This is a genomic window from Streptomyces sp. CNT360, assembly GCF_000424785.1.
The window spans coordinates 55,813-111,848 of the sequence record NZ_AUKO01000003.1 but is presented as its reverse complement, the minus strand read 5'-3'; the positions used below and the strand labels follow the sequence as shown (position 1 = coordinate 111,848).

53 protein-coding genes and 1 pseudogene (2 of these 54 only partly in view) are annotated in these 56,036 nt (G+C 71.9%); 29 read left to right on the top strand and 25 right to left on the bottom strand.

Features of this window, described 5'->3' with window-relative positions; translation table 11 throughout:
* From pgi to H297_RS0107930, 3 genes are all read left to right on the top strand, one after another.
* On the top strand, window positions 1-10 hold the final stretch of the coding sequence (gene pgi / locus H297_RS0107940) for a glucose-6-phosphate isomerase (RefSeq protein ID WP_027736598.1). It extends 1,673 nt beyond the left edge of the window; the window shows 10 of its 1,683 coding nt (coding positions 1,674-1,683); its start codon lies off the left edge, out of view; the stop codon is at window positions 8-10.
* Window positions 11-350: 340 nt separating this feature from the next.
* The gene (locus H297_RS0107935; protein ID WP_027736597.1) at window positions 351-779 is read left to right on the top strand and encodes a hypothetical protein; all 429 of its coding nucleotides are present in this window, start codon (window positions 351-353) and stop codon (window positions 777-779) included.
* Window positions 780-795: 16 nt separating this feature from the next.
* Window positions 796-3,033 carry a DUF6571 family protein gene (locus tag H297_RS0107930; RefSeq protein ID WP_027736596.1) on the top strand — a complete coding sequence of 746 codons (2,238 nt, stop codon included), beginning with the start codon at window positions 796-798 and terminating at the stop codon, window positions 3,031-3,033.
* Between the two features lie 576 nt (window positions 3,034-3,609).
* Here the strand turns inward: H297_RS0107930 and pgl are convergent.
* The 5 genes from pgl to tkt all read right to left on the bottom strand — a co-directional run bounded on the left by pgl (window position 3,610) and on the right by tkt (window position 10,351).
* The gene (gene pgl, locus H297_RS0107920) at window positions 3,610-4,389 is read right to left on the bottom strand and encodes a 6-phosphogluconolactonase (protein ID WP_027736594.1); all 780 of its coding nucleotides are present in this window, start codon (window positions 4,387-4,389) and stop codon (window positions 3,610-3,612) included.
* Window positions 4,386-5,525 carry a glucose-6-phosphate dehydrogenase assembly protein OpcA gene (gene opcA, locus H297_RS35200; protein WP_037793481.1) on the bottom strand — a complete coding sequence of 380 codons (1,140 nt, stop codon included), beginning with the start codon at window positions 5,523-5,525 and terminating at the stop codon, window positions 4,386-4,388. The genes pgl and opcA overlap by 4 nt, the downstream gene beginning before the upstream one ends.
* On the bottom strand, window positions 5,522-7,057 hold the full coding sequence (zwf, locus tag H297_RS0107910; protein ID WP_027736593.1) for a glucose-6-phosphate dehydrogenase: 1,536 nt from the start codon (window positions 7,055-7,057) through the stop codon (window positions 5,522-5,524). The genes opcA and zwf overlap by 4 nt, the downstream gene beginning before the upstream one ends.
* A 5-nt stretch (window positions 7,058-7,062) precedes the next feature.
* Window positions 7,063-8,181, bottom strand: coding sequence for a transaldolase (gene tal, locus H297_RS0107905; RefSeq protein ID WP_027736592.1), 1,119 nt, complete (start codon window positions 8,179-8,181; stop codon window positions 7,063-7,065).
* A 94-nt stretch (window positions 8,182-8,275) separates the two neighbouring features.
* A complete protein-coding gene (gene tkt / locus H297_RS0107900) occupies window positions 8,276-10,351 on the bottom strand; it encodes a transketolase (protein ID WP_027736591.1) in 2,076 nt (691 codons plus the stop codon).
* 597 nt (window positions 10,352-10,948) lie between these two features.
* Between tkt and H297_RS0107895 the strand changes: the two genes are divergently transcribed.
* Window positions 10,949-11,887, top strand: a complete 939-nt coding sequence (locus H297_RS0107895) for a heme o synthase (RefSeq protein ID WP_078513884.1) — start codon at window positions 10,949-10,951, stop codon at window positions 11,885-11,887.
* A 137-nt stretch (window positions 11,888-12,024) separates the two neighbouring features.
* On the opposite strand, the gene H297_RS0107890 is transcribed toward H297_RS0107895, so the two are convergent.
* From H297_RS0107890 to H297_RS0107875, 4 genes are all read right to left on the bottom strand, one after another.
* Window positions 12,025-12,342, bottom strand: a complete 318-nt coding sequence (locus tag H297_RS0107890; protein WP_027736589.1) for a hypothetical protein — start codon at window positions 12,340-12,342, stop codon at window positions 12,025-12,027.
* A 241-nt stretch (window positions 12,343-12,583) separates the two neighbouring features.
* Window positions 12,584-13,603, bottom strand: a complete 1,020-nt coding sequence (locus H297_RS35195) for a COX15/CtaA family protein (RefSeq protein WP_037793357.1) — start codon at window positions 13,601-13,603, stop codon at window positions 12,584-12,586.
* Window positions 13,604-13,659: 56 nt separating this feature from the next.
* Window positions 13,660-14,439, bottom strand: coding sequence for an ABC transporter permease (locus H297_RS0107880; protein ID WP_027736588.1), 780 nt, complete (start codon window positions 14,437-14,439; stop codon window positions 13,660-13,662).
* A complete protein-coding gene (locus tag H297_RS0107875) occupies window positions 14,436-15,362 on the bottom strand; it encodes an ABC transporter ATP-binding protein (RefSeq protein ID WP_027736587.1) in 927 nt (308 codons plus the stop codon). The genes H297_RS0107880 and H297_RS0107875 overlap by 4 nt, the downstream gene beginning before the upstream one ends.
* A gap of 204 nt (window positions 15,363-15,566) precedes the next feature.
* Between H297_RS0107875 and H297_RS0107870 the strand changes: the two genes are divergently transcribed.
* The 13 genes and pseudogenes from H297_RS0107870 (at window position 15,567) to H297_RS35190 (ending at window position 25,838) form a co-directional block, all read left to right on the top strand.
* The gene (locus H297_RS0107870) at window positions 15,567-16,439 is read left to right on the top strand and encodes an ArsR family transcriptional regulator (RefSeq protein WP_051351705.1); all 873 of its coding nucleotides are present in this window, start codon (window positions 15,567-15,569) and stop codon (window positions 16,437-16,439) included.
* The gene (gene sufB / locus H297_RS0107865; protein WP_027736585.1) at window positions 16,436-17,857 is read left to right on the top strand and encodes a Fe-S cluster assembly protein SufB; all 1,422 of its coding nucleotides are present in this window, start codon (window positions 16,436-16,438) and stop codon (window positions 17,855-17,857) included. Before H297_RS0107870 ends, sufB begins: the two co-directional genes overlap by 4 nt.
* Before the next feature lie 67 nt (window positions 17,858-17,924).
* Window positions 17,925-19,106, top strand: a complete 1,182-nt coding sequence (gene sufD, locus H297_RS0107860) for a Fe-S cluster assembly protein SufD (protein ID WP_027736584.1) — start codon at window positions 17,925-17,927, stop codon at window positions 19,104-19,106.
* A complete protein-coding gene (locus tag H297_RS0107855; protein ID WP_027736583.1) occupies window positions 19,103-19,441 on the top strand; it encodes a non-heme iron oxygenase ferredoxin subunit in 339 nt (112 codons plus the stop codon). Before sufD ends, H297_RS0107855 begins: the two co-directional genes overlap by 4 nt.
* A 7-nt stretch (window positions 19,442-19,448) precedes the next feature.
* A complete protein-coding gene (sufC, locus tag H297_RS0107850; protein ID WP_027736582.1) occupies window positions 19,449-20,213 on the top strand; it encodes a Fe-S cluster assembly ATPase SufC in 765 nt (254 codons plus the stop codon).
* Window positions 20,210-21,466 (top strand): cysteine desulfurase, encoded by a 1,257-nt coding sequence (locus H297_RS0107845; RefSeq protein WP_027736581.1) that lies wholly within the window; start codon window positions 20,210-20,212, stop codon window positions 21,464-21,466. The genes sufC and H297_RS0107845 overlap by 4 nt, the downstream gene beginning before the upstream one ends.
* A gap of 9 nt (window positions 21,467-21,475) precedes the next feature.
* A pseudogene (gene sufU / locus H297_RS0107840) lies at window positions 21,476-21,934 on the top strand (Fe-S cluster assembly sulfur transfer protein SufU); the annotation flags it as partial.
* Between the two features lie 104 nt (window positions 21,935-22,038).
* Window positions 22,039-22,368 carry a metal-sulfur cluster assembly factor gene (locus H297_RS0107835; protein ID WP_027736579.1) on the top strand — a complete coding sequence of 110 codons (330 nt, stop codon included), beginning with the start codon at window positions 22,039-22,041 and terminating at the stop codon, window positions 22,366-22,368.
* Window positions 22,369-22,451: 83 nt separating this feature from the next.
* On the top strand, window positions 22,452-22,826 hold the full coding sequence (locus H297_RS0107830; protein ID WP_027736578.1) for a VOC family protein: 375 nt from the start codon (window positions 22,452-22,454) through the stop codon (window positions 22,824-22,826).
* A gap of 92 nt (window positions 22,827-22,918) precedes the next feature.
* Window positions 22,919-23,239 (top strand): DMT family transporter, encoded by a 321-nt coding sequence (locus tag H297_RS0107825; RefSeq protein ID WP_027736577.1) that lies wholly within the window; start codon window positions 22,919-22,921, stop codon window positions 23,237-23,239.
* Window positions 23,239-23,790, top strand: coding sequence for a TetR family transcriptional regulator (locus H297_RS0107820; RefSeq protein ID WP_027736576.1), 552 nt, complete (start codon window positions 23,239-23,241; stop codon window positions 23,788-23,790). Before H297_RS0107825 ends, H297_RS0107820 begins: the two co-directional genes overlap by 1 nt.
* A gap of 54 nt (window positions 23,791-23,844) precedes the next feature.
* Window positions 23,845-24,834, top strand: a complete 990-nt coding sequence (gene dapD / locus H297_RS0107815) for a 2,3,4,5-tetrahydropyridine-2,6-dicarboxylate N-succinyltransferase (RefSeq protein WP_027736575.1) — start codon at window positions 23,845-23,847, stop codon at window positions 24,832-24,834.
* Window positions 24,835-24,902: 68 nt separating this feature from the next.
* A complete protein-coding gene (locus tag H297_RS35190; protein WP_051351654.1) occupies window positions 24,903-25,838 on the top strand; it encodes an EI24 domain-containing protein in 936 nt (311 codons plus the stop codon).
* A 41-nt stretch (window positions 25,839-25,879) separates the two neighbouring features.
* On the opposite strand, the gene H297_RS0107805 is transcribed toward H297_RS35190, so the two are convergent.
* Window positions 25,880-27,778, bottom strand: coding sequence for an endonuclease/exonuclease/phosphatase family protein (locus tag H297_RS0107805; RefSeq protein ID WP_486589444.1), 1,899 nt, complete (start codon window positions 27,776-27,778; stop codon window positions 25,880-25,882).
* Window positions 27,779-28,038: 260 nt separating this feature from the next.
* Between H297_RS0107805 and H297_RS0107800 the strand changes: the two genes are divergently transcribed.
* Entirely contained in the window at window positions 28,039-29,652 is a 1,614-nt protein-coding gene (locus H297_RS0107800) for a hypothetical protein (RefSeq protein ID WP_027736573.1), read from the top strand.
* Here H297_RS0107800 and H297_RS35185 read toward each other — a convergent pair.
* Complete coding sequence (locus H297_RS35185; protein WP_486589443.1) at window positions 29,633-30,514, bottom strand: crotonase/enoyl-CoA hydratase family protein; 882 nt, start codon at window positions 30,512-30,514, stop codon at window positions 29,633-29,635. The genes H297_RS0107800 and H297_RS35185 overlap by 20 nt on opposite strands.
* A 327-nt stretch (window positions 30,515-30,841) precedes the next feature.
* On the opposite strand from H297_RS35185, the gene H297_RS0107785 reads away from it, so the two are divergent.
* Together H297_RS0107785 and H297_RS0107780 are read left to right on the top strand one after the other, a co-directional pair.
* Window positions 30,842-32,116 carry a YeeE/YedE family protein gene (locus tag H297_RS0107785; protein ID WP_027736572.1) on the top strand — a complete coding sequence of 425 codons (1,275 nt, stop codon included), beginning with the start codon at window positions 30,842-30,844 and terminating at the stop codon, window positions 32,114-32,116.
* A gap of 187 nt (window positions 32,117-32,303) precedes the next feature.
* Entirely contained in the window at window positions 32,304-33,836 is a 1,533-nt protein-coding gene (locus H297_RS0107780; RefSeq protein WP_051351704.1) for an MFS transporter, read from the top strand.
* Between the two features lie 121 nt (window positions 33,837-33,957).
* On the opposite strand, the gene H297_RS35175 is transcribed toward H297_RS0107780, so the two are convergent.
* Complete coding sequence (locus H297_RS35175; RefSeq protein ID WP_051351653.1) at window positions 33,958-34,551, bottom strand: DUF1648 domain-containing protein; 594 nt, start codon at window positions 34,549-34,551, stop codon at window positions 33,958-33,960.
* A gap of 53 nt (window positions 34,552-34,604) precedes the next feature.
* Entirely contained in the window at window positions 34,605-34,820 is a 216-nt protein-coding gene (locus tag H297_RS0107770; protein ID WP_027736570.1) for a hypothetical protein, read from the bottom strand.
* Between the two features lie 275 nt (window positions 34,821-35,095).
* On the opposite strand from H297_RS0107770, the gene H297_RS35170 reads away from it, so the two are divergent.
* Window positions 35,096-35,695 (top strand): hypothetical protein, encoded by a 600-nt coding sequence (locus H297_RS35170; protein ID WP_051351652.1) that lies wholly within the window; start codon window positions 35,096-35,098, stop codon window positions 35,693-35,695.
* 5 nt (window positions 35,696-35,700) lie between these two features.
* Window positions 35,701-36,921: a TerD family protein gene (locus tag H297_RS0107760; protein ID WP_027736569.1), complete on the top strand. Its 1,221-nt coding sequence runs from the start codon at window positions 35,701-35,703 to the stop codon at window positions 36,919-36,921.
* A 182-nt stretch (window positions 36,922-37,103) separates the two neighbouring features.
* Here H297_RS0107760 and H297_RS0107755 read toward each other — a convergent pair whose 3' ends face one another.
* From H297_RS0107755 to H297_RS0107745, 4 genes are all read right to left on the bottom strand, one after another.
* The gene (locus H297_RS0107755; RefSeq protein WP_037793348.1) at window positions 37,104-37,541 is read right to left on the bottom strand and encodes an SSI family serine proteinase inhibitor; all 438 of its coding nucleotides are present in this window, start codon (window positions 37,539-37,541) and stop codon (window positions 37,104-37,106) included.
* 154 nt (window positions 37,542-37,695) lie between these two features.
* Window positions 37,696-37,773 (bottom strand): hypothetical protein, encoded by a 78-nt coding sequence (locus tag H297_RS44085; protein ID WP_469818005.1) that lies wholly within the window; start codon window positions 37,771-37,773, stop codon window positions 37,696-37,698.
* A gap of 120 nt (window positions 37,774-37,893) precedes the next feature.
* Window positions 37,894-38,178 (bottom strand): GlsB/YeaQ/YmgE family stress response membrane protein, encoded by a 285-nt coding sequence (locus tag H297_RS0107750; protein WP_027736567.1) that lies wholly within the window; start codon window positions 38,176-38,178, stop codon window positions 37,894-37,896.
* 142 nt (window positions 38,179-38,320) lie between these two features.
* Window positions 38,321-39,799 (bottom strand): penicillin-binding transpeptidase domain-containing protein, encoded by a 1,479-nt coding sequence (locus tag H297_RS0107745; protein ID WP_027736566.1) that lies wholly within the window; start codon window positions 39,797-39,799, stop codon window positions 38,321-38,323.
* 143 nt (window positions 39,800-39,942) lie between these two features.
* On the opposite strand from H297_RS0107745, the gene H297_RS0107740 reads away from it, so the two are divergent.
* A complete protein-coding gene (locus H297_RS0107740; RefSeq protein ID WP_027736565.1) occupies window positions 39,943-40,323 on the top strand; it encodes a VOC family protein in 381 nt (126 codons plus the stop codon).
* Here the strand turns inward: H297_RS0107740 and H297_RS35165 are convergent.
* Complete coding sequence (locus tag H297_RS35165; protein WP_051351651.1) at window positions 40,311-41,816, bottom strand: MFS transporter; 1,506 nt, start codon at window positions 41,814-41,816, stop codon at window positions 40,311-40,313. The genes H297_RS0107740 and H297_RS35165 overlap by 13 nt on opposite strands.
* A 143-nt stretch (window positions 41,817-41,959) precedes the next feature.
* Here H297_RS35165 and H297_RS35160 point away from each other — a divergent pair, with 143 nt between their 5' ends.
* On the top strand, window positions 41,960-42,793 hold the full coding sequence (locus tag H297_RS35160) for a ribonuclease BN (protein WP_051351650.1): 834 nt from the start codon (window positions 41,960-41,962) through the stop codon (window positions 42,791-42,793).
* Between the two features lie 13 nt (window positions 42,794-42,806).
* Here the strand turns inward: H297_RS35160 and H297_RS0107725 are convergent, their stop codons facing one another.
* Window positions 42,807-43,577: an IclR family transcriptional regulator gene (locus H297_RS0107725; protein WP_027736564.1), complete on the bottom strand. Its 771-nt coding sequence runs from the start codon at window positions 43,575-43,577 to the stop codon at window positions 42,807-42,809.
* 192 nt (window positions 43,578-43,769) lie between these two features.
* On the opposite strand from H297_RS0107725, the gene H297_RS0107720 reads away from it, so the two are divergent.
* A complete protein-coding gene (locus tag H297_RS0107720) occupies window positions 43,770-45,305 on the top strand; it encodes an aldehyde dehydrogenase family protein (RefSeq protein ID WP_027736563.1) in 1,536 nt (511 codons plus the stop codon).
* 56 nt (window positions 45,306-45,361) lie between these two features.
* The gene (locus tag H297_RS0107715; protein WP_027736562.1) at window positions 45,362-46,426 is read left to right on the top strand and encodes an aminotransferase class V-fold PLP-dependent enzyme; all 1,065 of its coding nucleotides are present in this window, start codon (window positions 45,362-45,364) and stop codon (window positions 46,424-46,426) included.
* A gap of 56 nt (window positions 46,427-46,482) precedes the next feature.
* Here H297_RS0107715 and thpD read toward each other — a convergent pair whose 3' ends face one another.
* From thpD to ectA, 4 genes are all read right to left on the bottom strand, one after another.
* Window positions 46,483-47,382 carry an ectoine hydroxylase gene (thpD, locus tag H297_RS0107710; protein WP_027736561.1) on the bottom strand — a complete coding sequence of 300 codons (900 nt, stop codon included), beginning with the start codon at window positions 47,380-47,382 and terminating at the stop codon, window positions 46,483-46,485.
* 134 nt (window positions 47,383-47,516) lie between these two features.
* Window positions 47,517-47,921, bottom strand: coding sequence for an ectoine synthase (locus H297_RS0107705; protein WP_027736560.1), 405 nt, complete (start codon window positions 47,919-47,921; stop codon window positions 47,517-47,519).
* A 79-nt stretch (window positions 47,922-48,000) separates the two neighbouring features.
* Window positions 48,001-49,269: a diaminobutyrate--2-oxoglutarate transaminase gene (gene ectB / locus H297_RS0107700; RefSeq protein WP_027736559.1), complete on the bottom strand. Its 1,269-nt coding sequence runs from the start codon at window positions 49,267-49,269 to the stop codon at window positions 48,001-48,003.
* Window positions 49,270-49,361: 92 nt separating this feature from the next.
* Complete coding sequence (ectA, locus tag H297_RS0107695) at window positions 49,362-49,877, bottom strand: diaminobutyrate acetyltransferase (RefSeq protein WP_027736558.1); 516 nt, start codon at window positions 49,875-49,877, stop codon at window positions 49,362-49,364.
* A gap of 530 nt (window positions 49,878-50,407) precedes the next feature.
* Here ectA and H297_RS0107690 point away from each other — a divergent pair.
* The 3 genes from H297_RS0107690 (at window position 50,408) to H297_RS0107680 (ending at window position 53,733) form a co-directional block, all read left to right on the top strand.
* Window positions 50,408-51,508 (top strand): amidohydrolase family protein, encoded by a 1,101-nt coding sequence (locus tag H297_RS0107690; protein ID WP_027736557.1) that lies wholly within the window; start codon window positions 50,408-50,410, stop codon window positions 51,506-51,508.
* 68 nt (window positions 51,509-51,576) lie between these two features.
* Window positions 51,577-53,097 carry a carboxyl transferase domain-containing protein gene (locus H297_RS35155; RefSeq protein ID WP_078513838.1) on the top strand — a complete coding sequence of 507 codons (1,521 nt, stop codon included), beginning with the start codon at window positions 51,577-51,579 and terminating at the stop codon, window positions 53,095-53,097.
* 228 nt (window positions 53,098-53,325) lie between these two features.
* Window positions 53,326-53,733, top strand: coding sequence for a DnaJ family domain-containing protein (locus H297_RS0107680; protein ID WP_027736556.1), 408 nt, complete (start codon window positions 53,326-53,328; stop codon window positions 53,731-53,733).
* 43 nt (window positions 53,734-53,776) lie between these two features.
* Here H297_RS0107680 and H297_RS0107675 read toward each other — a convergent pair whose 3' ends face one another.
* Both H297_RS0107675 and H297_RS0107670 read right to left on the bottom strand, forming a co-directional pair.
* Window positions 53,777-55,540: an MOSC domain-containing protein gene (locus H297_RS0107675; protein ID WP_027736555.1), complete on the bottom strand. Its 1,764-nt coding sequence runs from the start codon at window positions 55,538-55,540 to the stop codon at window positions 53,777-53,779.
* A 141-nt stretch (window positions 55,541-55,681) separates the two neighbouring features.
* Window positions 55,682-56,036: the end of an alpha/beta fold hydrolase gene (locus H297_RS0107670; RefSeq protein ID WP_027736554.1), read on the bottom strand. The gene runs 959 nt beyond the window's last position; 355 of the gene's 1,314 nt are visible here — the last part of the coding sequence; its start codon lies off the right edge, out of view — the gene reads right to left on this strand; its stop codon occupies window positions 55,682-55,684.

Here is a 56,036-nt window from a genome sequence, read left to right as displayed (position 1 = left end):
CACGGCCTGACGCCCCCGTCGGGCCGCGCGAGCCCGCCGTGGAAGGCACAGAGAAGTCGCAGAGGGGCGAGGTCCGACGGGGCCTCGCCCCTCTCCCGTGCAAACCGGTGCGGGTCCCGCCGCCGCATGCCCCGCGGACCTCTCCGCGCGGGTCGTGCACAAGGCCCCGCCCGCACCGTCCGGGTCGCACGATCGGGTGACACCGGCAGAGGGAGCGACCCGGCCCGAGGCCCGGAACCAGGCGCCGGGCGCCCGCCCGACGCCCCTCCCGGCGCGCTGCCCCGCGATCTCCTCCCGCCCTACGATGCGCTGCGTACGACCCACACCCGCGGTGCACGGAGGGGGCAGCCATGGGGGACACGGCGGAAGCCGACCTGACACACCACGAGAGGACCACACAGCGGGGCGCCCGCTACCTCGAACAGCACCTCGGCCCCGACACCCGGGCAGCCGGAGCACTCGCCGACGAAGCCACCGAGGCCCTCACCGGCGGCGAAGGGCTCCTCGGTGGCGCGCCCTGGGCCCCCGGCCGCCGAGGCCCCGCCACCTTCTCGCCACTCGGCGGCACGGGCATGTCCGGCTGGGAGGTCCGCGCCGGCCTCGGCCACCGGCACGCCGCATGGCAACGCCACAGCACACAACTGCTCGCCCGCCTGCACGGCGAACTGAACGGACTGCTGGACACCAACCAACTCCTCGGCGGTCAGGACGACGACACCGCGGCGACCCTGCGCGCCCTGGACCCCTCGACCCGCACCAGCGCCCTGGACATCCTGTGAAGAGGCAGCAGCGACGATGAGCCTCGACTACCGGACGATCCTCGACAGCGACCTCGGTCTCCTGCGCACCGCGGCCCGCGCCTGGCGCGCCATAGGAGACCGCTACGGAACCCTCCACGGCAACTATCGCGGCCACGTCGGCGCAGTGGCCACCCCCCAGCTGTGGCGCGGTGCGGCAGCCACGGCCTACCGCAACTGGACCCGCACCACACTTGAGGAGTTCGCGAGCGCACGCGACGAAGCACGGGCCGTCGGCAGACTCCTGGACGAGGCGTACGAGACGCTCCAAGAGCACAAACGGGGCCTGGAGAGCCTGCGCAACCAGGCGCGCGACGCCGGCATGACCGTCTCGCCCACGGGCCGGTGCACACAGGACCCCGACCGCACCCTCGCCCACCAGGAACCCGCTACCCGCCGGCACACCGAGGCGGAGTGGACCGCACGCATCGCCCGCGCCGTCCAGGACACCCGCGACGCCGACCGCAACCTACGGCTCGCCCTCCAGACCGACCCCTCGGACGGCGGCCGAGGCCTCCCCGACGGCTTCAACGGCGCCCTGCGCGGCGACGCGGGCGCCGCCCACGCCCGCCGGGCCGCCGCCCTCTACGAGAAGCTGGCCGCGGGAGAGGAACTCGACCCTTCCCAACTCCGCGACCTCGCCTTCCTCCAGCGGCAGAACGGCGACGACCCCGAGTACGCGCGGACACTCCTGGACGCCCTCGGCCCCCGCGGCGCCATGGAAGCAGCACACCGCCTGAGCCTGCTCAGCAGCGACCCGGACACCCCCGCCGCGTACGCGGCCCTGGAGAAGGGCCTCGCGACCTCGCTGGCCACGGCCACCGCCGTACCCGTCTTCCGTGGGCCGGGCGGCCACCGCCTCGCATTCGACTCCCCGGCCTACCGGAAGCGGTTCCACACCTGGCTGCACAGCGACGCGGGCGCCTTCTACCGGCGATGGCGTCAGGACATGCGGCACGCCGGAGCCGGCACCGTCGACCTCGACGGAGACGTCCGCGGATACCAGAGCCTCGTGACCCTGATGCGGCACGGAAAGGACTACGCGCCGCAACTCCTCTACGACATCGCGGACGGTGTGCGGTCCACCGAAGAGGGAGACCCCGACGTCTGGGACCAGGACCGCAAGACCTCGGGGCGGTTCGCCAATGACCCCCTGGACGGTGTCCTCGCTCTCATGGCCGACGACCCGCAGACGGCCGCCGCCTATCTCGACCCCGGCCCCGACGGGCACAACGACCGCCTCGACTATCTCGTCACCGGACGCGACTGGAACGTCGTCGACACCCGCCGCTTCCTCCATGACGCGGAGGTCCGCGGACCCGACACCCTCGACACCGACGCGTACGAGGGCCTCGCGGCAGCCCTCGAAGCGGCCACCACCACGGGAGAGCACGACGCTCCGCACGCCCGCGTCATGGCAGAGACCGTCCGCCTCTTCGGAGGCGAACCCGAACTCGTGCAGAAAGACGGCGACTTCGCGCGGCTGCGGCCCACTCTCGGCCGCATGATCGCAGACTACCCCGGCGACGTGCAGCGCCTCATGTACCGCGACGACCTGCCCGTCGCCGGCACGCCCGCGGCGTTCGGCGCCGGCGAGCTCCATGCCTTCCTCGGCGCCGTCGGCCGAGACCCCCACGCTTACGGCGCCCTCACCGCCTCCCACCACCACTACACCGCGGAGCACCTCGACGCCGTCCTCCGCGGTCTGCCGCCCGGCACCGACAAGAGCGACGCCGCGTTGGAGGCGCAGCACGCGGTGAGAGGTGGTGCCAAGGTGCTCGGTCTGCTCAGCGAGGCGAAGGCGGACGCCCTGTACGAGGAACGTCTCACCGAGATCCGTGACTTCAACGACCGCGCGGAAGAGGGCAGCAAATGGGCCAACCGCCTCCTCGGCCTGGGAACCGGCACCCTACTGGAACCCTCCGGCCCCCTCGCGGAAACCCCTGCCGGGTGGCTCCAGGAAGACGTGAATGACTTGGTGACGGAGCACATCGAGAAAGATGTGCCCAGCGAGGGTTCGAAAGCCCAGAATGCCGCGGGTCACGATTTCGTGCAGAGCACCGACCGAGCAGTCCGCGGAGCTCGCATCATGGTCGGCCACGCCGCGATCGAGGCTGGAATGGATCGCGAGACGCTGCAGGTGCTCAAGCAGGCGGTAGCTGGTCAGGTAGGTAGTTCCTTCTCCGAAGGCGCGGGGGCGGGGAGGCCGCATGGGATTGCGGAACCGAGCAGTTGAGTCGGTGTTGATCCTGGCGATTGTCGCAACGGGTTGCAGCGCTGAAGAGCGGCCTGAGTACGCCACTCCAGCCACCCTTTGCGGGCTGGAAGTGCCGAGGGGCACGTATGCGGCCATCCTCCGACCTGGGAAAAGCATCAGGAAGGAATCCGAAGCGAACTGGGGGGACAGGCGACCCGACAGTCGTCAGGGATGCCAGTACTTTGTGGACGGCGACTTTGCGTTCAGTGTCACGGGGGACTGGCGCGACAGCGCAGACTCCGCTCTGCCTGCTGCGCCTGTCAAAGACCTCGCCCGTCATCCAGCGAGCCGGCCGCAAACCTACCCAGGGAAGTACGTTGCCGCGACACGGCGCGGCGGGGCAGCTGCGACAGTTGAGTGCTCCCCGAACGGAGCCGACGGGCCGGACCGCTTCCATCTCGACATCACCGTCAACGCCTACAAGTTCGACGCCGACTGGGAAGAACTGCGGAGACCCCTCGGCCAGTTGGTGCAGGTGGCGATGGGGGAGGTGGTGGAGAGGTTGCCGTGTGGGGAGGGGAGGGGTTAGCAGCCAGTAGCTGCCCCCTCCCCTTGTCACCCGGGGAGGTGGGAGGCCGCAGCCTCGTCGAGGAGCCAGAGGGTGCGGGTCCGCCCGTAGACGGCACCCGCGGGCGCCTGAAGCTCGCCGGAGCCCGAGAGGGCGAAGGCGACCGCTTGGGCCTTGTCCTCTCCCGCCGCCAACAACCACACCTCGCGTGCCGCCCGGAGGGCGGGCAGGGTGAGGGAGAGCCGGGTGGGGGGCGGTTTGGGCGCGCCGTGGACGCCGACGACGGTGCGCTCCGTCTCCCGCAGCGCGGGGTGCTCGGGGAAGAGCGAGGCGACGTGGGTGTCGGGGCCGACCCCCAGGAGCAGCACGTCGAAGGCCGGCACCTGCTCGGCGGTGCCGCTCGCCGCGGCGGCTGCCGTGGCGAGCTCGGTGGCGTACGCTTCGGCCGCCGCTTCGGCGTCGCCGGTGTAGGGCCCGTCGGAGGGCGGCATCACGTGGACCCGTGCCGGGTCGAGCGGCACGGCGTCGAGGAGGGCTTCGCGGGCCTGGGTGTGGTTGCGCTCGGGGTCCCCGTCGGGGAGGAAGCGTTCGTCGCCCCACCACACGTCGAGCCGTGTCCAGTCGATGCGGTCGCGTTCGTCGGAGGCGGCCAGCGCGGCGAGGAGCGCGTTGCCGTTGCGGCCTCCGGTCAGGACGATGTGTGCGGTGCCGCGTGCGGATTGGGCGTCGGCGACGCACGCGATGAGGCGCGTCGCCGTGGCCCGCGCCAGTTCGTCCTTGTCGCGGTGGACGAGGATCTCGCGTCCGGCGGCGGCTGCCGCGCTCACTTCTGCGCCTTCTTCGTATTCTTCGTGGGGCGCGACCTGGTGGCCTTCTTCGCCGGTGCCGAGGGGGCCTCGGTAGCGTCCTCCGCCGCGGGTCCCTCGGGGGCGGGGGAGGGCGCGTCGGCGGCCGTCTGTTCGTCCGTCACGCCGGAGGCCGCCGCTGGGGCGGGTGCTGTCGCGGCGGGTGTGGGGTGCGCCGGGTCGGGCCCGGCGATTTTGTTGACGCCGAAGCTCACGGCTTCGGCGTACGCCTCGTCGGGGTCGAGCCGCCGCAGTTCCTCGGCCAGGAGTTCGGCCGTGGTGCGCCGCTGGAGGGCGACGTGCCGGTCGGGCTGGCCGGGAACGGCGAGTTCGGCGAGGGCGCCGTCGGCGCGGTCGAGGCAGATCTGGCCGTCGGCGGTCTCCAGCCGGACGCCGGTGATGCCGGGCCCCTCGGAGATCCGGCGCTCGACGGGGACCCGCAGCCGTTCGGCGAGCCAGAGGGCGAGCAGTTCGCTGGAGGGGTTGTACTCCTCGCCCTCGACGACGGCCGAGTCGATGCTGGTCAGCTTCTGGTCGAGCGAGGCGGCCAGCATGCTGCGCCAGGGGGTGACGCGGGTCCAGGACAGGTCCGTGTCGCCGGGGGCGTAGGTGGAGGCCCGGAGGCTGAGGGCGCCGACCGGGTCCTCGGTCGCGGCGGCATCGGTGATGCGCCGCTGCGCCAGCTTGCCGAGCGGGTCCTCGGCGGGGTCCGCGGGTGCGTCCTCGGGCCACCACACGACCACCGGCGCGTCCGGCAGCAGCAGCGGCAGGACGACGCTGTGGGAGTGGGCGGCGAGTTCGCCGTGCAGCCGCAGGATGACCGTTTCACCGGAGCCGGCCTCGCCGACGTCGCTGCCGACGCGTACTTCGGCGTCGAGCCGGTGCTGCGCCCGGTCGCGGGGTGAGCGGCCGGGGCGCCGGACGACGACGAGGATGCGGGAGGGGTGCTCCTTGGAGGCGCCGCTCGCTGCCTTGAGCGCGTCGTAGTGGTTGCCTTCGTCGGTGACGATGACGAGGGTCAGCACCATGCCCATGGCAGGCGAGCCGAGGGACCGGCGCGCCTTGACCAGTTCGGCGTTGATGCGGCTGGACGTGGTGTCCGTGAGGTCGATGTTCATGGCCGCCGCCAAATCCGTCCGTCGCGTGCGAGCATTTCGTCGGCTGCCTGGGGGCCCCAGGTGCCGGCGGCGTACTGCTCGGGCTTGCCGTGTGTGTCCCAGTACTCCTCGACGGGGTCGAGGATCTCCCAGGAGCGTTCGACCTCCTGGTGCCGGGGGAAGAGGTTCGCGTCGCCGAGAAGGACGTCGAGGATGAGGCGTTCGTAGGCCTCGGGGCTGGACTCGGTGAAGGACTCGCCGTAGGCGAAGTCCATCGTCACGTCGCGGATCTCCATCTGGGTGCCGGGCACCTTGGAGCCGAACCGGATGGTGACGCCCTCGTCGGGTTGGACGCGGATGACGAGCGCGTTCTCGCCGAGTTCCTGCGTGTCGGTGGCGTCGAAGGGGGAGTGGGGCGCGCGCTGGAAGACGACCGCGATCTCGGTGACGCGGCGGCCCAGCCGCTTGCCGGTGCGCAGGTAGAAGGGGACGCCTGCCCAACGGCGGTTGTCGATACCCAGCTTGATGGCGGCGTAGGTGTCCGTCCTGGAGTTCGGGTCGATGCCCTCTTCGTCGAGGTAGCCGTGCACCTTCTCGCCGCCCTGCCAGCCGGCCGCGTACTGGCCGCGTACGGTGTACTGGCCCAGATCCTTCGGCAGCCGGACCGAGTTGAGGACCTTCAGCTTCTCGGTGAGCAGCGCCTTGGCGTCGAAGGAGGTGGGCTCCTCCATGGCGGTGAGGGCGAGGAGTTGCAGCAGGTGGTTCTGGATGACGTCGCGGGCGGAGCCGATGCCGTCGTAGTAGCCGGCGCGGCCGCCGATGCCGATGTCCTCGGCCATGGTGATCTGCACGTGGTCGACGTAGCTGCGGTTCCACAGCGGTTCGAACATCGTGTTGGCGAACCGGATGGCCAGGATGTTCTGGACGGTTTCCTTGCCCAGGTAGTGGTCGATCCGGAAGACCTCGCTGGCGCGGAAGACGTCGTGGATGACGGAGTTGAGTTCCCGTGCCGACGTCAGGTCGTGGCCGAACGGCTTCTCGATGACGGCGCGGCGCCAGGAGCCGGGTCCGGAGTCGGACAGGCCGTGCTTCTTGAGCTGGGAGACGACGGTGGGGAAGAACTTGGGCGGTACCGAGAGGTAGAAGGCGAAGTTGCCTCCGGTGCCGCGGGTCTTGTCGAGCTCCTCGATGGTGGTCCGCAGGGTCTCGAACGCCTCGTCGTCGTGGAACTCGCCGGGGACGAAGCGCATGCCCTGGGCGAGCTGCTGCCAGACCTCCTCGCGGAAGGGGGTGCGGGAGTGCTCCTTGACGGCGTCGTGGACGACCTGCGCGAAGTCCTCGTTCTCCCAGTCGCGGCGGGCGAATCCGATGAGGGAGAAGCCGGGCGGGAGGAGACCGCGGTTGGCGAGGTCGTAGACCGCCGGCATCAGCTTTTTCCTGGACAGGTCACCCGTGACGCCGAAGATGACCAGGCCCGACGGCCCCGCGATGCGCGGGAGCCGCCGGTCCTGTGCGTCACGCAGCGGGTTGCCCGTACCGCTGTCGTTGCTCAATTCGGTTACGCCTCCTTCGGGGCGAGGCGTTCGAGCTCGGCCTTGGTGGAGGTGAGCAGGTCGTTCCAGGAGGCTTCGAACTTCTCCACGCCCTCGTCCTCCAGCACCTTGACGACGTCGTCATAGGAGATGCCGAGCCTCGCGATGCCGTCCAGGACGGCCTGTGCGTCCTCGTAGCTGCCGCGGACCGCGTCGCCCTTGTTGTCGCCGTGGTCACCGACGGCCTGCAAGGTGGCCTCCGGCATCGTGTTGACCGTGTTGGGGGCGACCAGCTCGGTCACGTACAGCGTGTCGGGCAGTTCGGGGTCCTTCACGCCGGTCGACGCCCACAGCGGCCGCTGCTGGTTGGCGCCGGCCTTCTCCAGGGCCTGCCAGCGGTCGGAGGCGATGACCCGCTCGTACTCCTGGTAGGCAAGCCGGGCGTTGGCGACGGCCGCCTTGCTCTTGAGGGCCGTGGCCTCGTCGCTGCCGATCGCCGCGAGCCGCTTGTCGATCTCGGTGTCCACGCGGGAGACGAAGAACGACGCGACGGAGTGGATGTCGGCCAGGTCCAGACCCAGGCTCTTGGCCTTCTCCAGGCCCGCCATGTAGGCGTCCATGACGGCCCGGTAGCGCTCCAGGGAGAAGATCAGCGTGACGTTGACGCTGATGCCCTTGCCGACGGTCTCGGTGATGGCGGGGAGCCCGGCCTCGGTGGCGGGGATCTTGATGAAGGTGTTGGGCCGGTCGACCAGCCAGGCCAACTGGCGGGCCTCGGCGACCGTCGCCTTGGTGTTGTGCGCCAGGCGGGGATCGACCTCGATGGAGACCCGGCCGTCCTTGCCGCCGGTCGCGTCGTAGACCGGGCGCATGACGTCGGCGGCGTCGCGGACGTCGGCCGTGGTGATCATGCGGACGGCCTCCTCGACGGAGACGCGGCGCGCGGCCAGGTCGGAGACCTGCTGCTCGTAGCCGTCACCGGCCGAGATGGCCTTCTGGAAGATGGTCGGGTTCGTCGTCACGCCGACCACGTGCTGATCGTCGATCAGCTCGCCGAGGTTGCCCGACGTGATGCGCTTGCGCGACAGGTCGTCCAGCCAGATCGCGACGCCCTCGTCGGAGAGGCGCTTCAGTGCGTCTGTCATGGGTTTCGCATCTCCTGTGCTTGTTGGCTTTTCGTTGTGCCGGGGCGCGCCGGGCGGACGCTCAGCGAAGCCGCCCGCCCGGCGCCCTCGGCTCTCAGCGGGAGGCCGCCTGCAGCGACTCCTTGGCCGCCAGCTCGACGGCCTGCGGGGTGAACCCGAACTCCTTGAAGAGGACCTTGGCGTCCGCGGAGGCACCGAAGTGCTCCAGCGAGACGATCCGTCCGGCCTCGCCCACGTACCGGTGCCAGGTCAGGCCCACGCCCGCCTCGACGGCGACGCGTGCCTTGATGTCCGGCGGCAGCACGCTGTCCCGGTAGGACTGCTCCTGCTCCTGGAACCACTCCAGGCACGGCATCGAGACGACGCGGGTCGGGATGGACTGCTCCTGGAGCAGCTCGCGCGCCTGGACGGCGAGCTGCACCTCGGAACCGGTGGCCATCAGGACGATCTGCGGGTGGCCGCCCTCGGCCTCGACCAGCACGTAACCGCCCTTGGCGGCCTGCGGGTTCGCCTCGTAGGTCGGCACACCCTGGCGGGTGAGGGCCAGCCCGTGCGGCGCCGGGTTGCTGCTGTGGCGGCGCAGGATCTCCGCCCACACCTCCGCGGTCTCGTTGGCGTCCGCCGGGCGGACGACGTTCAGGCCGGGGATCGCGCGCAGTGCGCTCAGGTGCTCGACCGGCTGGTGCGTGGGGCCGTCCTCGCCCAGACCGATGGAGTCGTGCGTCCACACGTAGGTGACCGGCGCCTTCATCAGTGCGGCGAGCCGGACGGCCGGGCGCATGTAGTCGGAGAAGACCAGGAACGTACCGCCGTAGACCCGCGTGTTGCCGTGCAGCGCGATGCCGTTCATCGTCGAACCCATCGCGTGCTCGCGGATGCCCCAGTGCACCGTACGCCCGTACGGGTCGGCGCCCGGCAGCGGGTTGCCCTCGGGCAGGAAGGACGTCTCGGCGAACGTGGTGTTGTTGGAGCCCGCCAGGTCGGCGGAGCCGCCCCACAGCTCCGGGACGACCGGGCCCAGCGCCTTGAGGACGCTGCCGGAGGCCTTGCGGGTGGCCACCGACTCGCCGGCCGGGAAGACGGGCAGTGCCTTCTCCCAGCCCTCCGGCAGCCGGCCCTCGCGGATGCGGTCGAACTCGGCGGCGCGCTGCGGGTTGGCCTCGCGCCACTTCGCCATCCGCTTGTCCCACTCGGCCTGCATCCGGCGGCCCCGGTCGCTGGCGGCGCGGACGTGCGCGAAGACCTCGTCGGAGATGAAGAAGTCCTTCTCCGGGTGGAAGCCCAGCACACGCTTGGTGGCGGCGACCTCGTCGGCGCCCAGCGCGGAGCCGTGCGCGGCCTCGGTGTTCTGGGCGTTGGGGGCGGGCCAGGCGATGATGGAGCGCATCGCGATGAAGGAGGGGCGCTCGGTCTCGGCCTGCGCCGCCTTGAGGGCCTTGTACAGCCCCTTCGGGTCGAGGTCGCCGTCCTCCTGCTGGTCGACGCGCTGCACGTGCCAGCCGTAGGCCTCGTAGCGACGGAGCGTGTCCTCGGAGAAGGCGGTCGCGGTGTCGCCCTCGATCGAGATGTGGTTGTCGTCCCACAGCACGATCAGGTTGCCCAGCCGCTGGTGGCCGGCGAGCGAGGAGGCCTCGGCGGAGACGCCTTCCTCCAGGTCGCCGTCGCTGGCGATGACCCAGACGTGGTGGTCGAACGGGGATTCGCCGGTCGGCGCCTCCGGGTCGAAGAGGCCGCGCTCGTAGCGCGCGGCCATCGCCATGCCGACCGCGTTCGAGACGCCCTGGCCGAGCGGCCCTGTGGTGGTCTCGATGCCCACCGTGTGGCCGTGCTCGGGGTGACCGGGGGTACGGCTGCCCCAGGTGCGGAACGACTTGAGGTCGTCCATCTCCAGGCCGTAGCCGGCCAGGAAGAGCTGGATGTACTGCGTGAGGCTGGAGTGCCCCGCGGAGAGGACGAAGCGGTCGCGACCGGTCCAGTCCGGGTCGGTCGGATCGTGGCGCATCAGCTTCTGGTAGAGCAGGTACGCCACGGGCGCCAGGCTCATGGCCGTACCGGGATGGCCGTTACCGACCTTCTGCACGGCATCCATGGCCAGGACGCGAACCGTGTCCACGGCCTGCTGGTCCAGGTCGGTCCACTCAAGGTCTGTGGTGGTCGGCTTGGTGCTCACCCTGCGTCAGGGCTCCTCTCCACATGTTCGATGGCCGGTGTGTGCGCTCACCGGGCGGTGTCGAGCGTACCGCTGCGGGGACGTGCGGCTTTTCGACGGTCACTGTGTGGTCGCCACCGCGTCCCCGCCCGCCTCTCGATCAAACGCCGGGAGAGATATGTGCTATTCCCACCGATTGGCGGCGCGGGGCGCGGTGGCATCCACTCCCAGGCTGACGTCTGTTCCCCCGATTCGCCCGTCGAACACGGCCCCCGCGCCGCTCGCGTCGTCCGCTGCGCGCCCGTCGCTCGGCGGGAGGCGCGGGAGGGGCGCTCTTCTCTCGCGGACGCCCCGCAGACCTCACCGCGCACGCTCCGCGAACGGCCCCCGCGGACGCCCCGGCGCTCAGGGTGCCCGGACGCCGCGGGTGCCGGTCGGCGCGACCCGGTACGGCCGGACGCGAGCGGGCCAACACGGGTCACCCCCCATGACGGGCGAGGTATCGCGGGCGTCTAAAGTGGCGTGGTACGCGTGAGCTTGACCCGGGCCTGCACCTTTTCCTCTTGTGCGCCCGCAGCGCGAGCTCGCTGGTTCCTAATGAGTCGATCTGGGGTGTCCGTGACGGCCGTCGAATCCCGTCCCGCGGGGACGCTGGAGCCCAGCGGTCACCCGCCGCTCGGCGCCCGCGTGAAGGCGTTCATCGAGCTGACCAAGCCGCGGATCATCGAGCTGCTCCTCATGACCACCATCCCGGTCATGTTCCTGGCAGCCCAGGGAGTGCCGGACCTCCGGCTCGTGGTCGTCACCTGCTTCGGCGGTTACCTGTCCGCGGGGGGCGCCGCGGCGCTGAACATGTACATCGACCGCGACATCGACGCGCTGATGCACCGTACGGAGCGCCGCCCGCTGGTCACCGGCATCGTCCGGCCCTGGGAGTGCCTGGTCTTCGGCATCGCCCTCGCCGTGGCCTCCACCCTGCTGTTCGGCCTGCTGGTCAACTGGCTGTCGGCCGCCCTCGCGTTGGGCGCCCTCCTCTTCTACGTCATCGTCTACACGATGATCCTCAAGCGGCGTACGTCGCAGAACATCGTGTGGGGCGGCATCGCGGGCTGCATGCCCGTCTTCATCGGCTGGTCCGCCGTCAAGAACGAGGTGAGCTGGGCCGCCGTCGTCCTCTTCCTGGTGATGTTCTTCTGGACGCCGCCGCACTACTGGCCGCTGTCCATGCGGGTCAAGGAGGACTACCAGCGGGCCGGCGTGCCGATGCTCCCGGCGATCGCCAACAACGTCACCGTTGCCACCCAGATCGTCGTCTACAGCTGGGTGATGGTGCTGGTCTCCCTGCTGCTGTGGCCGCTGGGATACGTCGGCTGGTTCTACCCCCTGGTCGCCGTGCTGGCGGGCGGACTGTGGCTCTGGGAGGCGCACGCCCTGCGCGCTCGCGCCCGCGCGGGCATCACCGGCGCCAAGCTGAAGGAGATGCGCCTCTTCCACTGGTCGATCACCTACGTGTCGCTGGTCTTCGCCGCCGTCGCCATCGACCCGTTCCTCCGCTGAGGCACACGGCCAGGCACTGACGGCCGACGCCTGATACGAGTGGCCCCCTCCTTGCTTCGTAGTGCAGGGAGGGGGCCACTCGTACGACAGGTCGGCTTCGGCGGGCCGGGGCGGTCGCTGCCGCCGGGGGAGCCGGGTTACCGGTTGGCGGGGCCGCCGACCTGGATACCGGCCATGCGTTCCCACTCGTAGGGGCCGGTGCGCATGCGCTCGGCCATCTCCCCGTCGAAGCTGTCCTTGACCGTGATGCCGACTGTTCGCGCGGCCTCTTCGGCCGCTTCCTTCGTGGGCGCCATCAGGTCGCCCCAGGTGCCGTCCTCGCCGACCAGGGAGATACGGAACCCCATCTGGCCGACGTAGGCGATCTGCCCCTCGGCACTGCCGCCGTGCCGCCGTACGAAGCCGCCGATCTGCTTGGCCAGCCGGGCCGCCTGCTTGCTGCTGTCTGCTGCCATACGCCTGATGCTACCGGCGGGTAGTCGCGCGGGCGAGAGGGCCTGCCGACCGGCCGCCCGAACGCTCCCCGGCGCGCCCACTCGCTCCGGGAGGGGCCGCCCCCCGGGTGGGGCCGGTGCCGCGCCTCGTACGCACCACGGTGCCGCCCCTCGTGGGCACCCGGGCCGCTCCTCGTAGGAGACGCCGTCGGCCCGCCCTTGTGCGGGGCGGGCCGACGGGACAGCGGGGGGAGCGGTGAAGTCAGCCGGCGACCGGCTCCTGCTCCTGCGCCGGTGGCGGGGCGGCGGCCCCGGGCCGCGCGGTGCTCGGCGTCGCTCCGGTGGCCTCGACCGGACCGCGCTCCCGCAGCGACAGCAGGACCCGCAGGACGCCGATCCACACCAGCGACGAGCCCAGCAGATGCACGCCGACCAGCAGCTCGGGCAGGTCGGTGAAGTACTGCACGTACCCGATGACCCCCTGGGCGAGCAGCACGACGATCAGGTTCCTGGTGGTGCCGCGGGGGCCCATGGGCGCGTCCATGAGGCGGAGGCCGACGTAGAGCAGCACCGTCAGGACCACCACGAGCCCGGCGAACGCGGCGTGCGTCTGCGCTGCCAGTTGAACGGCGACCGGCATCCGGGGCACCTTGCTGCTGTCGCCCGCGTGCGGGCCCGCGCCGCTGACGACGGTGCCCACGACGATCAGGCAGGCCGCGAAGAACGTCAGTACGCCGGCCAGCTTCTTGACGGGCCTGCCCACCAGCGGGCGGGGCTCCGCGTCACCCTCACGGGTACGCAACCAGGTGAGGGTGGTGACCGTCAGCAGTCCCGTCGCGGCCAGGAAGTGGCCGGCCACCACGAACGGGTTCAGCTTCACCCACACCGTGATGCCGCCGACGACGGCGTTGCACATCACGAGCCAGAACTGCGACCAGGCGAGCCTGCTGAGCCCCCTGCGGGCGGGCTTCGCGGCCCGTGCTGTGATGATCGTCCAGCCGACGGCGGCCGACAGCACCCACGTCAGCATGCGATTGCCGAACTCGATGGCACCGTGGATGCCCATCGCGGAGGTCGCGGTGAGGCTGTCGTCGCTGCACTTGGGCCAGGTGTCGCACCCCAGTCCGGAACCGGTGAGCCGCACGGCCCCGCCGGTCACCACGATGAGGATGCTCATCAGCAGTGCGCTGAACGCCGCCATCTGCACGGTGCGCGGCGAAGGGGTCCAGCGCGCGGCGATGTACGCGATGGGGTTACGTACGAGTTCGAGCAGTTTCGGCACGGAGCCATCGTAGAGCGCCGCTTGTGCGCGCTTTCACGAGGGGCCCCGCGAGCGCCTCACTCCCACTTGAAGAACCGTGCCGCCGCACCCAGTCCCAGCACGGCCCAGACCGCCAGCACGGCGAGATCGGCCCAGGGGACCCCCGAACCGTGCTGGAGCACCCCCCGCAGGCCGTCCGAGAGGGCGGAGACGGGGAGCAGCTCCAGCGCGCCGTGGGCAGCGTCGGGGAACTTGTCCAGCGGGACGATCACGCCCCCGCCGACCAGCAGCAGGATGAAGACGAGGTTCGCCCCCGCCAGCGTGGCCTCCGCCTTGAGCGTGCCGGCCATCAGCAGGCCGAGTCCGGAGAAGGCGGCGGTGCCCAGCAGGAGCAGCAGGAGCACGGTGGCGGGGTTGCCGTGCGGTGACCAGCCCAGGGCGAGGGCGACCAGGCTCAGCAGCAGCACTTGCAGGGCCTCGATGACCAGCACGGAGCAGGTCTTCGCCGTCATCAGCCCCCACCGCGGCAGCGGCGAGGAGCCCAGCCGCTTGAGCACGCCGTACCGGCGCTCGAACCCGGTCGAGATGGCCTGCCCCGTGAAGGCGGTCGACAGGATCGCCAGGGCGAGGATTCCGGGGGCCAGGAAGTCGACCCGCGAGCCTGCGCCGGTGTCGACGACGTCCACGACGCTGAAGAGGACCAGCAGCAGGGTCGGGATGACGACGGTCAGCAGCAGCTGCTCGCCGTTGCGCAGCTGTGTCCGCGTCTCCAGCCACGCCTGGGCGCGCACCATGCGCGGCAGCGGCGCGGCACCCGGCCTGGGCGCGTACGTACCGGCGGCCGGAGAGGCACTCATGACCGCAGCTCCTTCCCCGTCAGTTCCAAGAAGACGTCTTCCAAGGTGCGGCGCTCCACGGAGATGCGGTCCGGGAGGACGCCGTTCTGGGCGCACCAGGAGGTGACGGTGGCGAGGAGCTGGGGGTCGACCGTGCCGGTGAGGCGGTAGCTGCCGGGGGTGAGCTCGACGGCGGCGGTCTCCGCGGGGAGGGCCTTGAGCAGGGAGGGCAGGTCGAGCCCGGGGCGCCCGGCGAAGCGAAGGGTGTTCTCCGCGCCACCTTTGCAGAGCACGTCGGGGGCCGACTGGGCGATCACCTTGCCGCCGTCGACGATGGCGACGTCGTCGGCGAGCTCTTCGGCCTCGTCCATGTAGTGCGTGGTCAGCAGCACGGTGACGCCGTCGGCGCGCAGGTCGCGCACCAGGTCCCAGGTGGCGTGCCGGGCCTGCGGGTCGAGCCCGGCGGTGGGCTCGTCGAGGAAGACCAGTTCGGGGCGGCCCACCAGGGCCAGCGCCAGCGCGAGGCGCTGCTGCTGGCCGCCGGACAGCCGGCGGTAGGGCGTGCGGCCGCAGGAGCCCAGGCCGAGCCGGTCGACGAGGGCGGGCACGTCCAGCGGGTGCGCGTGCAGGCCGGCCATGTGGCGCAGCGTCTCCTCGGCGCGCGCGGTCGGGTAGATCCCGCCGCTCTGCAGCATGACGCCGATGCGGGGCCGCAGCTGTGCGCTCTCGGTGACGGGGTCCAGCCCCAGGACCCGGACGGTGCCGCCGTCCGGACGGCGGTACCCCTCGCAGGTCTCGACGGTGGTGGTCTTGCCCGCGCCGTTGGGGCCCAGGAAGGCGGTGACGGTGCCGCGCTCGACGGTCAGGTCGAGCCCGTCGACGGCGGTCCTGTCGCCGTACCGCTTCACCAGCCCCGCGACTTCCACAGCCGCTGAACTTTGCATGGACGCAGTCTAAGGAGCGGCTCGGAACGCTCTGCCCGGGGGGTTTGCGGGTTAGGTACGCCTTACGTGACGCACCCCATGACGACTGGTCACAGGCGGCGCTTGCCGGGCTCCGAGGAATTAAGCAACAATGACGTTGTGAAAAAGAGGGAGAAGGCTCGGGAGGACGGACCGATGGCTGCACCGGCCACCGGCGAAGCCGCCATGTCCGGCCCCTCCGTATCACCGACGGAACACAGCAACCAGAACTCACAAGCTGCACAGACTTCACAGACGCCGCAGTCCGCGCAGGACGAGCAGCACGGCACGCGGAACAAGGTCGCGCGCTCCATCCTCGATCACGGTCCGTCCACCGCGGCAGAGCTGGCGCTCCGCCTGGAGCTGACGCAGGCGGCGGTGCGCCGGCACCTCGACGCGCTCGTCGCCGAGGGTGTCGTGGACGCCCGGGCCAAGCGGGTCTACGGCTCGCGGGGCCGAGGCCGGCCCGCCAAGGTGTTCGCCCTCACCGACTGCGGCCGGGACGCCTTCGACCAGGCCTACGACGCGCTCGCCGCCGACGCGCTGCGCTGGATCGCCCAGCAGGCGGGCGGCGGAGAGGTCGGGGACGCGGCCGTCGCCGCCTTCGCGCGGGCCCGCGTGGAGGCGCAGGCGGAGAAGTACCACGCGGCGCTGGAGGGGGTGCCGCCCCAGGAGCGCGCCAGGGCGCTGGCACGCGCCCTGTCCGAGGACGGGTACGCTGCCACGGCGCGGGAGGCTCCCGCGCAGACGGGTGAGCAGCTCTGCCAGCACCACTGCCCGGTGGCTCATACGGCCGAGCAGTTCCCCCAACTGTGCGAGGCGGAGACAGAGGTCTTCTCCCGCCTCCTCGGCACACACGTCCAGCGTCTGGCGACCATCGCGCACGGTGACGGCGTGTGTACGACCTTCGTTCCCGGGGCACAGCCGAAGACCGCGGCACTGCAACCCCCGTCACGATCACAGACCTCAGCGTCACCACCCACCACCGCGATACCGCCCAAGAACAGCAAGACCAGCACCGCCACCACAGTGAACGAGGCCGGGAGGAACCCCGCATGACTGCTCCTACGGAGACTGCTCACCCCGAGCTCGAGGGGCTGGGCAAGTACGAGTACGGCTGGGCCGACCCCGACGCCGCGGGCGCGGCAGCCAAGCGCGGCCTCTCCGAGGAGGTCGTCCGCGACATCTCCGGGAAGAAGAACGAGCCCGACTGGATGCTCAAGCTCCGGCTCAAGGGGCACAAGCTCTTCGAGAAGAAGCCGATGCCGAACTGGGGCTCGGACCTGTCGGGTATCGACTTCGACAACATCAAGTACTTCGTCCGGTCCACCGAGAAGCAGGCCCAGTCCTGGGAGGACCTGCCGGAGGACATCAAGAACACCTACGACAAGCTCGGCATCCCGGAGGCGGAGAAGCAGCGCCTGGTCGCCGGCGTCGCCGCGCAGTACGAGTCGGAGGTCGTCTACCACCAGATCCGCGAGGACCTGGAGAAGCAGGGCGTCCTCTTCCTGGACACGGACACGGCGCTGCGTGAGCACCCGGAGCTGTTCCAGGAGCACTTCGGCACCGTCATCCCGGCCGGTGACAACAAGTTCGCCGCGCTGAACACGGCGGTGTGGTCGGGCGGCTCCTTCATCTACGTCCCGCCGGGCGTGCACGTCGACATCCCGCTCCAGGCCTACTTCCGGATCAACACGGAGAACATGGGCCAGTTCGAGCGGACGCTGATCATCGTCGACGAGGACGCCTACGTGCACTACGTCGAGGGCTGCACCGCACCGATCTACAACTCGGACTCGCTGCACTCGGCCGTCGTCGAGATCATCGTCAAGAAGGGCGGCCGCTGCCGCTACACGACGATCCAGAACTGGTCGAACAACGTCTACAACCTGGTCACCAAGCGCGCCGTGGCCTACGAGGGCGCGACCATGGAGTGGGTCGACGGCAACCTCGGCTCCAAGGTGACGATGAAGTACCCGGCGGTCTACCTGATGGGTGAGCACGCCAAGGGCGAGACGCTGTCCGTCGCCTTCGCGGGCGAGGGCCAGCACCAGGACGCGGGCGCCAAGATGGTCCACATGGCCCCCCGCACCTCCTCCAACATCGTCTCCAAGTCGGTGGCCCGCGGCGGTGGCCGCACCTCCTACCGCGGTCTGATCGAGATCGGCGAGGGCGCGGAGGGCTCCAAGTCCAACGTGCTGTGCGACGCGCTGCTGGTCGACACGGTCTCGCGCTCGGACACCTACCCCTACGTCGACGTCCGCGAGGACGACGTGACGATGGGCCACGAGGCGACGGTCTCCAAGGTCAGCGACGACCAGCTCTTCTACCTGATGAGCCGGGGTCTGGCCGAGGACGAGGCCATGGCGATGATCGTGCGCGGCTTCGTCGAGCCGATCGCCAAGGAGCTGCCCATGGAGTACGCGCTGGAGCTGAACCGGCTGATCGAGCTGCAGATGGAGGGCGCGGTCGGCTGACGCCGGTCCGTCCCGCCTCCGACAGCACCGTTCTCTTGACCCCAAGAAAGTGAGCAACACGACAGCCATGGGTGAGGCCCAGAACATTCCGGGCGGTTCGAACACCTCCGGAGCCATCGCGGTGGCCGCAGAGTCCACCACCGCCACGAGGATGAGCGCGCCGCCGTCCTTCGACGTGGCGGACTTCCCGGTGCCGCACGGTCGCGAGGAGGAGTGGCGTTTCACTCCTCTCGACCGGCTCAAGGGCCTGCACGACGGCACGGCGCAGGCGACCGGCAGCATCAAGGCCGACGTGTCGGCGCCCGACGGGGTCACCGTCGAGTCCGTCGCCCGGGACGACAAGCGCGTCGGCCGGGCCGGCAAGCCGGTGGACCGGGTGGCGGCCCAGGCGTACTCCTCGTTCGAGAAGGCCTCCGTCATCACCGTCCCCAAGGACGCGGTCCTCAGCGAGCCGGTCCGGGTGAGCCTGCACGGCGAGGGCGGCGTGACCTACGGGCACACCGTCTTCGACGTGGGCGCCTTCGCCGAGGCCGTCATCGTCATCGACCACACCGGTGACGCGGTGCGCTCGGCCAACGTCGAGTTCGTCCTCGGCGACGGCGCCAAGGTGACCGTCGTCTCCGTCCAGGACTGGGACGACACCGCCGTGCACTGCTCGCAGCACAACGCGCTGGTCGGCCGGGACGCGACGTTCAAGTCCGTGGTGGTGACCTTCGGCGGCGACGTGGTGCGGCTCAACCCCCGTGTCAGCTACGCGGGCCCCGGCGGCGAGGCCGAGCTGTACGGCCTGTACTTCACCGACGCGGGCCAGCACCAGGAGCACCGGCTGCTGGTGGACCACGACACGCCGAACTGCCGCAGCAACGTCGCCTACAAGGGCGCGCTCCAGGGCGACGACGCGCACGCGGTGTGGATCGGTGACGTGCTCATCCAGGCGGCGGCCACCGGCACCGACACCTACGAGCTCAACCGGAACCTGGTGCTGACCGATGGTTCACGTGTCGACTCGGTGCCGAACCTGGAGATCGAGACCGGCGAGATCGTCGGTGCCGGACACGCCTCGGCGACCGGCCGCTTCGAGGACGAGCAGCTCTTCTACCTCATGGCGCGCGGCATCTCCGAGCAGGAGGCGCGCCGTCTGGTGGTCCGCGGCTTCTTCGCCGAGCTCGTCCAGCAGGTCGGCCTGCCCGACGTGGAGGAGCGCCTGATCGCGCGGATCGAGACCGAGCTGGAGGCGTCCGTCTCATGAGCGAGGGAGGTTTCGACCGCGTCGCGTCGCTGGCCGAACTGGAGGAGGACACCCCGCTGCGGGTGGAGCTGGGCGGGGTTCCCGTCTGCCTCGTCCGCACCGAGGGCGAGGTCTTCGCCGTCAACGACATCTGCACGCATGCGAACGTGTCGCTCTCGGAGGGTGACGTGGACGACTGCGCGATCGAGTGCTGGCTGCACGGTTCGCGCTTCGACCTGCGTACCGGCAAGCCGTCCGGGCCTCCCGCCACCCGTCCCGTGCCCGTGTACCCCGTAAAGATCGAAGGAGACGGCCCCGATGCGGCAGTGCTCGTCTCCGTCACACAGGAGTCCTGAAGTCCCCATGGCAACGCTTGAGATCAACGACCTGCACGTCTCCGTCGAGACCGAGGGCGGCCCCAACGAGATCCTGCGCGGCGTCGACCTGACCGTGAAGCAGGGTGAGACGCACGCGATCATGGGCCCGAACGGCTCCGGCAAGTCCACCCTGGCCTACTCCCTGGCGGGCCACCCGAAGTACACGATCACCAGCGGCTCGGTCAAGCTCGACGGCGAGGACGTCCTGGAGATGTCCGTCGACGAACGCGCCCGCGCCGGCCTCTTCCTCGCCATGCAGTACCCGGTCGAGGTGCCCGGCGTCTCGGTCTCGAACTTCCTGCGCACCTCCGCCACCGCCATCCGCGGCGAGGCCCCCAAGCTGCGGACGTGGGTCAAGGAGGTCAAGGAGGCCATGGAGCGGCTCTCCATCGACCCGAAGTTCGCCGAGCGCAACGTGAACGAGGGCTTCTCCGGCGGTGAGAAGAAGCGCCACGAGATCCTCCAGCTCGAACTGCTGAAGCCGAAGATCGCGGTCCTGGACGAGACCGACTCCGGCCTCGACGTGGACGCGCTGCGCGTCGTCTCCGAGGGCGTCAACCGCGTTCGCGAGTCGGGCGAGGTCGGCACCCTGCTGATCACGCACTACACCCGCATCCTCCGCTACATCAAGCCCGACCACGTCCACGTCTTCGCCAAGGGCCGCATCGCCGAGTCCGGCGGCCCCGAGCTGGCCGACAAGCTGGAGGAAGAGGGCTACGAGCAGTACGTGAAGGGTGGTGCCACTGCGTGACACAGCTCCCGGGCCTGCTGGACACCGAGGCCATCCGCAAGGACTTCCCGATCCTGGACCGGCGGCTCCACGACGGGCAGCCGCTCGTCTACCTGGACAACGCCGCGACCTCGCAGAAGCCGACCCAGGTGCTGGACGCGCTGGCCGACTACTACGAGAAGCACAACGCCAACGTCCACCGCGGTGTGCACGCGCTGGCCGAGGAGGCGACGGCGCTGTACGAGGGCGCGCGTGACAAGGTCGCCGCGTTCATCAACGCCCCCAGCCGGGACGAGGTGATCTTCACCAAGAACGCCTCGGAGTCGCTGAACCTGGTGGCGAACATGCTCGGCTGGGCGGACGAGCCCTACCGCGTGGAGCGGGACACCGAGATCGTCATCACGGAGATGGAGCACCACTCCAACATCGTTCCGTGGCAGCTGCTCTCGCAGCGGACGGGCGCGAAGCTGAAGTGGTTCGGGCTCACCGACGAGGGCCGCCTCGACCTGGCAGGTATCCGGGAACTGATCACGGAGCGCACCAAGGTCGTGGCGCTCACCCTGGTCTCCAACATCATGGGCACCTTCAACCCCGTCGAGGACATCGTGCGGCGGGCGCAGGAGGTGGGCGCCCTGGTGGTCGTGGACGCCTCGCAGGCGGCACCGCACATGGTGCTGGACGTGCAGGCCCTCCAGGCCGACTTCGTGGCCTTCACCGGGCACAAGATGTGCGCCCCGACGGGCATCGGTGTGCTGTGGGGGCGCCAGGAGCTGCTCAACGACCTGCCGCCGTTCCTCGGCGGCGGGGAGATGATCGAGACCGTCACGATGCACTCGTCGACGTACGCTCCGGCGCCGCACAAGTTCGAGGCGGGCACCCCGCCGGTCGCCCAGGCGGTCGGGCTCGGTGCCGCGGTGGACTACCTGAGCGCGATCGGTATGGAGCGCATCCACCAGCACGAGCAGGCGCTGACGGAGTACGCCGTGCGGCGCCTCAAGGAGATCCCGGACCTGCGGATCATCGGCCCCGCCACGGCCGAGGACCGCGGGGCCACGATCTCCTTCACGCTCGGTGACATCCATCCGCACGACGTCGGTCAGGTGCTGGACGAGCAGGGCATCGCGGTCCGGGTGGGCCACCACTGCGCCCGCCCGGTCTGCCTGCGGTACGGAATTCCCGCGACGACGCGAGCGTCGTTCTATCTGTACTCCACGCCCGCCGAGGTGGACGCCCTGGCGGACGGCCTGGAGCACGTACGGAATTTCTTCGCTTAGGGGCTGTCGGTGAAGCTGGACTCGATGTACCAGGAAGTCATCCTGGACCACTACAAGAACCCGCACGGGCGTGGGCTGCGCGAGGGCGACGCCGAGGTGCACCACGTCAACCCGACGTGCGGTGACGAGATCACCTTGCGGGTGCGGTACGACGGCGACAGGATCGAGGACGTGTCGTACGAGGGCCAGGGCTGTTCCATCAGCCAGGCCAGCGCCTCGGTGCTCAACGAGCTGCTGGTCGGCAAGGAGCTGTCCGAGGCCCGCAGCATCCAGGAGAAGTTCCTGGAGCTGATGCAGTCCAAGGGCCAGCTTGAGCCGGACGACAGCATGGAGGACCTGCTGGAGGACGCCGTGGCGTTCGCCGGGGTCTCGAAGTACCCGGCGCGGGTGAAGTGCGCGCTGCTGAGCTGGATGGCCTGGAAGGACGCAACGGCGAAGGCGTTCAGCGGGGAGGAAGCAACGGCGAAGGCGTTCAGCGGGGAGGACGCAACGGCGAAGGCGTTCAGCGGGGAGGACGCAACGGCGCAGGCGTTGGGGACCAGTGAAGCCGACTCGGCCAAGGAGAAGACGGCATGACCGAGATGACCACCAAGCCCGCGAGCGAGGAAGAGGTCCGCGAGGCGCTCATGGACGTCGTCGACCCCGAGCTGGGCATCGACGTCGTCAACCTCGGCCTGATCTACGGGATCCACGTCGATGATGCGAACAGCGCGACCATCGACATGACGCTCACCTCGGCGGCCTGTCCGCTGACCGACGTCATCGAGGACCAGGCGCAGTCCGCCACCGAGGGCATCGTCAACGAGCTCAAGATCAACTGGGTCTGGATGCCCCCGTGGGGCCCGGACAAGATCACCGACGACGGCCGCGAGCAGCTGCGGGCGCTGGGCTTCAACGTCTGACCCAGCCGCTGCGGCTGGCGCCCTGCGGCGCGTCGCGGAAAACCGTTCGAGAGGGCCGTGCCCGCCGGGAGATCCTGGCGGGCATGGCCCTCTCGCTGCATCACCTCGTGATCGATGCCCACGACCTGCCCGCGCTCGCCCGGTTCTGGTGCCGGGTGCTGGACTGGGAGATCCTCTCCGAGAAGGAGCGGGAGGTGATCATCGGTCCCGCCGTCGAGGCCCGCACGGGGATCTGCTTCATGCCGGTCACCGACCCCAAGCGGGTCAAGAACCGGCTCCACTTCGACCTCGCGCCCGACGACCAGGAGGCGGAGGTCGCCCGCCTGGAGGCGCTGGGTGCCCGGCGTGCGGACGTCGGCCAGGGCGGGAGCAGGAGCTGGATCGTGCTCCAGGACCCCGAGGGCAACGAGTTCTGCGTGCTGAAGCCGCGCCGGAATCTGATCACGTTCGCGGACTGAGCCGCGCCCCGACGGCTGCCCGTGCGCACGGCTGCCCCTTCCTCACGCCCCCTTGCGTACGGGCGTACGCATCGTTGTGTACGCTTGTACGCATGGTCTATGTGACGCTCGCGGGAGCGATCCTCGCCGAGGTGCTGGGGACGACGGCGATGAAGTACAGCGACGGCTTCAGCAAGCTGCTGCCGTCGCTGATCACCGCCGCCGGATACGTGGTGGCCTTCCTCCTGCTGGCGCACACGCTCAAGAGCATGTCGGTCGGGACGGCGTACGCCATCTGGTCCGGCGCGGGAACCGCCGTCATCGCGGTGATCGGCATGGTCTTCATCGGGGAAGCCGTCACGGCCCTCAAGGTCCTCGGCCTGCTGCTGGTGATCTGCGGGGTGGTCGTGCTCAACCTGGGAGGGACGCATTGATGGCGCGGCGGTACGACCCCGAGCGGCGGCAGCGCATCATCGACGCGGCCCTCCGCATCGTGGAGCTGAAGGGGATGGCGGCGCTGAGCCACCGCACGGTCGCCGCGGAGGCGGACGTGCCGCTCGGCTCGACCACCTACCACTTCGCCAGCCTGGACGACCTGCTGCTCGCAGCTCTGGAGCAGGTCAACTGCGAGCCGCAGACCGCCATCGAGAGCTGGGGCGACCTGGCCGAGGACGTCCCCCTGGCGGACGGGCTGACACAGGTGCTGGAGGAGTACGCCTCCGGCGGGCGTGGCCGCATCCGGCTGGAGTACGAGCTGTACCTGGCGGCGCTGCGCCGCCCGCGGCTCCAGCCGGTGGCCGCCGCGTGGCTGGACGACATGGTGCGGGTGCTCTCCCGGTACACCGCTGACCTGGCGACGGCCCGCGCCCTGGTCGCACTCATCGACGGGCTGCTGCTCCAGTTCCTGCTCACCGACCGGCCCTTCGGCCGGGACGAGGTGCGCGGAGCGCTCGTCAGAGTGCTCGGCGACCCGGGCGGCCTGTGACCGTCACGCGGACCGGTTCGTCATCCCGTGCGCACTCCGGATAGCGTTCCGGACATGACCGAAGCACCCGATACCCGCACCACAGGGGCCGTCGCCGCCGGCCTCGCCACGGTGGCCGCCGACGGCACCGTACTGGACACCTGGTTCCCGCGGCCGGAGCTCGTCGCCGAGCCCGGCCCCGCCGGCAGCGAACGGCTGAGCGCCGAGCGCGCCGCCGAGCTGCTCGGCGCGAGCGCGCCGCAGGCCCTGGGCGAGGACCCCCGGCGCGGGGTCGAGGTCGTGGCCGTCCGTACGGTCATCGCCTCCCTGGACGAGAAGCCGCTGGACGCGCACGACGTCTACCTGCGGCTGCACCTGCTCAGCCACCGTCTGGTGCGGCCCCACGGGCTCAGCCTGGAGGGTCAGTTCGCCCACCTGGCCAACGTCGCCTGGACGACCCTCGGCCCCGTCCCGGTCGACAGGATCGAAGAGGCCCGGCTGGCGGCCCGCGCCGCGGGCACGCACCTGTCCGTCACCAGCGTGGACAAGTTCCCGCGCATGACCGACTACGTCGTCCCCACCGGTGTGCGCATCGGTGACGCCGACCGCGTCCGTCTCGGCGCCCACCTGGCCGCGGGCACCACCGTCATGCACGAGGGCTTCTGCAACTTCAACGCCGGCACCCTGGGCACCTCCATGGTCGAGGGCCGCATCAGCGCGGGCGTCGTCCTCGGCGACGGCACCGACCTGGGCGGCGGCGCGTCGATCATGGGCACCCTCTCCGGCGGCGGCAAGCAGGTCGTCTCCGTCGGTGAGCGCTGCCTGATCGGCGCCGAGGCGGGCATCGGCATCTCGCTGGGCGACGACAGCGTCGTGGAGGCCGGCCTCTACCTCACCGCGGGCACGCGCGTCACCCTGCCCGACGGCAAGGTGGTCAAGGCACTGGAGCTGTCCGGCGCCGGGAACCTGCTCTTCCGCCGCAACTCCGTCACCGGCACCGTCGAGGCCCTCCAGCGCAGCGGCTCGTGGGGCGGCCTCAACGAGGCGCTGCACAGTCACAACTGAGCACCGAAACCCGTCGGCCCGGTTCCGGCCCGGGGACGCGTGGGTCCGCAGGCCCTAGGCTTGCGGGCATGCGTGATCTTGGGGCCGGGCTGCGGTATCTGGGGCAGGGACAGCGGTGGGTGCTCACTCACGGGCGCTGGTTCGGGTTCGGGCTGCTGCCCGCGCTGATCGCCCTCGTGCTGTATGCCGCCGCGCTCACCGCGCTCGGTTTCTACGCCGACGACGTCGCCGCCTGGGCCACACCCTTCGCCGACGACTGGGGCTCGACCGGGCGTCTGCTGACCCGCGGTGCCTTCGCCGTCATGCTGTGGCTCGCCGTTCTGATGCTCGCCGTGGTGACCTTCGCCGCCGTCGCCCTGCTGATCGGGGATCCCTTCTACGAGAAGCTCTCCGAGAAGGTGGAGGAGAGCGAGGGCGGGCTGCCGGCGGACACCGTCGAGAAGCCGCTGTGGCGCGAGCTGTGGACCTCGCTCACCGACAGCGTCTTCGTGCTGAGCCGGACCCTGCTGTTCACGGTGCCGCTGTTCCTCCTCGGGTTCGTCCCGATGGTCGGCCAGACCGTCATCCCGGTGCTCGGCATCTGCGTCTCCGGGTTCTTCCTCACCCTGGAGCTCACCTCGGTGGCCCTCCAGCGCCGCGACGTGCCCGTACGGGAGCGGCTGCGGCTCCTGCGCTCCCGCAGGGCCCTCGCCCTCGGTTTCGGCGCCCCTCTCGCTCTCGCCTTCCTGGTGCCGCTGCTGGCCGTTCCCCTGATGCCGGGCGCTGTCGCGGGCGCGACGTTGCTGGTACGGGACCTGACGCGGCACCCCTCGGCGGAACCGGGCACGCCTGCCGGGCCGCCGCACCCGGCTGCGTACGGCCCCCCGCCCCCGCACGGTCACCCGGGCCCCCACGGTCCCGCCCCTCACGGGCGACCGGCACCGTACGCGCAGCCGGGCCCGCAGCCGCAGCCCGGCCCGTACGCACAGCCGTACCCTCCCGGGCGGGGGCACAAAGGGGCCTGACCGGGCCGACCGGGCACGGCGTCCCGGGCCGCGAAGGGTTCTCAGCGGTGGATGCGGACGACCGAGGGGTCGTGGTCGCTGCTCTGGTCGGCGAACTCGGCGTTGATGTGGACGATGTCGTAGTCGGGGTGCCCGGCGCCGGGGCTGGTCAGCAGGTGGTCCAGGGTCTGGGAGTTGCCGTTGAAGACGTAGCCGTAGCGCTCGTCGGCGGGCAGCCGGTCGAGCGGGCTGGTGAGGGCGTCACCGGAGCGCAGGGTCTCCAGAGTGGGGGAGAAGGGGAAGTCGTTGAAGTCGCCGCCGGTGACGACGAGGGCGTGCGGATCGACGTCGCGGATGTCCCGCACGAAGGAGTTCAGCAGCTTCCCCTGCTCGATGCGCTGCGGCTCCGAGTGCCGGGCGGGCGGCTGGTAGCGGCCCTCCATCGGCTGGTCGCCGTCCAGGTCGCCGCCGCCCTTGGAGCTGAAGTGGTTGGCGACCACGAAGACGGTACGGCCGCGGAAGCGGAACTCGCCGGCCAGCGGCTTGCGGCTGGCCTTCCACGCCGGGTCCTGCGGGGCGACGCGTCCGGGGGAGGCGGACAGGGCGGGCCTGCCGTCCTTCTCCTCGACCTTCACCGGCGTGGTCGCATCCCCGCCGGGCCGGTCGGTGAAGGACACCCGCGCGGGGTTGTAGAGGAACGCGACGCGGATGTTTCCGCCGGGCTGGCCGCCGTCGGCCTGGTCGACCGGATCGATCTGGCGCCACTTGTAGGACGGCCCGCCCGCCTTCTCGATGGCCGCGGTCAGCTTCGTGAGGGTCTTGTCGGCGCCGACCGTGCCGTCGTCCTCGGGGCCCGTGTCGTCCTGCACCTCCTCGACGGTGACGATGTCGGGGGAGGAGAGGTGGTCGACCAGGCCCTCGGCGAGCCGCTCGAACTTGGCGGGTTCGGAGGCGGGGGAGAGGTTCTCGACGTTGTAGGTGGCCACCGCCAGTTCGTCGGCGCGCTGCTTGCGGGTGCGCTCCTTCGCCAGATGGTTGTCGCGGTGGGTGCCGAGCGTGGTGGCACGCAGCGTGTAGCCGCCGAACTGTTCGTAGTCGAGCGGCCCTGCGGTGGTACCGCGCAGTTCGTCGCCCACGTCCGCCTGCGGGAAGGGGTGGCTGTCCAGCGGCAGCAGGGAGGAGACCTTCATCCGGGCGCCGTTTTCCTCGTCGTACGACCCGTAGAGGGTGCCGCCGCGCGGGGTGGGGTGCTGGCGCGGGGCGGTGGTCACCCACAGGTCGTGGTAGGCCGAGGTGGCGCCGGTGACGCGGGTGTCGTGGACGGAGACGCGCATGCCCTCCAGCGCCTCGTACCGGTCGAGCGCGTACCTGTCGGGGCGCAGTGGGCGCTCCTCGATGCTGCCGCCTCCCGCGTCGGGCGCGTACGCCTCGGGTACCGAGCGCGGGGTCAGCCGGTAGGCGGCCGGCAGCCGGCGGGATCCGGTGGCGGCCGACTGCCAGGTCGCGTCCGTCAGCTCGGTGACCGACTGGCCGCCGGCCTCCTTGCCGCCCGGGTAGTACTCGGTGACCTCGCCCGTCACCCGCAGGCTGTCGCCGGCGGAGACACCGGGGCTCTTCTTGCCGGTGAAGACGAACAGCCCTTCGCTGGTGGCCGGGTCGCGGTCGGGGTGCGGGTCCTGGAGCCAGAAGCCGCGGGACTCGCCGAAGTCCCGCACGCCGGTGACGACGCCGGGCACGTCGGCGACCCGCTGCCCGGCAAGGGGCGAGAGTCTGCTCGCGCCCTGGATGTCGTGGATGCGGGGTGCCCGGACGGTGCCGCCCGTAGCGCCCAGGGCCGGCCCCGAGGCGGGCAGCGCGAGCAGCGTGGCGCAGGCGGCGGCGACGGTCGTCGTCGCGGTGCGGCTCAGCCGCGAGGAGGTGCGGACCGGGGCGGACGAGCGGGGCGACGGGCGGAACGGCACGGAGAGCCTCCGGAGGGTGTGGGGGGAGCGACGGAACGTGGAGCAGGAGGCAAACTCGCCTCTCGTACGGCAGGGTCGACGCGCGTAAAGCATGGCGGGAGAACGTCAGTTGTCAAGGTCGCGACAGGCTGGCGACGGCTTCCTCCACCGCTCCGTCATGTGGTCCGTGCACGATTCGGGCACGGGCGGACAGAACCCGTCTACGCTGGTTCTCCGCACCGCCCGCCAACCCGTAGCACCCGTAGGAGATGAACCCGCACATGACCGGTGACGACCGTCCCACCCTGCCGCCCGTACGGCTGCCCTCCGATGCCGAACTGGCACGGGACGCACTGGCCGCACCGCTCCTCGCCCGCGCCCTGGAACTCACCCGCTGGGCGCGGCGCGGCGGGCCCGCGGACACCGGGGCGGGGATGCCGGTGGGAGCCGGCGGTGAACTCCTGTCGGAACAACTGAAGGAAGCCGCCGCCCACTTGGGTCTGACCGGGGACGAGGAGGCCCCGGCGCTGGCCGCCGACGCCTGGAACTTCGCCGTCGACACCGGCCTGTTGGTGGTCGAGGAGGACGCCGGGGCGGACGAGGACGCCCACGGGGGCGGCACGGCGGAGGGCCGGGCGGCCGACGCCGGAGGGCCGGGCAGCGACGAACCGGTCGGCCTGGCCACACCCGAGGCGGAGCTCGGCGGCCTGACGGGCGCCCCCGGCGCGACCCCGCCCGCACCCGCCGACATCCTCGACCTGTGGCAGCAGGGCCTGGAGACGGTGCTCGCCGACGCCGCCACACCCAGCTTCGAGGAGCTGCTCGGCGGGATCGAGGGGGCGGTCGGTGAGGACGGCCGGATCGACGCCGACTCCCTCGACCTCGACGCCCTGGACTGGGACCCGGAGGAGGAGGGCGAGGCCCTCGACAGCGCCCTGGGCAACCTCTACCTGCTGACGGCCACCGACCCCGGTGTCGCCGCGGGCTCGATGGTCCCGCTTCCCGTGCTGGCCGCCTCCATGATCGTCCCCGAGGGCATGGACGAGCCCACCGACGAGGTGCTCGAAGAGGTCTCCACGGCGATGATGCGTCTCGACGAGCAGTTCCGCATGCTGGAGCCCACGGGCCTGGTCGAGTACCACCCGGTCGACGAGGCCCTCACCCAGGAGGCAGGCGAGGGCGAGGAGTTCCCGGGCCTGGCCGAGGGGGACGGCGAGGAGGGCGAGGAGGACGTCTCCCGCTACGGCATGGTGCGGCTCACCCCGCTGGGACTGTACGGCGTCCGCTCCCGGATGCGGGAGGCCGGCCTGGAGGTGCCCGCGGTCGGCGACCTCGCCCACGCGGAACCGGAGGAGCTGCTGGCGGCCCTGCCCGTGTACACGGAGGACAACGCACGCACCGAGATCGAAGGGTGGCTCGCGGCGCGCGGTGAGGGCGGCACCCTGTCCGCGGCCCGCGGGCTGCTGGCCGCCGCGCGGGGCACCGACGAGGCGGCTCCCGTGCGCCGCCTCACCTGCCAGCAGGCGCTCTCCCTGGCCGGCTCCGAGGCCGAGCCGGCGCTCCGCGAGGTGCTGGACGACCGGCAGTTGGGAGGCCTCGCCCGGGTCTGGCTCGCCGAGCGCGGGGCGGCACAGGTGCCGCAGCCCGACGAGGAGATGGTCTTCTGGCTGACGATCGACACCATCGCCGCCCAGGTCGCCACCGCCGGTGAGCCCGAGGAGCTGCGTGACCTCGTCCGGGGCCTGGTCGACCAGCATGCCGGGTTCTTCGACAAGGCCTGGCGGGTCGACCACCCCGCCACCGGGGACGTGCTGGAGACGATGGGCCGGGTGCACCCCGACAAGCAGGTGGCGAAGGCGGCCCGCAAGGCCGCCTTCAAGGCCCGCTCGCACTGAATCTCGACCGCGAGTCCTCGGTCAGGTGGCCGCGCGGGCAGGCGCCGCACTGGTCGAAGGTGCCGTGCCGGCCCGCGCCGGCGGAGAAGCGGGCGGCGCCCTCACCGGCCGCTGCGACCGCGTCCGCCGCGTGCGCGAACTCCTCGGCGGGGGCCTCCGGTTCGGTCAGTCCGGCCTGGGTCCGCAGGGAAGCCAGGTCGGTCCGCAGGCAGGTCTGCGGGAAGCGGGCGAGCCCGGCGGCCAGCTCCTCGGCGGCGGTCCGTGCCTGCCCGGGCGGTACCAGCCGGTCCGCGAGGCCGATCTCGTGGGCCTCGCGGGCCGGGACGGGGCGGCCGGTGAGGACCAGGTCGGCCGCGCGGCCCGCCCCGACGACGCGGGGCAGCCGGACCGTTCCGCCGTCGACGAGGGGGACGCCCCAGCGGCGGCAGAAGACGCCGAAGACCGCGTCCTCCTCCGCGATGCGCAGGTCGCACCAGAGGGCCAGTTCGAGTCCGCCTGCGACGGCGTGGCCGCTGGGGCGGCGACCACCGGCTTGGTGAGCCGGAGCCGGGTGGGGCCCATGGGGCCGTCGCCGTCGGGGGGAGAGGCGGTTGCCCCGCGGGGTACCGACGGCCTTCAGGCCGGCGCCGGAGCAGAAGGTTTTCCCCTCGCCCCACAGGACGGCAGCCGCGATGCCGGAATCCGCCTCGACGGAGTGGAAGACGTCGGCCAGGGCCTGTGCCGTGGGACCGTCCACCGCGTTGCGGACGGCGGGACGGGCCAGGACGACGGTGGAGGTGGAGCCGCTGACCTCGATGCGGACGGCGGGGGACCGGGGCATGAAGGTGGCCTCCGGGGTGTGCGGACAGGTGCTGTCTCGCATCGTGTCTCGCCAGCCGAGACACGGCGATACGGAGGCCGCCACTTCCTTTATCGTTGCACGCATGTTCGGACCCGCGTGCCTGCTGGCACTCGCGCTCACGCTCTTCGCGGCCACCGCGTGGAGCGTCGACGACGCGCTCTGTCGCCGCACCCGTCGCTGACGGCGCACGCACCGTTCCCCTTCCTCCGCGCGGGGCTTCGCCCGTCCGCGCGGGTCCGGGGCCCGTCTCACTCCCTGGAACGGCGCGAGGCCCGTCACCGGCCAACGGTTCCCCCTCGCTCGGTCCCCCGCCCTTCCCGGCACTCCCCGCACCGCCCGGAGACCCTCGTGACGACCGCTCCCTCTCCCACCCGTACGGCGCCGCTGCTGTCCCCCGCCCCCACCAGCCTGCCCGCCCCTCCCGCACCCGCCGCACCCGCCGTGCGGTGGGTCCCGCTCGGTATCGCCCTGCTGCTCGGCCTGGCCCTGACCGGCTACGTGTGGGCCGCGCACGGCACCGAGCCGGGCGTTCTGCTGCTCCTCGGTCTCGGCCTGGGCGTCGGCCTCTTCCACTCCCGGTTCGGCTTCACCTCCGCCTGGCGGCAGTTGATCGCCGTCGGCAACGGAACCGGGCTGCGCGCCCACGCGTTGCTGCTGGGGACGACCGCCACCCTCTTCGCCCTGGTCATCGGCACCGGGACGGGGCTGTTCGGGACGGCGCCCGAACCCAGTGCCGGGCCGATCGGCGTGGGGCTGCTGCTGGGCGCGTTCCTCTTCGCCGTCGGTATGCAACTCGGCGGTGCGTGCGCCTCCGGCACGCTGTTCGCCGTCGGCTCGGGGCAGAGCACCATCGTCCTGACCCTGGGCGGCTTCGTCCTCGGGTCGACGCTGGCGGCCTGGCAGTACGGGCTGTGGAGCGATCTGCCCGCCGTCGACCCGGTGCTCTTCTCCGACCACTTCGGCTGGGCCGGGTCGCTGGCCGTGACGCTCGCGGCGCTGGCGGTCGTGGTGCTGGTCTCGCGGCGGGTGCAGGCCCGGCGCAACCCGCCGCCGGTCGGCGCGCCGCCCTCCGCGCGCGGCAGCCTGGCCCGCGTCGTACGCGGCTCCTGGCCGCTGGCGGCCGGAGCTCTGGTGCTCGCCGTGCTCGGGGCGGCCGTGCTGCTCGTCTCGGGCGGCGCCTGGGGTGTCACCAGCGCGTTCGCGCTGTGGGGGTCGAAGGTCGCGGGCGCGCTGGGCGGCTCCCCGGAGAGCTGGGCGTACTGGCGCCAGCCGGGGAACGCCGAGGCGCTGGCGGGTCCCGTGCTCGCGGACAAGACCAGCCTCACCGACCTCGGCATCATGATCGGCGCCGCCGTCGCCGCGGCCGCCGGCGGGGTGTGGACCCTGCACCGGAAGCTCGCCTGGCGGCCGTCGGTGGCGGCCGTCCTCGGCGGCGTCCTGATGGGCGTCGGCGCCCGGATGGCAGGCGGCTGCAACATCGGCGCGTACCTCGCCGGAATCGCGTCGGGCAGCCTGCACGGCTGGCTGTGGGGCGCTGCCGCCCTGGTCGGCACCTGGGTGGGGCTCCGGCTGCGGCCGTACGCCGGGCTGGCCAACCCCAAGCCCGGTGACGGCGTCTGCTGAGACCCCGCCCCGCCTGCACTTCTGAACATTTCGCCACTTCCAGGTCCGCACGCCCCCGCGATCGCGGGGGCGTGCGTGTACGTGCGGCGAGTCCGGCAACCCGGTTCCGTGATCCGCTACGGCCTTTCCGTACGATCGAGCAGTCCCGCCTATTCGGCCATACGGAACAAAGGGTGTGAATGCCGACGTGACAGAGAGCCCCAAGCGACAACCGGGGGGCAAAGCGGCGGCGGCCCGGCACGTACCGCAAGCGGTCGCCGAGCTGCCCCGCCAGGTGCGCGACGAGCTGGTGCGCAGACTGCGCCGTAAAGGCCGACCCTTCACCAAGGACGATGTGCAGGTCGTCGAGGAGCCGATGCTCAAGCGGGCGGTCACCGCCTCCGCGCTCGGCAACTGCATGGAGTGGTTCGACTTCGGCGTCTACAGCTACCTGGCCGCCACCATCGGCAAGGTCTTCTATCCGGGGGCCTCCGACGCGGCGCAGCTCCTCGCCTCGTTCGCGACCTTCGCCGCCGCCTTCGTCGTCAGGCCGCTCGGAGGGCTCTTCTTCGGGCCGCTCGGCGACAAACTGGGCCGGCAGAAGGTGCTCGCCGCCACGATGATCCTGATGGCCTTCGGCACCTTCCTGATCGGGTTCATCCCCAGCTACGACACCATCGGGCTGGCCGCGCCGATCCTGCTGCTGGTCGCCCGCATGCTGCAGGGCTTCTCCACCGGCGGCGAGTACGGCGGAGCGACCACCTTCATCGCCGAGTTCTCGCCCGACCGCAAGCGCGGCTTCCTCGGAAGCTGGCTCGACTTCGGCACCTTCACCGGCTACGCACTCGGCTCCGCCCTGGTCACGTTGCTCAACCTCGTGCTGAGCGACGGCCAGATGCTCTCCTGGGGCTGGCGCATCCCGTTCCTGGTGGCGGGCCCGCTGGGCCTCATCGGCCTCTACATGCGGCTCAAACTGGAGGAGTCCCCCGCCTTCCAGCAGCAGCTGGACGAGCACGACCAGAAGATCGCCCAGCAGGAGACCAGCCGTCACGAGTTCCGCACCATCCTGAGCCGGCACTGGGAGCCCCTGCTCATCTGCATCGGTCTGGTGCTGCTCTACAACGTGACCAACTACATGGTCACCGGCTATCTGCCGACCTACCAGACGGAAGTGCTGGGCCGGTCGAGCACCACCTCCGATCTGCTGGTGCTGTTCGGCATGGTGTGGGTGGTGGTGCTGATCACCTTCATCGGACGGCTGAGCGACCGTGTCGGACGTCGCCCCGTCTACCGGTGGGCGGCGATCGGCCAGATCGTGCTCGCGGTCCCCGCCTTCCTGCTGCTCCGGTCCGGCGGCTGGCTGCTGCCCGCCCTCGGGGTGGTGATCCTGGCGACCCTGCTCGCCGGGTTCGCGGCGCCTTCGGCCGCGTCGTTGCCCGCGCTGTTCCCGACGAGCGTGCGGTACGCGGCCATGGGGATCGGCTTCAACTTCTCCGTCGCCGCCTTCGGCGGGACGACACCGCTGATCACCGAGGGCCTGGTGAGCGCCACGGACAACAACCTGCTGCCCGGCGTGTACCTGATCGCCAGCGGGCTGATCGGCCTGCTCGCCGTCCGGTTCATGCCGGAGAGTGCCGGGGTGCCGCTGTCCGGCTCGCAGCCCATGGTCAGCAACGACGAGGAGGCCAGGGAGCTGATCTCCACCAGCCGGCAGTTGGACTCGCTGAGCAAGAAGCGGTAGCGAGCCGCGGCGGGCTCCGTCGGCGGCTCACCGGAGCGGCCCGGAGCGAGGGCCGGCGCCGGTGGCCCCGCGGAGCGCGTCGCAACGGCCTCACCCCGTCCGTGCGGGGCCCGTCTGCGGCCTAGCCCCGGCCCGTCGACCGGGAGGGGGCGCCCGGGTCGCACCTGCCGGTGGCGGACGCCTGTTTGCGGTCCCGCAGCGCCGTCACCAGGGTGGCCACGACGCCGAGGACCATGGGCGTCAGGACCAGCACCAGCGTCCCCATGGTGCGGTCCGCCGCCCGCGCGGGATCCGTGCTCCACATCGCCGTGCAGCCTCCGGCCACCGACAGCCCCACGCAGCACCCCAGAAAGAGCTGCACCTGCGCGATCCGCCGGGCGCCCTCCCGGGTGCTGGGCCGGTTGACGAGGCTGGAGACCCGCTGACCGGGCGCCAGCTCACTGGTCGGCGTCACCCGCAGCGTGCCGAGCGCCGTGGCCGAGAGCACGACGAGAGAGCCGGCCGGTACCAGGACGGGCAGGAAGACGCTCGCGACCGACTTGTCGGCCCAGTTGTCCACCCCGTCGCTGCCGAAGTGCTGCGGCACCCGCGCGGGCAGATCCGGGTACACGACGATGCCCCACACCAGCAGGCCCGCCACCACGAGCACCCCGGGCAGCAGCCACAGCCAGGGAAACCTCGTTGGTTCCGTCGCCCCGCCCTCGCTTCGGCGCACGTGTGTTCCCCTCCCGTTGTCGCCGACGTGCCCCTACCCGGCGGTTGACGGGTTCACTCCGCCCGGCGCCCCCACACCAGGTGGTTGCCGCCCTGCCACTCGATGACCGAGTCGTCGTACAGGTCGACCGTGGCGACGTCGAGCCCGGCGAGGCCCAGGTATTCGATCAGGTCGGTCAGCCCGTAGGCGGTGCCCAGCAGCTCGCCGTGCGCGGTGACCCGGCGGCCGCCGGCGGGAGCGGGAGGGTGGACGACGATGACCGCGCTCATACCTCCAGGTTGCGTCAGCCGTCCGCGTGATGCACCTCGGCCGGACCGCGGCGGTACCGTCGGCGCATGTCCGGTGCCCACCCCACGGTGCACAGGTTCGGGGAAACGGGCGGGGCGACGAAGACGTTCACCCACGCCCTCGCCCCCGACCTGTCGGCCACCTGCGTCCCGCGGCTCGCAGATCCTCGACCACGGCTGCGGCCACGGGCGGCTGACGGCCGACCCGGCGGAGCGCGGGTACACCCACGTCGTCGGCGTCGACCCCTCCCGGGGCCATGACCGAGCGCGGCCTGCGCAAGCACCCGGGCCTCTTCCGGCACCACCGGACCGGTGGGCTGCCGCTGCCGGGCCCGGACGGCTCCTACGGCGCGGCGCTGCTGTCCGCCGTCCTCAGCTGCGCCCCCGACGAGACGGTGCAGGGCGCCGTGGTGGCGGAGCTGGCGCGGCTGGTACGGCCGGGCGGTGTCCTGTACGTGAGCGAGGGGCCGCTCCAGCGCGACGAGCGGAACGTCACCCGCTACCGGGGGAGCACCGCGCCGCCGCACCGGACGCCCCCTACGGCACCTTCACCACCCGACGGCGGCCCCTTCCGGCACCACACCCCCGCACACCTGCGCGCCCTGCTCACGGAGAACGGGTGCGACGTCGTCGCGGAGCAGACGGGTACGGCGCCGACGCTCCACGGCCACCGGGCGGAGCGCCTGGAACTGGTGGCGCAGCGCAGGCGGAGCTCCGGTCGGGCCCTTCCCGCGTCCGGAACCACACCCGTGCGCGCGGGGCCGTGCGGGCCTCCCGGTTGCAGCCGTACGAGCAGGCAGGGGCGACTGCTCGGCAAAGGAACCGCAAAGGCCGGTCGGTCGTTACTGACGGCATGACCGCAATGACTCCCGGCGCCAACCTGCCGCTGACCGCGTCGCGCGTGGCGGTGGAGGTGACCGCACCCACGAAGCTCGATGTCTCGGCCCTGCTGCTGAGCCCCCAGGGCAAGGTGCGCTCGGACGAGGACTTCGTCTTCTACAACCAGCCGACCGCGCCCGGCGTGACCCACAGCAGCGGCGCGGCCGACACCGTCACGGTGGAGACCGCCGCCGTCCCCGCGGGGATCGACAAGGTCGTCGTCACCGCGAGCCTCGACGCACCCGGCGCCACCTTCGCGGGCACGGAGCCCACCGCCACGGTCCGCGACGCCGCGAGCGGCACCGTGCTGGCCACCTTCACCCCGCCCCGGCTCGGCTCCGAGACGGCCCTGCTGGTCGTCGAGCTGTACCGCAGGAACGACGCCTGGAAGGTCCGCGCCGTCGGGCAGGGGTACGCCGACGGGCTGGGCGGCATCGCCACCGACTTCGGGGTGACCGTGGAAGAACCCGCCGCCCCCGCCGCCCCGATGGCGCCCCCGGCACCCACCGTCCCGCAGGCCCCTGCCGCGCCGCCCTTCCCTGCCGCTCCGACGGCGCCCACGGCACCGCCGAGCGCGCCCGCGGCCCCGGCACCCTCCGCCCCGGCGGCCTCGGGCGGGAAGATCAACCTCGACAAGGGGCGGGTCAGCCTCCAGAAGAACCAGACCGTCTCCCTGGTCAAGGGCGGGAAGCCGCTGGCGACCTCGGTGCGGATGGGGCTCGGCTGGGAGCCCGTCTTCCGCGCGGGCAGGCGGGCCAAGGAGATCGATCTGGACGCCTCGGTGATCGCCTACGACGCCCACCGCAAGAAGATCGACGCCTGTTACTTCGGGAAGCTTGCCATCCTCGGCGGCGTCATCCAGCACTCGGGGGACAACCTCACCGGCGAGGGCGCCGGGGACGACGAGGTGATCACCGTCCACCTCGGCGACCTGCCCCCGGAGGTGACCGGGCTGGTCTTCACCGTGAACTCCTTTTCCGGCCAGAAGTTCACCGACGTGGCCAAGGCCTACTGCCGGCTGCTCGACGCCTCCGGCGGGGAGCTCGTCCGGTTCGACCTGACGCACTCCGAGCCCCGCACCGGCGTGCTCATGGCCAAGTTCATCCGCCAGTTCTCCGGCGAATGGGAGATGACGGCGCTGGGTGACTACGTCGACTCCCGCACGGTGCGGGGCATGGTCAAGCCGGGCAGCGCCGCGCTGTAGCCCCGGTGCAGCCGCCCCTCGGCAGCGTGGGCGGCGGCCTCGGTGTCGCGGGGTCGCCCCGGCGCTGCCTTGCGGGGCGGCGCCGGGGCGAAGTGGACAGCCGGTCAGGCGTCAGGAGACGGAGACCGTTCCTCGGGGGCCGGGCACGAGGGTCGGGGAGCAGGTGTCGGGGAGCCCGGGGCTCAGAAGTCGAAGACGGGCCCTGTCGCCTGGTGCATCGCGCAGGAGTTGGGGAAGGTCTTCTTCCACGCCACGGACCGGCCCTGGTGGGACCCTTGCGCCGTAACGGTCACCGGGGCGTACTCCATCGTGCAGACGCCGGACTCGTTCGGCAGGGCGCCGAGATCGCCGCGGGCACGGTCGAGCGCCGCGCAGGCCTCGGCGGCCTTGGGATGGTTGCCGTGCGGGACGGGGGTGCAGAAGAGGCGGGTGCCGCGGGTCCAGGTCTGCTCGTCCCCCGAGACGGTCAGCAGGAGGCCGCCACGGGCGCTCGGCGGCCCGGCGGATCGCGTGGAGTCCGAGTCCGCGGTGGCGGCCTGCGCGGTCAGCAGAGGGAGGGCGGCGGCAGCGACGGCGACGGTGGTGCCCAGCAGGCGCCGGGAAAGGTTACGAGTGCTCACGGCCCCTTAACGAGACCGGGTGACGAAAGGGCACGGGTTGACACCGGTCGCACCGGTACAACTCCGGGTCGAGGAGGCCACCTTGGGACCTCGAGCAAGCGAGGTCTCCCCGCGCACGGGCCCCGGGACGGGGACGGCACGCGGGGAGCCGCGCTCAGGACTGAGGCCGACGGCCGTGGTTGGCCGCGTTGTTGCGGCGGGCCTTCTTCTTACGCCGACGCTTGGACGACATGGCGTCTCCTTTCCGCGAAGCGGTCGTGTTCCTCCGCGTTTCTACCACTTCCTCCGCCCGTTGTCAGAGGGCGGCCCCCGCCCTCCTGCTCTCCGGCGCTGGACGAGGCGGGAGGGCGGGTCAGCGGCGGCGCTCGCGGGAGTTGCCGAACAGCAGACGGTAGACGATCAGCAGGACGAGGGAGCCGGCGATGGCGGCCACCCACAGTCCCGGATCGACGACGTTGCCGGCCACGGGGCGGTCCAGAAACGTCGCCGAGAGCCAGCCGCCGAGGAAGGCACCCGCCACACCGATCAGCGCCGTCCCCACGATGCCGCCCGGATCGCGGCCGGGCAGCAGGACCTTGGCGACCGTGCCCGCCACGAGCCCGAGGATCAGCCAGCTCACCACACCCGAGTGCGCCAGATCCCCGAGTGTGTCCGACAGGGTGTCGGTGCCGGTGCTGTCCCCGTCGGCGAGCCGGGTCCAGGAGGTGAGCGGCGTGGCGGGCATGGGGCCTCCCCGTGAGTGATCGGTTGCTGCCCCATCATGCCCGGGACCTCCGCGCTCAGCGCAGGGCGGTCTCCATCATCTTCTTCGCGATCGGTGCCGCCAGGCCGTTGCCGCTGACCTCGGCGCGGGCGGCGTCGGAGTCCTCGACCACGACCGCCACGGCCACCTTCTTGCCGCTGTCGGTCTGCGCGTAGGAGGTGAACCAGGCATACGGGGTGCCGCTGTTGTCGACGCCGTGCTGGGCGGTGCCTGTCTTGCCGCCGACCGTCATGCCGTCGATCTGCGCGTTGCTGCCGGTGCCCTTCTTCACCACCGTCTGCATCGCGGACTGCAGTTGGGCGGCCGTGTCCTGGCTCATCACGCGGTGCGAGTCCGGGTCCTCGTAGGACTGGAGGGTGTGGCCGCCGGAGTCCTGCACCTGGGAGACCATGTGCGGGTCGACCAGTTCGCCGTCGTGGGCCACGGCCTGCGAGACCATCGCCATCTGGAGCGGCGTGGCGGTGACCTCGAACTGCCCGATGCCGGTCAGGCCGGTCTGGGCTTCGTCCATCTTCTCGGGGTAGTTGGAGGCGGCGGCGCGGACGGGGACGTCCTGCTTCTCGTCGTTGAAGCCGAACTTCTCGGCCTGCTCCCGGACCTTCTTGGCGCCCAGGTCGGTGGCCAGCTTCCCGAAGACGTTGTTGCAGGAGTAGCGCAGGGCCGTCCGGAGGCTGGCGTTCTTGCACGGGGCCGAGCGGTTCTCGTTGTCCAGGTCCTGCGAGGTGCCCTTGAGTGTGTAGGGGTCGGGGCTGTGGGTGGGCTCGTCCACGGACGAGTACAGCCCGTCCTCCAGGGCTGCCGCGGCCACCACCAGCTTGAAGGTGGAGCCGGGCGGCACCGCCTGGCGCAGCGCACGGTTGAGGGTCGGTTTGTCGTCATCCTTGTCGTTGCCGCTGCGTGCGGTCAGCTTGTCCCAGGCCGCATCGTCGTCCTTGCCGCTGCCGCTGCCGCTGACGGTGGACGGGTCGAAGGAGGGGCTGCTGACGACGCCGAGGAGCTTGCCGCTGTCCGGGTCGACAGCCACCGCGGCGCCCTTCTTGCGGCCCAGCGCCTCCGCCCCGGCCTGCTGCACCTTCGGGTCGATGGTGGTGAGCACGTTGCCCGGTTTGCTCTGCTCGCCGGTCAGCATTTCCAGCGGGTTCCCCAGACGGTCGTCGGTGCCGTGCAGCACGCCCTGGTAGATGCCCTCCAGCTGGGTGGCTCCGCGCACCTGCGAGGAGAAGCCGGTGACCGGCGCGTAGAGCGCGCCGTCGGTGTACGTGCGCTGGTAGTGCAGGTCACCGCTGTCCTCGGAGCGCTTCGAGCCGGTGACCGGCTTGCCGCCCACGATGATGTCCCCGAACGGGTGCCCGTACTCCGCTATCGCGTTCCGCCGGTTCTTGTCGTCGTCCGCGAGCGCCTCACCGTGCATCATCTGCACCCAGCTGACCCGCAGCAGCAGAGCCATCACCAGGAGCAGCGTGACGGTGCCCGCACGCCTGATTGTCCTGTTCATCCCGCAGGAGAACGCGGAACGGGTGCCTCCGGGTTCCTGGCAGCCGCCCCTTCTCACCACTTCTCACCGCATTCTCATCTCGCCCCCGGCCGGGCAGGGGAAACGACGGCGACAGCGGTGCCGGTACCGTGCGACGGTGGTGCATGCTCGATCACCTTGCGATCCAGGTTCAGGATGTGGCGGCGAGCGCCGCCTTCTACGACGCCGTGCTCGCCCCACTGGGCGGCGGAGTCAGGAAGCGGTTCGGCGAGAACGTCGGCTTCGGTGCTGCGGGGAGCGCTGCGGGCCACCCCGCTCTGTGGCTCGTCCCCGCCTGCGACCAGGAGCGCGCCCGCGAGGTGCACCTCGCCTTCGCCGCCGCGGACCGCACCACGGTGGACGCCTTCCACGATGCTGCGGTGGCAGCCGGTGCCGAGGTGCTGCATGCACCGCGCCTGTGGCCCGACTACCACGCGACGTACTACGCCGTGTTCGTGCGTGATCCGGACGGGAACAACGTCGAAGCCGTATGTCACCGGCCGTGAGGCCCCTGCCGGGGCCGGGCGGTGGCCGACTTGAGGTGGGCTGTCGTGGCGGTGGCGGTGGCCACGTCGCGGGGGTAGGTGCGCAGGGCCAGCAGGCCGATGAGGCCGGCGCCCAGCAGGGGGACCAGGCCCAGCAGGAGCGTGTACTCCAGGGCGTGCCGCCCGGGGAACGCGTGGTCGGCGACGTAGCCGAACAGGGTGGGGGCCATCGCCTCGCTCAACGTACGCAGCACGGTGCGGGTGCCCTCGGCGGTGCCCCACAGCAGGTGCGGCATGATGTCCAGCCGCGCGGCGTCCAGCGGCGGGTTCACCGCTCCGAGGAAGGCCGTACCGCACACCAGCAGCGGCAGCGCGAGAGCCAGGGAGGTGGTGTGCAGGGCCGGGCCCACCAGTACCGGGACGGCCAGCAGGCAGACGACGGGTACCAGGACGCGGGCGGTGACACGGCCCCGCTCCAGCATGCGGTCGGCGGTCCGCCCGCCGAGCAGCACCCCGCACACGCCTCCTGTGCCGACGACCAGGACGAGGGAGCCTGCGACGGACGTGCTCACGTCGTACTGGTCGGTCGTGAAGACGGCCGCGAAGGCGCGCAGCCCGGAGAAGAAGAAGTAGCCGAGCGCCGAGGCGACGATCAGGACGAGGTTGGTGCGGATCCGGAGTACGTACAGCAGCGTCCGCCACGGGGGCTGTGAGCGCGGGTCGGTGCGCAGCACGAACCGCTCGTCCGGCACGGCGCCCACCCGTGCCCGGATCCGGGCCGCCCCTGCCCTGCCCTCCGCGGCACCCTCCGCTCCCGTACGCCGCCGCTCCGCGCCGCTCCCCGCACCGGCCGGTCCGGCGCCGTCGGGCTCCCCGTCCTCGCCGGCCCGCAGCCCCTCCTGTTCTCCGCGAGCCGGTTCGGGCAGGCGCAGCAGGGCCCACACCAGGGCCACCGTGGGCACGACGAGCCACCAGAAGGCGTACCGCCACCCCAGTGCGCTGCCGATCACTCCGGAGAGGGCGAAGCCCAAAGCGGTGCCGAAGAGTTCCCCGCCCACCACGAACCCGAGCATCCGGGCGCGCTTGCGGGCCGGGAAGAAGTCACCGACCAGTGAGCTGACGGCGGGCCCGGAGCTGGCGGTGACCGCCCCGAGGACCGCCCGGGAGATCAGCAGCCAGGTGTACGACGTGGCGGCCCCCGAGGTGAGCGTCGCGAGCCCCCACAGGGTGGCGGTGAGCGCCAGCAGCGTCGTCCGCGACACCCGGTCGGTGAGCAGCCCGAACGGCACCGTGAACGCGGCACCGACGAAGGCGGTCACCGACACCAGCAGCCCGACCGCGGCGAAGCCGATGTGGAAGGCGTCCTGCAGTTCGCCCGCCATCGCCGAGACGGTGCCCTTGTCGGCGCCGTCCAGAGCGAGCACCGCCGCCATGGTCAGCACGGCGCGCGCGGCGGCGCGGTCGCCGAAGAGGCGTTCCGTCCGCTCCCGGATGCTGCGCGGTGCGAGGGGCACGCCTTCTCCTATGTCACTGCGCGGGCACCCCTCAAACAGTGCGTCCGAACGGTGCTCCGCGGGGCCCGTACGGGCGGGGTGGCTGGCGGATCGGTGGCCTCGTCCCTTGGGATGTTCACGGGCCTTTCGAGGGAGGTGCGGGCGTGTTCGGTCGGTGGCCGGCCTGGAAGCAGCGTGCGGAACAGTCCCTGGGGGGACGCCTGTGGCGACACGGCACCGAGTTCGAGCTCATGCGCCGGGCGATGGCGTTCGGCATGCTCGCCTTCGTCTCGATGGTGCCGCTGCTGATCGTGGTGGCGGCTCTGGACCCGGTCCACCACGCCGGGTTCGAACAGTGGATCGTCAACGGAATGGGCTTGGAGAACGCGTCGGGGGCCCGCGCCGTGCACCGGCTCTTCTCGGCTCCGCAGCAGGTCATCAGCACCACGAGCGTGCTCAGTGCGGTGCTGCTGGGAGTCTTCGGGCTGAGCTTCGCGGCCAGCGTGCAGAGCAGCTACGAGATGATCTGGGCGCTGCCGCCCGGGCGCTGGCACAAGCTGTGGCGGCAGGGCGTGTGGCTCGCCGCGATCACCGCTTTCCTCTTCGCCGAGGTGGAGAGCGAGGCGGTACTGCGCCAGGGCCCGGCCCAGCTCACGGCCCGGGTGGCGCTGACGGTGCTCTTCGGGGTGCTGTTCTTCCTGTGGGGCCAGTACCTGCTGCTGGGCGGGCGGATCCGCTATGCGGCGCTCTTTCCCGGCGCGGTGGCCACCATGATCGGGCTGGGCGGGCTGCGGGTCTTCTCCTCGCTGGTCTTCTCGCCGCTCATCGTCAGCAGCACCGAGACGAACGGCCCGGCCGGCACCCTGCTGATCGTGCAGTCGTGGCTGATCGGCGTGGGGTTCGTGGTGCTCGGCGGCCCGCTCGTCGGCCACAACTTCCACGTGTGGCGCCTCCACCGCCGTCAGCGGAAGGCCCGGCACCGCTCCGGCGCCGCGTGAGGGCGGCCGGGTCTCACAGCGTGCGGGCCGCGTGCGTCAGCCGGTCCCGGGCGTCGAAGAGCGCGGCCTTGATCATCTGCTCGCGGGCGGGCGTCAGCCGGGCGACCGGTACCGAGCAACTGATCGCGTCGCGGGCGGGACTGCGGTAGGGCACGGCGATGCCGAAACAGCGCAGCCCCAGCGTGTTCTCCTCGCGGTCGAGCGCGTAGCCCTGCTCCCGCACCAGCCGCAGCTCTTCGAGGAGCTCCTCCCGGTCGGTGCGGGTGTGCTCGGTGACCGGTGCCAGCCGCTCGGGCAGCAGCGCGCGCACCTCCTCGTCCGGGTAGGTGGCCAGCAGCGCCTTACCCAGCGAGGTGGAATAGGCGGGCAGTCGGCGTCCGACCCGGGAGAAGGGCCGCAGGTGGTGCTGCGAGGTGCGGGTGGCGAGGTAGACGACGCTGGTGCCGTCCAGCCGCGCCAGGTGGATGGTCTCCGTCGTCTCGGCGGCGAGCCGGTCCAGGGCGGGTCGGGCAGCGGCGACCACCTCGTCACCGTCGAGGTAGGAGGTGCCCACCAGCAGCGCGCGGACGCCGATGCCGTATCGGGTGCCCGACGCGTCGGCCTCCACCCAGCCCAGGTCGACGAGGGTGCGCAGGAGCATGTAGAGGCTGGATTTGGGGTAACCGAGTGCTTCCTGGACCCTGGCGAGCGGGTGCATCCCGGGGTGGGCCGCGAAGAATTCCAGCAACTGCACCGTCCGTACGGCCGACTTGACCTGCGAGGCCCCCGTCTCGGTACCGGACATCGACCTTGACCCCTCCGTTCGCACCGACCTAAAGTCCCCAGGAGTTCACCCACAGGGACATTGTTCAGAATACCGAACACGACGGTTGCGAGACCCGGCGGCCGCGGAACGCGGTGGGCGCGGCCCCGCGACCTCTCGGCAGCGCGCGTGGCGCGGGTCCGCAGACGGACCGGACGGACTCAGGAGGACGCAGTGGCAACAGCGGTACCGGTCTGGAGCGTCGACCCACGCACCGGCGAACAGCGCGAGAGGGTGGCCGAGGAGGCCACGGCGGCCGACGTCGACGCCGCCGTGCGGGCCGCGCACGACGCCCTTCCCGCCCTCGCCGACCGCGGGGCACGGGCGGCCTTCCTCCGGGCCGCGGCCGAGCGGCTGGAGGCCGACGGTGAGCGGATCGTGGCCACCGCTGACGCCGAGAGCGCCCTGGGGGAGCCCAGGCTGACCGGTGAACTGGCCCGTACCACCGCCCAGTTGCGGGCCTTCGCCGCCGAGGTCGAGGACGGCGCCTTCCTCGACGTCGTCATCGACCACGCCGCCCCCGACCGCACCCCGCCCCAGCCCGACCTGCGACGCTGCAAACTGCCGCTCGGCGTCGTGGCGGTCTACGCCGCCTCCAACTTCCCCCTCGCCTTCTCCGTCCCCGGCGGCGACACCGCCAGCGCGCTGGCCGCCGGCTGCCCCGTCGTCGTCAAGGCGCACCCCGGCCACCCGGCCACCTCGGCCCTGGCGGCGGCCGCGCTGCGGTCGGCCGCCGCCGCGACGGGGCTGGACGAGAACGTCCTGACGGTGGTGCACGGCTTCGACGCCGGGGTCGAACTGGTACGCCACCCCCTGGTGGCAGCGGCCGGCTTCACCGGCTCGGTACGCGGCGGCCGGGCGCTCTTCGACGCCGCTGCCGCCCGCCCGAGGCCCATCCCCTTCCACGGCGAACTCGGCTCTCTCAACCCCGTCGTGGTCACCCGCGCCGCGGCCGCGGAACGCGCCGCGGCGATCGGTGAGGGTCTCGCCGGCTCCGTGACCCTGGGCACCGGGCAGTTCTGCGTCAAGCCGGGGCTCGTCCTCGTCCCCGAGGGCGGCGACGGCGACCGGATGCTCGACGCGCTGGCCGCCGCGCTGCGCGAGGCCGCCCCCGGACACCTGCTCGACGACCGGATGCGGCAGGCCTTCCTCGACGGTGTCGGCGCCCGCGCCGCCCTCGCCCGGGTCGCGGCGCCCGTGGAGGCGGGCCCGGGTGACGACCCGGCCGGGCGCACCGTGCGGCCGGGCGTGCTGACCCTCGCCGCCGGCGACCTGGACGAGGACCACGCGCTGCTGCTGGAGGAGTGCTTCGGCCCGGTGACCGTCGCCGTGCGGTACGGCGACGACGCCGACATCGACGCCGTACTGGCCCGCGTGGAGGGCTCGCTCACCGCCACGGTGCACCTCGGTGCCGCCGAGGCACAGCGGGACAGCGGGCCGGCCACGGCTCTGCTGTCCCGGCTCACGGCGCTGGCCGGGCGGGTGGTCGTCGACGGGTGGCCCACCGGCGTGGCCGTCGCGCCCGCCCAGCATCACGGGGGCCCCTACCCGGCGACGACCTCCACCTCGACCTCCGTGGGAGCCACCGCCGTCGAGCGCTGGCTGCGCCCCGTCGCCTACCAGGACACCCCGGACGCGCTGCTCCCTGCCGAGCTGCGCGAGGACAACCCGCTGGGTCTGCCACGGCGGGTCGACGGCGTACGGGAGTGACCCCGGGCCGCGGCGGCCCTGTGGACCCGGCAGCCGTCCGCCGCGACACTGGGCGGATGGATCGCCGCCTGCAGGCCGCCGAGTTCGCGCCCGGCGTCCGCTACCTCAACACCGCCTCGCACGGACTGCTGCCCGCCCGTGCGGCAGCGGCCGTGTCGCGTGCCGCCACCGACATGGCCGCCGGCCGCATCGACCAGCCCGTCTACTACGCGGACGTGGACACGGCGCGGGCGTCGTTCGCGCGGCTCGTGGGGACGACGCCCGCGCGGGTGGCGGCGGGCAGCGCGGTCTCCCCGCACGTCGGGCTGGTCGCCGCGTCCCTGCCTTCCGGCTCCCGCGTCCTCGCCCCCGAGGGCGACTTCTCCTCCGTGGTCACCCCCTTCACGGTCCGGGACGACCTCACCCTGCGCACCGTCCCGCTCGACACCCTGGCCGAGGCGGTGGACGGCTCGACGGACCTGGTCGCGTTGAGCGCGGTCCAGTCGGCGGACGGCCGCACAGCCGACCTGCCGGCCGTGCGTGAGGCGGCACGTGCCGCGGGTGCGCGTGTGCTGGTCGACGTGACGCAGGCGGCGGGCTGGCTGCCGTTGTGCGCCGACGACTACGACTACGTGGTGTGCGGCGCCTTCAAGTGGCTGCTGTGCCCGCGGGGTACCTCCTTCCTCGTCGTCTCCGCGGAGGCGCAGGAAGCGGGGGCGCTGCTGCCGCTGCACGCCGGCTGGGTGGCCGGGGCCAGGCCCTGGGACGACACGTACGGGCCCGTCGCCCGCCTCGCCCCCGACGCACGCGCCTACGAACAGCCTGTGCCGTTCCTGCCCTACGTCGCGGCCGCGCGGTCCCTCCCGCTGCTGGAGGAGCTCGGCGGGGTGGCGGCGGTCGGCGCGCACGACCGGGCGCTCGCGGCCCGGTTCCGCAAGGGCGTCACCGAGCTGTCCGGCGGGTACGAGCCGGTGCCGGGCGACTCGGCGATCGTGGCCGTACCGGGGCTCGGTCACCTGGTCGACAGGCTCCGGGAGGAAGGCGTCTCGCTCTCCGCGCGGGAGGGCAACCTCCGTGCGGCCTTCCACCTCTACAACACCGAGGAGGACGTCGACCGGCTGCTGGAGCTGCTGGCGGCATGACGAAGGGGCGGGACCGCGCGCGTCCCGCCCCCACCGTCAGCGGGCCACCGGCCGGATCACTTCACCGGGGTGAAGTCCCGCGCCCCGATGAACTCGGGACGGCGGACAGGCGCGGCGAAGGGCTCCACCGCCTTGTTCTCGACGCTGTTGAAGACGATGAACACGTTGCTCCGTGGGTAGGGAGTGATGTTGTCACCGCTCCCGTGCATGCAGTTGCAGTCGAACCAGGTCGCCGAGCCGGCCTTGCCGGTGAACAGCTTGATGCCGTGCGCGTCGGCGAACTTGGTCAGGGACTCGTCGGACGGAATCCCCGCGTCCTGCATCTGCAGCGACTTCTTGTAGTTGTCCTTCGGCGTCTCGCCCGCGCAGCCGAGGAAGGTCTTGTGCGACCCCGGCATGATCATCAAGCCGCCGTTGGTGTCGTAGTTCTCCGTCAGCGCGATGGAGACCGACACGGTCCGCATGTTCGCCAGACCGTCCTCCGCGTGCCAGGTCTCGAAGTCGGAGTGCCAGTAGAAACCCGTGGCGCCGAAGCCCGGCTTGACATTGATCCGGGACTGGTGGACGTACACGTCCGAGCCGAGGATCTGCCTGGCCCTGCCCACGATGCGCGGGTCCCGCACGAGCTGCGCGTAGACCTCGCTGATCTTGTGCACCTCGAACACGGTCCGGATCTCGGACGACTTCGGCTCGACGATCGAGCGTTCATCGGCGCGGATCTCCGGATCCGAGGTGAGCCGTTCCAGTTCCGCGCGCAGCGTCTCCACCTCGTCGGAGGTGATGAGCTGATCGATGGCGAGGAACCCGTCCCGCTCGAAGCCCGCCAGGTCCGTGGCCTCGATCGGCCCCGGCGTACCCGGTTCGGACCACACGACGGGGTCCATCCGCGGGGTGGCCACCTCGGTGGTTCCGCGGGTCGGGTACAGGTCGGCGGTGCGCTCGGGTGCGGTGGTCATGAATGTGCCTTCCTCTCCTCTCGTACGGCCCTGTTCAGTTGGCGAAACGGCCTCGGCCTCCGGCACGGTGGCCGGACGGTCCGATGGCCGACGTGGACCGGCGAACGGCCCCCTCTCGCGGCGAGCTGCGCCCGTCAGTCCTCGTCCGGCTCGGTGAGCAGCGGGTAGACGCCGTTCTCGTCGTGATCCTCCCGGCCGGTGACCGGCGGGTTGAAGACGCACACGCAGCGGAAGTCGGTCTTCGGGCGCATCGTGTGCTTCTCGTGCCCGTTGAGGAGGTACATCGTGCCGGGAGTGATCTGGTGCTTCTCGCCGGTCTCGTCGTTTGTCAGTTCCGCCTCGCCCTCGACGCAGAGGACGGCCTCGATGTGGTTGGCGTACCACATCGAGGTCTCGGTCCCCGCGTAGAGGATCGTCTCGTGCAGGGAGAAGCCCACCTTTTCCTTCGCCAGGACGATGCGCTTGCTCTCCCACGTGCCCGACGCCGACTTGATGTGGCGGTCGGTGTTCTCGATGTCCTTGAAGGAACGGACTATCACGGTTCGATGGTGCCTTTCTCTGTGTGTATCACGGAAGAGGCCCGTCCCGGCCGCAGCCGGGACGGGCCGTGTTCTGGAGTCAGACGGTTTCGCGTACGGCTCGGGCGACGATGCGCAGGCCCTCGTCCAGCTCCTCGGGGGTGATGGTCAGCGAGGGCAGGAGTTTGACGACCTCGCTCTGGGGACCGGAGGTCTCGATCAGCAGCCCCAGGTCGAAGGCGCGGCGGGCGACCTGTCCGGCCCGGCTCTTGTTGCGGAACTCCAGGCCCCACACCAGGCCGCGGCCGCGGTAGTCCGCGATCTCGTCGGGGTGTTCCTCGGCGATGGCCTTCAGGACGGCCTCGACCTGCTCACCGCGCGAGAGTGTCTGCTTCTCCATCTGGCCGTCGGCCCAGTAGGTCTGCAGCGCGGCGGTCGCGGTCACGAAGGCCGGGTTGTTGCCGCGGAAGGTGCCGTTGTGCTCGCCCGGCTCCCAGATGTCCAACTCCGGCTTGAAGAGGGTCAGCGCCAGGGGCATCCCGTAGCCGCCGATGGACTTCGACAGCGTGATGATGTCCGGCTTGATGCCCGCCTCCTCGAAGGAGAAGAACGCGCCGGTGCGCCCGCAGCCCATCTGGATGTCGTCGACGATCAGCAGCATGTCGTGCCGCTCGCACAGGTCGGCCAGGGCGCGCAGCCACTCGGCGCGGGCGACGTTGATGCCGCCCTCGCCCTGGACCGTCTCCACGATCACGGCTGCGGGCTTGTTCAGGCCCGAGCCCTGGTCCTCCAGCAGCCGCTCGAACCAGACGAAGTCCTCGGTGGTGCCGTTGAGGTAGTCGTCGAAGGGCATCGGGGTGCCGTGCACCAGCGGGATGCCCGCGCCGGCACGCTTGAAGGCGTTGCCGGTCACCGCCAGCGAACCCAGCGACATGCCGTGGAAGGCGTTGGTGAACGAGACGATCGACTCGCGGCCCTTGACCTTGCGGGCCAGCTTCAGCGCTGCCTCCACCGCGTTGGTGCCGGTCGGGCCGGGGAACATGACCTTGTGGTCCAGACCGCGCGGCTGGAGGATCACCTCCTGGAAGGTCTCCAGGAAGGCGCGCTTGGCCGCGGTGGACATGTCCAGGCCGTGCACGACACCGTCACGTTCGAGGTAGTCCAGCAGGGCTCGTTTGAGCACCGGGTTGTTGTGGCCGTAGTTGAGCGTGCCGGCCCCGGCGAAGAAGTCGAGGTAGGTGTGGCCGTCCTCGTCGTACATCCGGGCACCCTGCGCCCGGTCGAAGATCGTCGGCCAGCCACGGCAGTAGCTGCGCACCTCCGACTCCACGGTTTCGAAGACACTGAGGTCAGGCTGGGTGATGGTCACAGCTTGCTCCTGGGAGTGAGTCACGGGGAAAGAAAGTCTGCTGGTGGGGCGGGCCGGCGACGGGCCTACCCGCGGTGGTCCTGCCGTATACGTCAGCGCTTCGATGCGCCGGGAAACACGACCGGGCCGATCCGGTACAGCACCTCGGGCTCGTGTCCGTCCTCGGGGAAGAGGGCGGCGTCGAACAGCACGTCCTTGGCGACCGCTGCCGAATGGCGCTGCGCGTAGGAGGTGAACAGCCGGTTCGAGGGGGTGTTGTCGGGGGTGACCGTGGTCTCGATGCTGTCGATGCCGAACTCCTCGGCGGCACGGAGTGTCAGTCCGTCCAGCATGGCCGCGGCGAGTCCGCGGCCGCGGGCCGCCTCGTCGACGGCCACCTGCCAGATCAGCAGGGTGCCCGGCTGCTCGGGCCGCAGGTAGCCGGTGATGAAACCGACCGGCTCGCCCGCGCCGTTGCGGGCGACGACCGAGGTGGCGGCGAAGTCGCGGCACCACAGCAGGTAGCTGTAGGAGGAGTTGAGATCGAGGGTCTTCGAGTCGCGGGCGATCCGCCAGATCGCGGCTCCGTCGTCCACACGCGGTGTGTCGAGCTTCAGTCCCTCCGGCATTTCCAGAAAGTCTCTGTGGGCACGTGCATGGTCTGCTTGTGCGGCGGTCATGCGAATTCAATTTACCCAGCAGAATCTGAAATTGCACGGGGGTGAGGGGTTACATAGCCGCCTCGGCATGTGTTATCGCGCGCGGGCGAGCGGGCGCGCTGACGGGCCGCTTCCGCCCTGTGTTTGAGCGTCTATGTCGGGATATAACAGCCGACCTGTGGAGTACGTCACAGTGCGATAACGGTGCTGAGGTGTGTCCGGAATACGAGCTTCGCGAGGCCGCGAAAACTTTGCGTTTGAGACTGCGGGAAGCGGGCATACGAATATGGGAACCTGCACCGGAAAAGGCGCCTGGATTGCATCCTAATCCCCGGTGCAAGATTGCGTTCGCGTTTTCCGGCAGGTGGCTCCGCGTTCTCGCGCTCTTCTCCTGGTTCCCTCTCCCGGCCTTTCACGGCTCCCGCCTCCGGCAACCGCCGGGCCGCACGGCCCCCGGGCGCTCTGGACACCGGCGTACGGGCCACTCGTACAGTGCGGCCATGAGCGAGCGCGCGAGTCTGCACATCAAGGGGCGGGTACTGGTCGGGCCCGAGGACGTACGGGACGAGATGTGGGTGGTCGGCGGGCGGCTCACCTACGAGCGGCCCCCCGTGTCCCCGGGTGCCGGCGAGCCGGTCACCCTGAACGGCTGGGTGCTGCCCGGGCTCGTGGACGCCCACTGCCACGTCGGGCTCGACGCGCACGGTCCCGTCGACGACTCCACCAGCGAGAAGCAGGCGCTCACCGACCGCGCCGCGGGCGCCCTGCTGCTCCGCGACGCCGGCTCGCCCTCCGACACCCGCTGGATCGACCACCGCGAGGACCTGCCCCGCATCATCCGCGCGGGGCGGCACATCGCGCGCACCCGCCGCTACATCCGCAACTACGCCCACGAGATCGAGCCCGGCGACCTGGCCGCCTACGTGCGCCGGGAAGCGCGGCGCGGCGACGGCTGGGTCAAGATCGTCGGCGACTGGATCGACCGGGAGGAGGGCGACCTCACCGCCTGCTGGCCGCGCTGGGCCATCGAGGAGGCCATCACCGCCGCGCACCAGGAGGGCGCCCGGGTCACCGCGCACTGCTTCGCCGAGGACTCGCTGCGCGACCTGGTCGAAGCCGGCATCGACTGCATCGAGCACGCCACCGGCCTCACCGAGGAGACCATCCCGCTGTTCGCCGAGCGCGGCGTCGCCATCGTGCCCACCCTCGTCAACATCGCCACCTTCCCGTCGCTGGCCGCGGGCGGCGAGGCCAAGTTCCCGCGCTGGGCCGGGCACATGCGCGACCTGCACGCCCGCCGCTACGACACCGTGCGGGCCGCCTGGGACGCGGGCATCCCCGTCTTCACCGGCACCGACGCGGGCGGCTCCCTCGCCCACGGGCTCGTCGGGCAGGAGGTCGCCGAACTGGTCGCGGCCGGCATCCCCGCCCACGACGCGCTGGCCGCCGCCACCTGGACGGCCCGCACCTGGCTGGGCCGCCCCGGCCTGACCGAGGGAGCCCCCGCCGACTTCGTCGTCTACGACACCGACCCGCGCGCCGACGTCCGTGTCCTGGACGCACCGCACCACGTCGTGCTGCGCGGACAGGTGGTGCGCTGAACCGAACCAGGCCGTGGCGGATGCCGTGCGGTGCTGACAAGTGGCACCCGGTGCCGCACGCTGGGGACATGAGCCCTACGGCACCCGGTGACAGGCCGCCCGGCGGGCGCCCCTACGGCGGCGAGAGCCACCCTCCGCACCCCGCGGCACCCGGCCACGGCCCGCGCACGTCCGCGCGGCTCCCCGCCCGCACCCTCCTGGCCCGCCTCGTGACGGACTTCCACGAGTGCGGCCCCGCAGCGGCCGGGCCGGGCGGCGACGCGACGGGACCGGCCCCCGGGGCGCCGACCGCGGACGGCCCGCTCGGGTGGCCGGGGTACGACGCCGCCCGGGCGCGGGCGAAGGAGCGCACCGGCGAGGACGAGTCCGTCGTCTGCGGCACCGGGCGGATCGGCGGCCGGGAGACCGCCTTGATCTGCTTCGAGTTCGGCTACCTCGGCGGCTCGCTCGGCGAACGTACCGGCGACCGCATCGCGGCGGCCCACGCCCTGGCCAGGCGGCTGGGACTGCCGTTGGTCACCCTCGTCGCCACCGGCGGCAGCCGTATGCAGGAGGGGATGCGTGCCCTGACGCAGCTCCAGCGGGTGGCCCGGCAGACCGCGCTGACCCGTGCCGCAGGACTGCCCCAGCTCGCGGTCGTCCGCGATCCGACGACGGGCGGCGGCTGGGCCACCCTCGCCGCCGGCGCCGACGTGGTCCTCGGCCTGCCCGGCGCCGAGGCCGCCTTCGCCGGCTCCCGCGTACGGCCCGGCCACGCCGACCCGGCCGCCTACACCGCCGAGGGCCAGCACGCGGCGGGCCACATCGATCAACTCGTCCCCGAGACCGGTCTGGCCGAGGCCCTGGCGCGGTGGCTCACCCTGCTGACCGGAGGCGGACGCGGAGGCGCGGACCGGGACGGGGAGCGGGAGAGCAGCCCTGCCCCCGTCCCGCACGCCCTGCCGTCGTCCCCCGCCACCCGGGGGCTGCCCCGCACCGGCATGGAGGCGGTCGCCCGGGCGCGGTCGGCGGGGCGGCCGGGAGCCGACGCGTACCTGGACGCCTGCTTCACCCGCCGCGCGGAACTCGGCGGAGACCGGTGCGGGGGTGTCGACCGGGGTGTGCGGTGCGGGTTCGGCCTGTACCAGGGGCGGACCGTCGCCTATGCGGCGCAGTGCGGCACCCCGACCCGGCCCGCCGGCTACCGCACCGTCGCACGGCTGCTCCGCACCGCGGACCGTCTGGGCATCCCCGTCCTCACCCTCATCGACACCCCCGGCGCCGCCAACGGGCCCGAGGACGAACGGGCGGGCGCCGGGCCGGCCGTCGCGGAGGTCTTCGGTGCGGTGGCCGAGGCCCGGGTACCGGTCACCTCGCTGCTGATCGGCGAGGGCGGCTCCGGCGGCGCCCTGGCCCTGGCCGCACCGGGGCGGCTGTGGGTGACGCCGGACAGCTACTTCTCCGTCATCGCCCCCGAGTCGGCCACCGCCATCCTCAAGCGCACCCCCGACGAGGTCCCCCGGACGGCCGAGGCCCTGCGGCTGCGCCCCCAGGACGCCGTCGAGCTGGGTGTGGCGTGCGGAGTCGTGCGGGTCGACCCCCAGCGCTGAAAAGCGGCGTACGGGGTACGGCGTCGGCGCCGTGCGCCGGGGGAGCGCGGCCGTCGCCGCTCCGCCCTCGGTCCCGCTCGGCCGCCGGGCGCGCAGTCGCGCCGAGTGGTTGCGCCGAGCCGTACTCCCGAGGCAGGCGGCCCCGCCGGCCGGCGGTCTGGGACCATGGCGGGGAACCCGTGCCACGTGAGGGCCGCCGGTGAGGCGGGAGCGAAGGGACGACGCGTCATGACGGAACGCAAGCCGCCCGGAGTCAGCTTCGAGACGTGGGCCGACCGGCAGATCCGGGAGGCCGAGGAGCGCGGCGACTTCGCGGAACTGCCGGGCGCCGGGAAGCCGTTGCCCGGCCTCGACAAGCCGTACACCGAACAGTGGTGGGTCGAGCGCAAGATGCGCGACGAGAACCTCAGCTACCTGCCGCCTTCACTCGCGCTCCGCAAGGAGGCGCAGGACGCGCGGGAGCGGGCGGCCGAGGCCCGTTCGGAGAAGGAGGTCCGCGCGATCCTCACACAGATCAACGCGAAGATCGACGAGGCCGTCCGCCGGCCCCCCGAGGGTCCGCCGCACCGCCTTGTCCCGTTCGACATCGAGAGCGCCGTACGCCGGTGGCGGTCCGGGCACCGCGCGGGCGACTGACCCGGACGCGGCGGGCCGGCCGCAGGGAACGGCAGGCGCCGGTTCACAGATCGATGACCGTGTCCGTCGCCGGCATGGCGATGCACAGCAGCGCCGTGCCCGGGTCGGGCGGCAGGGCGGGCGGAGTGGGGTAGACCACCCGGCCCTCGCGCAGCGGTCTGGCGCAACTGCGGCACGCACCGGCGCGGCAGCCGGAGGGGACGGTGAGGCCCTCGTCCTCGGCGAGCTGCGAGAGCGTGCCGTCCTCGGGGCGCCACTTGGCGGTGCGCCCCGAGGTGGCGAACCGGACGGTGAAGGGCCCTTTCTCGGGCTCCTCGCCCCGCGTTCCGGCCGTGCCGGGGGAGGCGAACACCTCCTGGTGGATGCGGTCCTCGGGAACCCCGGCGGCAGTGAGCGACCGGCGCGCGGCGTCGAGGAAGGGCTCGGGCCCGCACAGGAACGCCGTGGCGGCGGGGTCGGCGGTCAGCAGGGGTCTGCCTCGGTGGGCGCCCAGGCTTTCCGCCTCCCGTTCATCGGCCCGGGTCAGGTGCAGCCGGGTGCGGGCGTGCGGCAGGCGCGCGGCGAGGTCGAGGACCTCCGGCCACAGCGCGAGGTCCGCGGCGCGGCGTGCGGTGTGGACGACCTCGACGCTGCGGCCGGGCTGCTCCGTCACGCAGCCGTGCAGCAGCGCCACGGTCTGGGTGATACCGATGCCGCCGGAGGCCAGCAGCAGGGGGCGGTCGGCGTCGTCGTCGAGGACGGTGCCCCCGTGCGGCCCGGAGAGCGTCAGCAGCGTCCCCGGCCGGGCGTGCCGGTGCAGGTGGGGCGTCATCCGCCCGTCGGGCTCGTGTTTGACGGTGATGCGCAGCCGCCCTGCCGCGTCGTGCGCCGAGACGGTGTAGGCCCGCCACAGCGGCCCCTCGTCGGTGTGTGCGGTGACGACGACGTGCTGGCCGGGGCGGGGCGCGGGCCGCTCGGCGGCCAGCGGATCCGCCAGCCACAGGCTGAGCGCCCCGCTGCCGTGCCGGACGCGCTCGACGACGCGGGCCCGGCGCGGCCACGCCGCGGGCTGCGGACCGCCGTGCAGCGGGGTCGGCCGTCCGTGGCCGAGCAGCACCACCGGGTCGCCGGACCGCACCGTGCCGGGCTCGACGACGCGGGCCCGCAGCCCGCAGTACAGGTGACCGAAGCGGGTGGCGAGCTCGGCGGGCACGTTGAGGTCGCGGCAGGCGCGTTCGGGGTCGACGGTGGTGGCGGCACAGCGGTTGACGGGGTGCAGCACCTCCAGCCGGGCGTCCCCGACGGCGATCCGGGCCCCGGGCAGGTCGAGCTCCGCCCAGGCAGGCAGCTCGGCGAGCAGCAGGTTGGCGCGGAAGCGGCGCGGGTCCACGGGCTGCCCGGCGGCTTGGGCGAGAGCGTCCACGGAGGCGAGGTTGAGCAGCGAGACGGTGGCCCGGTCGTCCCAGTAGCCGTCCTCCGCGCGGTGCAGCTCCGCGCCGCCGAACCAGTCGGTGCGGGCCACCAGCCCGGGTTCCGGCGGGTCGAGGGGGACGGTCAGGCTCTCGTACGCGGGGTGGGTCAGGGTGGCGGTCCCGGCCTCCTCGTCGATGCGGACCCGGCCGTCCGCGGGGCCGGGTCCGGCGACGAGGGCATGGAAGTGCCGCGTGGCCGCCCACGCTCCGCCCTCCGGCACCGGGCGCCGGGCGAAGGCGAACATCCGGTCGCGGGGCACACCCGCGGCCAGGTCGGTGCGGGAGACGTCGTGACCGGGCAGCCCCTTGACGGGGTGGCGGACGATGCGGGCGATACGGGCGAGGTGCGACGACAACGGGCTGCGCTCCCTGGATCGGGGAAGGGCCGGGTTCCCATCCTCGGAGCACGCTCACCCATGGTCCAGGCGGGCCTTCCGAGGAGGGTCACGACGTGTCGCCTCCATGGCGGACCCGCACCGCCTGCGGCAACCGGCGGCTCAGACCTCGCCCCGCGCCATGCCGATCAGCCGGTCCAGTACGGCGCCCCGGCTGACGCGGAGGGCGTCGTGCTCCCACTCGTCGGTCACCCAGGTGCGCACCCGGGGAACGGCACGTGCGGTGGCGAGCGAGTGGTCACGGTCGACGTACATGTCGTCGTGGTAGACGGCCGCGTACACCGGAACCTCGTTGGCCGCCAGCCGTTCCGGGTCGTACAGGTCGGGCCAGTCGCCGCGGTCGGCCAGCAGGTGGGCCGCCTCGCGCAGCGGGGTCAGCGCCGGGTCGGCGTCGAACATCCACGGGTAGATCATCTCCCCGGTGAACAGCACCGGGGAGTCTCCCTCCAGCGCCCGC

Bases quoted from the DNA above. Each gene is read 5' to 3' on its own strand.
- H297_RS35185 (WP_486589443.1), bottom strand. From the start codon at position 30,514: ATGCGAGACAGCACCTGTCCGCACACCCCGGAGGCCACCTTCATGCCC.
- H297_RS0107715 (WP_027736562.1), top strand. From the start codon at position 45,362: ATGGATCGCCGCCTGCAGGCCGCCGAGTTCGCGCCCGGCGTCCGCTAC.
- H297_RS0107855 (WP_027736583.1), top strand. From the start codon at position 19,103: ATGAGCGAGGGAGGTTTCGACCGCGTCGCGTCGCTGGCCGAACTGGAG.
- H297_RS0107870 (WP_051351705.1), top strand. From the start codon at position 15,567: ATGTCCGGCCCCTCCGTATCACCGACGGAACACAGCAACCAGAACTCA.
- H297_RS0107820 (WP_027736576.1), top strand. From the start codon at position 23,239: ATGGCGCGGCGGTACGACCCCGAGCGGCGGCAGCGCATCATCGACGCG.
- H297_RS0107725 (WP_027736564.1), bottom strand. From the start codon at position 43,577: ATGTCCGGTACCGAGACGGGGGCCTCGCAGGTCAAGTCGGCCGTACGG.
- H297_RS0107690 (WP_027736557.1), top strand. From the start codon at position 50,408: ATGAGCGAGCGCGCGAGTCTGCACATCAAGGGGCGGGTACTGGTCGGG.
- H297_RS0107680 (WP_027736556.1), top strand. From the start codon at position 53,326: ATGACGGAACGCAAGCCGCCCGGAGTCAGCTTCGAGACGTGGGCCGAC.
- thpD (WP_027736561.1), bottom strand. From the start codon at position 47,382: ATGACCACCGCACCCGAGCGCACCGCCGACCTGTACCCGACCCGCGGA.
- H297_RS0107830 (WP_027736578.1), top strand. From the start codon at position 22,452: ATGGCCCTCTCGCTGCATCACCTCGTGATCGATGCCCACGACCTGCCC.
- dapD (WP_027736575.1), top strand. From the start codon at position 23,845: ATGACCGAAGCACCCGATACCCGCACCACAGGGGCCGTCGCCGCCGGC.
- H297_RS0107740 (WP_027736565.1), top strand. From the start codon at position 39,943: ATGCTCGATCACCTTGCGATCCAGGTTCAGGATGTGGCGGCGAGCGCC.
- sufC (WP_027736582.1), top strand. From the start codon at position 19,449: ATGGCAACGCTTGAGATCAACGACCTGCACGTCTCCGTCGAGACCGAG.
- tal (WP_027736592.1), bottom strand. From the start codon at position 8,181: ATGACAGACGCACTGAAGCGCCTCTCCGACGAGGGCGTCGCGATCTGG.
- H297_RS0107875 (WP_027736587.1), bottom strand. From the start codon at position 15,362: ATGCAAAGTTCAGCGGCTGTGGAAGTCGCGGGGCTGGTGAAGCGGTAC.
- ectA (WP_027736558.1), bottom strand. From the start codon at position 49,877: ATGCCGGAGGGACTGAAGCTCGACACACCGCGTGTGGACGACGGAGCC.
- H297_RS0107745 (WP_027736566.1), bottom strand. From the start codon at position 39,799: ATGAACAGGACAATCAGGCGTGCGGGCACCGTCACGCTGCTCCTGGTG.
- H297_RS44085 (WP_469818005.1), bottom strand. From the start codon at position 37,773: ATGTCGTCCAAGCGTCGGCGTAAGAAGAAGGCCCGCCGCAACAACGCG.
- H297_RS0107825 (WP_027736577.1), top strand. From the start codon at position 22,919: ATGGTCTATGTGACGCTCGCGGGAGCGATCCTCGCCGAGGTGCTGGGG.
- H297_RS0107935 (WP_027736597.1), top strand. From the start codon at position 351: ATGGGGGACACGGCGGAAGCCGACCTGACACACCACGAGAGGACCACA.
- H297_RS0107835 (WP_027736579.1), top strand. From the start codon at position 22,039: ATGACCGAGATGACCACCAAGCCCGCGAGCGAGGAAGAGGTCCGCGAG.
- H297_RS0107760 (WP_027736569.1), top strand. From the start codon at position 35,701: ATGACTCCCGGCGCCAACCTGCCGCTGACCGCGTCGCGCGTGGCGGTG.
- H297_RS0107890 (WP_027736589.1), bottom strand. From the start codon at position 12,342: ATGGCAGCAGACAGCAGCAAGCAGGCGGCCCGGCTGGCCAAGCAGATC.
- opcA (WP_037793481.1), bottom strand. From the start codon at position 5,525: ATGAACATCGACCTCACGGACACCACGTCCAGCCGCATCAACGCCGAA.
- H297_RS0107770 (WP_027736570.1), bottom strand. From the start codon at position 34,820: ATGAGCGCGGTCATCGTCGTCCACCCTCCCGCTCCCGCCGGCGGCCGC.
- H297_RS35190 (WP_051351654.1), top strand. From the start codon at position 24,903: ATGCGTGATCTTGGGGCCGGGCTGCGGTATCTGGGGCAGGGACAGCGG.
- H297_RS0107800 (WP_027736573.1), top strand. From the start codon at position 28,039: ATGACCGGTGACGACCGTCCCACCCTGCCGCCCGTACGGCTGCCCTCC.
- sufD (WP_027736584.1), top strand. From the start codon at position 17,925: ATGGGTGAGGCCCAGAACATTCCGGGCGGTTCGAACACCTCCGGAGCC.
- H297_RS0107930 (WP_027736596.1), top strand. From the start codon at position 796: ATGAGCCTCGACTACCGGACGATCCTCGACAGCGACCTCGGTCTCCTG.
- H297_RS35170 (WP_051351652.1), top strand. From the start codon at position 35,096: ATGACCGAGCGCGGCCTGCGCAAGCACCCGGGCCTCTTCCGGCACCAC.
- H297_RS35155 (WP_078513838.1), top strand. From the start codon at position 51,577: ATGAGCCCTACGGCACCCGGTGACAGGCCGCCCGGCGGGCGCCCCTAC.
- H297_RS0107880 (WP_027736588.1), bottom strand. From the start codon at position 14,439: ATGAGTGCCTCTCCGGCCGCCGGTACGTACGCGCCCAGGCCGGGTGCC.
- sufB (WP_027736585.1), top strand. From the start codon at position 16,436: ATGACTGCTCCTACGGAGACTGCTCACCCCGAGCTCGAGGGGCTGGGC.